Annotated in this window: 49 protein-coding genes and 1 tRNA gene; 16 read left to right on the forward strand and 34 right to left on the reverse strand. The window is 44.5% G+C overall.

What is annotated here, in order from left to right:
• The coding region (locus Q7J27_12050) for a hypothetical protein (GenBank protein ID MDO9529870.1) at positions 1-194 on the forward strand (194 nt) is incomplete at its 5' end.
• Between the two features lie 261 nt (positions 195-455).
• Here Q7J27_12050 and Q7J27_12055 read toward each other — a convergent pair.
• The 12 genes from Q7J27_12055 to queD all read right to left on the reverse strand — a co-directional run bounded on the left by Q7J27_12055 (position 456) and on the right by queD (position 10,845).
• Complete coding sequence (locus tag Q7J27_12055; protein ID MDO9529871.1) at positions 456-665, reverse strand: hypothetical protein; 210 nt, start codon at positions 663-665, stop codon at positions 456-458.
• On the reverse strand, positions 658-1,089 hold the full coding sequence (locus tag Q7J27_12060) for a hypothetical protein (protein ID MDO9529872.1): 432 nt from the start codon (positions 1,087-1,089) through the stop codon (positions 658-660). The genes Q7J27_12055 and Q7J27_12060 overlap by 8 nt, the downstream gene beginning before the upstream one ends.
• A 4-nt stretch (positions 1,090-1,093) precedes the next feature.
• A complete protein-coding gene (locus Q7J27_12065) occupies positions 1,094-1,426 on the reverse strand; it encodes a hypothetical protein (GenBank protein ID MDO9529873.1) in 333 nt (110 codons plus the stop codon).
• Between the two features lie 217 nt (positions 1,427-1,643).
• Positions 1,644-1,988, reverse strand: coding sequence for a hypothetical protein (locus tag Q7J27_12070; GenBank protein ID MDO9529874.1), 345 nt, complete (start codon positions 1,986-1,988; stop codon positions 1,644-1,646).
• A gap of 520 nt (positions 1,989-2,508) precedes the next feature.
• On the reverse strand, positions 2,509-2,721 hold the full coding sequence (locus Q7J27_12075; GenBank protein ID MDO9529875.1) for a hypothetical protein: 213 nt from the start codon (positions 2,719-2,721) through the stop codon (positions 2,509-2,511).
• A 117-nt stretch (positions 2,722-2,838) separates the two neighbouring features.
• Positions 2,839-3,981, reverse strand: a complete 1,143-nt coding sequence (locus tag Q7J27_12080) for a Fic family protein (GenBank protein MDO9529876.1) — start codon at positions 3,979-3,981, stop codon at positions 2,839-2,841.
• A gap of 207 nt (positions 3,982-4,188) precedes the next feature.
• Entirely contained in the window at positions 4,189-4,770 is a 582-nt protein-coding gene (locus Q7J27_12085) for an HD domain-containing protein (GenBank protein ID MDO9529877.1), read from the reverse strand.
• A 32-nt stretch (positions 4,771-4,802) separates the two neighbouring features.
• A complete protein-coding gene (gene rsmB / locus Q7J27_12090) occupies positions 4,803-6,146 on the reverse strand; it encodes a 16S rRNA (cytosine(967)-C(5))-methyltransferase RsmB (GenBank protein ID MDO9529878.1) in 1,344 nt (447 codons plus the stop codon).
• A 5-nt stretch (positions 6,147-6,151) separates the two neighbouring features.
• Complete coding sequence (locus Q7J27_12095) at positions 6,152-8,383, reverse strand: dynamin family protein (GenBank protein MDO9529879.1); 2,232 nt, start codon at positions 8,381-8,383, stop codon at positions 6,152-6,154.
• A gap of 298 nt (positions 8,384-8,681) precedes the next feature.
• Positions 8,682-9,617, reverse strand: a complete 936-nt coding sequence (gene fmt, locus Q7J27_12100) for a methionyl-tRNA formyltransferase (GenBank protein MDO9529880.1) — start codon at positions 9,615-9,617, stop codon at positions 8,682-8,684.
• 86 nt (positions 9,618-9,703) lie between these two features.
• Positions 9,704-10,471, reverse strand: a complete 768-nt coding sequence (folE2, locus tag Q7J27_12105) for a GTP cyclohydrolase FolE2 (GenBank protein ID MDO9529881.1) — start codon at positions 10,469-10,471, stop codon at positions 9,704-9,706.
• Positions 10,471-10,845: a 6-carboxytetrahydropterin synthase QueD gene (gene queD, locus Q7J27_12110; GenBank protein MDO9529882.1), complete on the reverse strand. Its 375-nt coding sequence runs from the start codon at positions 10,843-10,845 to the stop codon at positions 10,471-10,473. Before queD ends, folE2 begins: the two co-directional genes overlap by 1 nt.
• A gap of 339 nt (positions 10,846-11,184) precedes the next feature.
• On the opposite strand from queD, the gene Q7J27_12115 reads away from it, so the two are divergent.
• The 11 genes from Q7J27_12115 (at position 11,185) to Q7J27_12165 (ending at position 21,456) form a co-directional block, all read left to right on the forward strand.
• The gene (locus Q7J27_12115) at positions 11,185-11,844 is read left to right on the forward strand and encodes a hypothetical protein (protein ID MDO9529883.1); all 660 of its coding nucleotides are present in this window, start codon (positions 11,185-11,187) and stop codon (positions 11,842-11,844) included.
• 70 nt (positions 11,845-11,914) lie between these two features.
• Positions 11,915-14,350 (forward strand): homocysteine S-methyltransferase family protein, encoded by a 2,436-nt coding sequence (locus Q7J27_12120; protein MDO9529884.1) that lies wholly within the window; start codon positions 11,915-11,917, stop codon positions 14,348-14,350.
• Between the two features lie 2 nt (positions 14,351-14,352).
• Complete coding sequence (locus Q7J27_12125; GenBank protein MDO9529885.1) at positions 14,353-14,961, forward strand: MotA/TolQ/ExbB proton channel family protein; 609 nt, start codon at positions 14,353-14,355, stop codon at positions 14,959-14,961.
• Positions 14,958-15,362, forward strand: a complete 405-nt coding sequence (locus tag Q7J27_12130; protein MDO9529886.1) for a biopolymer transporter ExbD — start codon at positions 14,958-14,960, stop codon at positions 15,360-15,362. The genes Q7J27_12125 and Q7J27_12130 overlap by 4 nt, the downstream gene beginning before the upstream one ends.
• Complete coding sequence (locus Q7J27_12135; GenBank protein ID MDO9529887.1) at positions 15,350-15,979, forward strand: energy transducer TonB; 630 nt, start codon at positions 15,350-15,352, stop codon at positions 15,977-15,979. Before Q7J27_12130 ends, Q7J27_12135 begins: the two co-directional genes overlap by 13 nt.
• Positions 15,980-16,037: 58 nt before the next feature.
• A complete protein-coding gene (locus Q7J27_12140) occupies positions 16,038-16,973 on the forward strand; it encodes a tetratricopeptide repeat protein (protein MDO9529888.1) in 936 nt (311 codons plus the stop codon).
• Positions 16,974-17,093: 120 nt separating this feature from the next.
• A complete protein-coding gene (gene pyrE / locus Q7J27_12145; GenBank protein MDO9529889.1) occupies positions 17,094-17,678 on the forward strand; it encodes an orotate phosphoribosyltransferase in 585 nt (194 codons plus the stop codon).
• Entirely contained in the window at positions 17,675-18,385 is a 711-nt protein-coding gene (locus Q7J27_12150; GenBank protein MDO9529890.1) for a DUF3047 domain-containing protein, read from the forward strand. The genes pyrE and Q7J27_12150 overlap by 4 nt, the downstream gene beginning before the upstream one ends.
• Before the next feature lie 103 nt (positions 18,386-18,488).
• Positions 18,489-18,773 carry a hypothetical protein gene (locus tag Q7J27_12155; GenBank protein MDO9529891.1) on the forward strand — a complete coding sequence of 95 codons (285 nt, stop codon included), beginning with the start codon at positions 18,489-18,491 and terminating at the stop codon, positions 18,771-18,773.
• A gap of 52 nt (positions 18,774-18,825) precedes the next feature.
• On the forward strand, positions 18,826-19,623 hold the full coding sequence (locus tag Q7J27_12160) for an alpha/beta hydrolase (protein ID MDO9529892.1): 798 nt from the start codon (positions 18,826-18,828) through the stop codon (positions 19,621-19,623).
• Positions 19,624-19,698: 75 nt separating this feature from the next.
• Positions 19,699-21,456, forward strand: coding sequence for a chloride channel protein (locus tag Q7J27_12165; GenBank protein ID MDO9529893.1), 1,758 nt, complete (start codon positions 19,699-19,701; stop codon positions 21,454-21,456).
• A gap of 143 nt (positions 21,457-21,599) precedes the next feature.
• Here the strand turns inward: Q7J27_12165 and Q7J27_12170 are convergent, their stop codons facing one another.
• From Q7J27_12170 to Q7J27_12190, 5 genes are all read right to left on the reverse strand, one after another.
• Positions 21,600-23,219, reverse strand: a complete 1,620-nt coding sequence (locus Q7J27_12170; GenBank protein MDO9529894.1) for a TolC family protein — start codon at positions 23,217-23,219, stop codon at positions 21,600-21,602.
• A gap of 3 nt (positions 23,220-23,222) precedes the next feature.
• Positions 23,223-26,333, reverse strand: coding sequence for an efflux RND transporter permease subunit (locus Q7J27_12175; GenBank protein ID MDO9529895.1), 3,111 nt, complete (start codon positions 26,331-26,333; stop codon positions 23,223-23,225).
• A 140-nt stretch (positions 26,334-26,473) separates the two neighbouring features.
• Positions 26,474-27,631 carry an efflux RND transporter periplasmic adaptor subunit gene (locus tag Q7J27_12180; protein ID MDO9529896.1) on the reverse strand — a complete coding sequence of 386 codons (1,158 nt, stop codon included), beginning with the start codon at positions 27,629-27,631 and terminating at the stop codon, positions 26,474-26,476.
• A 66-nt stretch (positions 27,632-27,697) separates the two neighbouring features.
• Complete coding sequence (gene nfi, locus Q7J27_12185) at positions 27,698-28,402, reverse strand: deoxyribonuclease V (GenBank protein MDO9529897.1); 705 nt, start codon at positions 28,400-28,402, stop codon at positions 27,698-27,700.
• A 162-nt stretch (positions 28,403-28,564) separates the two neighbouring features.
• Positions 28,565-29,497 carry a bifunctional riboflavin kinase/FAD synthetase gene (locus Q7J27_12190; GenBank protein MDO9529898.1) on the reverse strand — a complete coding sequence of 311 codons (933 nt, stop codon included), beginning with the start codon at positions 29,495-29,497 and terminating at the stop codon, positions 28,565-28,567.
• 308 nt (positions 29,498-29,805) lie between these two features.
• Here Q7J27_12190 and Q7J27_12195 point away from each other — a divergent pair.
• The 3 genes from Q7J27_12195 to Q7J27_12205 all read left to right on the forward strand — a co-directional run bounded on the left by Q7J27_12195 (position 29,806) and on the right by Q7J27_12205 (position 32,288).
• Positions 29,806-29,892: transfer RNA gene (locus tag Q7J27_12195), tRNA-Leu, on the forward strand.
• A 31-nt stretch (positions 29,893-29,923) separates the two neighbouring features.
• A complete protein-coding gene (locus tag Q7J27_12200) occupies positions 29,924-30,850 on the forward strand; it encodes a class 1 fructose-bisphosphatase (GenBank protein MDO9529899.1) in 927 nt (308 codons plus the stop codon).
• 43 nt (positions 30,851-30,893) lie between these two features.
• Positions 30,894-32,288: a class II fructose-bisphosphate aldolase gene (locus Q7J27_12205; GenBank protein ID MDO9529900.1), complete on the forward strand. Its 1,395-nt coding sequence runs from the start codon at positions 30,894-30,896 to the stop codon at positions 32,286-32,288.
• Between the two features lie 160 nt (positions 32,289-32,448).
• Here the strand turns inward: Q7J27_12205 and metG are convergent, their stop codons facing one another.
• The 16 genes from metG to Q7J27_12285 all read right to left on the reverse strand — a co-directional run bounded on the left by metG (position 32,449) and on the right by Q7J27_12285 (position 50,860).
• Positions 32,449-34,338: a methionine--tRNA ligase gene (gene metG, locus Q7J27_12210; GenBank protein ID MDO9529901.1), complete on the reverse strand. Its 1,890-nt coding sequence runs from the start codon at positions 34,336-34,338 to the stop codon at positions 32,449-32,451.
• Between the two features lie 11 nt (positions 34,339-34,349).
• Positions 34,350-35,141, reverse strand: a complete 792-nt coding sequence (locus Q7J27_12215; protein MDO9529902.1) for a stage 0 sporulation family protein — start codon at positions 35,139-35,141, stop codon at positions 34,350-34,352.
• Between the two features lie 494 nt (positions 35,142-35,635).
• Positions 35,636-36,646, reverse strand: coding sequence for a DNA polymerase III subunit delta' (gene holB, locus Q7J27_12220; protein ID MDO9529903.1), 1,011 nt, complete (start codon positions 36,644-36,646; stop codon positions 35,636-35,638).
• Complete coding sequence (gene tmk / locus Q7J27_12225) at positions 36,633-37,280, reverse strand: dTMP kinase (protein ID MDO9529904.1); 648 nt, start codon at positions 37,278-37,280, stop codon at positions 36,633-36,635. Before tmk ends, holB begins: the two co-directional genes overlap by 14 nt.
• Before the next feature lie 120 nt (positions 37,281-37,400).
• Positions 37,401-37,580: a 4Fe-4S binding protein gene (locus Q7J27_12230; GenBank protein MDO9529905.1), complete on the reverse strand. Its 180-nt coding sequence runs from the start codon at positions 37,578-37,580 to the stop codon at positions 37,401-37,403.
• Between the two features lie 306 nt (positions 37,581-37,886).
• On the reverse strand, positions 37,887-38,477 hold the full coding sequence (locus Q7J27_12235; GenBank protein ID MDO9529906.1) for a hypothetical protein: 591 nt from the start codon (positions 38,475-38,477) through the stop codon (positions 37,887-37,889).
• Positions 38,478-38,531: 54 nt separating this feature from the next.
• The gene (gene ispH, locus Q7J27_12240; GenBank protein ID MDO9529907.1) at positions 38,532-40,256 is read right to left on the reverse strand and encodes a 4-hydroxy-3-methylbut-2-enyl diphosphate reductase; all 1,725 of its coding nucleotides are present in this window, start codon (positions 40,254-40,256) and stop codon (positions 38,532-38,534) included.
• A 74-nt stretch (positions 40,257-40,330) separates the two neighbouring features.
• Positions 40,331-41,059: a TlyA family RNA methyltransferase gene (locus Q7J27_12245; protein ID MDO9529908.1), complete on the reverse strand. Its 729-nt coding sequence runs from the start codon at positions 41,057-41,059 to the stop codon at positions 40,331-40,333.
• A 237-nt stretch (positions 41,060-41,296) separates the two neighbouring features.
• Positions 41,297-43,174 carry a 1-deoxy-D-xylulose-5-phosphate synthase gene (gene dxs, locus Q7J27_12250; GenBank protein ID MDO9529909.1) on the reverse strand — a complete coding sequence of 626 codons (1,878 nt, stop codon included), beginning with the start codon at positions 43,172-43,174 and terminating at the stop codon, positions 41,297-41,299.
• Positions 43,175-43,258: 84 nt separating this feature from the next.
• Complete coding sequence (locus Q7J27_12255; protein MDO9529910.1) at positions 43,259-44,167, reverse strand: polyprenyl synthetase family protein; 909 nt, start codon at positions 44,165-44,167, stop codon at positions 43,259-43,261.
• Complete coding sequence (locus Q7J27_12260; protein MDO9529911.1) at positions 44,157-44,393, reverse strand: exodeoxyribonuclease VII small subunit; 237 nt, start codon at positions 44,391-44,393, stop codon at positions 44,157-44,159. Before Q7J27_12260 ends, Q7J27_12255 begins: the two co-directional genes overlap by 11 nt.
• Before the next feature lie 6 nt (positions 44,394-44,399).
• Positions 44,400-45,773, reverse strand: coding sequence for an exodeoxyribonuclease VII large subunit (gene xseA, locus Q7J27_12265; GenBank protein ID MDO9529912.1), 1,374 nt, complete (start codon positions 45,771-45,773; stop codon positions 44,400-44,402).
• A gap of 331 nt (positions 45,774-46,104) precedes the next feature.
• Positions 46,105-46,500, reverse strand: a complete 396-nt coding sequence (locus Q7J27_12270) for a PIN domain nuclease (GenBank protein MDO9529913.1) — start codon at positions 46,498-46,500, stop codon at positions 46,105-46,107.
• Positions 46,497-46,691, reverse strand: a complete 195-nt coding sequence (locus tag Q7J27_12275; protein MDO9529914.1) for a type II toxin-antitoxin system VapB family antitoxin — start codon at positions 46,689-46,691, stop codon at positions 46,497-46,499. Before Q7J27_12275 ends, Q7J27_12270 begins: the two co-directional genes overlap by 4 nt.
• 489 nt (positions 46,692-47,180) lie before the next feature.
• Positions 47,181-49,472 carry a CHAT domain-containing protein gene (locus tag Q7J27_12280; GenBank protein MDO9529915.1) on the reverse strand — a complete coding sequence of 764 codons (2,292 nt, stop codon included), beginning with the start codon at positions 49,470-49,472 and terminating at the stop codon, positions 47,181-47,183.
• Between the two features lie 281 nt (positions 49,473-49,753).
• On the reverse strand, positions 49,754-50,860 hold the full coding sequence (locus tag Q7J27_12285; protein MDO9529916.1) for an AAA family ATPase: 1,107 nt from the start codon (positions 50,858-50,860) through the stop codon (positions 49,754-49,756).
• A 620-nt stretch (positions 50,861-51,480) separates the two neighbouring features.
• Between Q7J27_12285 and Q7J27_12290 the strand changes: the two genes are divergently transcribed.
• Positions 51,481-51,660: a hypothetical protein gene (locus Q7J27_12290; protein ID MDO9529917.1), complete on the forward strand. Its 180-nt coding sequence runs from the start codon at positions 51,481-51,483 to the stop codon at positions 51,658-51,660.
• Between the two features lie 460 nt (positions 51,661-52,120).
• Here Q7J27_12290 and Q7J27_12295 read toward each other — a convergent pair whose 3' ends face one another.
• Positions 52,121-52,588: a CBS domain-containing protein gene (locus tag Q7J27_12295; GenBank protein MDO9529918.1), complete on the reverse strand. Its 468-nt coding sequence runs from the start codon at positions 52,586-52,588 to the stop codon at positions 52,121-52,123.
• Between the last annotated feature and the right edge of the window lie 372 nt (positions 52,589-52,960).

The raw sequence follows: 52,960 nt of genomic DNA on the forward strand, positions 1-52,960 counted from the left end.
CACGAAGAAAAGAAATACAGAAACAGTTCATCGAATATGCACAATCCGTTCTCGCTCAGGATCCTAAAATAGATGAGCTGATTGATTGGGAAAACAGAGAAGATATTTTAGCCTGGCTGGACAGCCTCGAAAACTGCGGCACGGTCCAAAGCCGGACACGGAGAGGTATGCCACAGGACTATTTATTATGTTGACAGTTTCTTTGAACCTGTGATGACAAGCACTGTTATCCTGTTGTTTTTACAAACGATATCACGTTTCCATGAGCCATAGCGATTAGATCTATGTTCTCAGGGAGTTAAGGCCACTCGCAACATAATAGCAGATATCTACACTGTGAGAATTAACTATGGAGATATGACATCAATTTCCTACATACAATTTATGTGAATAAATAAACATGAGTCAAGGGCAGACTTGACCCCTTGTTTTTTCGGGCATAATTTTAATTAAGGTTATTTTTGAAGGTTTTTGAAAGTCCGCGTGAGAACAGCTAAAGCGTTCATCCTTGCAGTTGTTTTAAAATAGTGATGACCGCCGGAACCACGGATATTGGAAAGCCATCTTGAGGGTTTGCGGCAATAGATTAAAATTTTATCACCTTCAATCGCTTCGCCTGGATTCCTGTATATGTTTTCGACATCCTTATAGCGATCTTCAGCCAATTTTCTTCTCCTTAACCAATTCATTGCATGCATGAACCACCACATGGGGGTCAATTCCTAATGTTTCAACAATATCTTCATATCCAATTTCCTTACCATCATTATCTCTAAAATATAGGGCAATTTCTTCTTTAGCTTGTTTAAGTGAAATATCTCTAATCTCAATTTCTTCAACTTCTGTAAGGCCTATTTTTTCATTGAGTTGGACAAACATTTCCTTTAGCTCCTTTATTTCCTTTTTTAATTCATCGACCCGAGGGTCATAAGATATTATAGTTGTACCGGGAAGTGTGGCGCCAAAGAATCCCTCAGATTCTTCTATGTTATAGTTAAAATGGGATGATGATCCAACATATGTTAAATTTGTTGTAAGCCCTTTACCCGTGTCTTCGTGTTTTTCCCATTCTGCTATTCGGATTCCCATGTTTTTATCCTTCCTTGGTTTGGGCTTGAGTGAGTTTTATGAATTTGTCTAACCAATCTCGTATTCTAATTGCAGTATCTACATCCATTATTACAGAAGTTTGTATGAGACGAACAACATCACCGCCAGTTTCTGCTGGCTTAACTTGATCGCCCAATGCCCCATCATCCGTAATTTCATGAGTTACTGTCTTTGGTATTGGATGCCTCTCGGAGTACAGGTGCATGTATATCTCTTTTCGTGGCGTGGCTCCCCCCCATGCACCGTTAACGTAATAATCACGCAAATCATTTGGATAAACGTATCTAAATGTAACTTCTTTTTTGTCTTTGATCATTTTTGCCTCCTGTTTGCGTCGGTCATATTACAGTAATTAGTTTGACTTTAACTTTTTTACCAAAAACCATATCATAAGTAAACCCTTTTGCGCTTTTTCCGAATGCCTGTTTTTTCTCCGGGCAAACAAGGCCGTACGTCAATTATCCTGAATCAATAAATTCCAGTAAATGGGTCAAGGGCAGACTTGACCCATTTGCTCACTCTCAAAGACGTGGTTAGCGTAATGCTCTATTCTCATCCACATTTTCAAAATCGTCATTTTGCGGTGGCTCTATGCCAAACCAATTAAAGTTGAATACTGCCTCCCTATCGTTTACTTCTTCCAACGTGGTCAGCCCTTGTCCTGGGAGGCCTGTTTCTTGATTGACGACCAGAACGGTAAGCGGCGGTAAATCATTTTCTTTGCAGAACCACATAATGCATCCAAGAATAGGTGCCATGACACCTGCGCCACCGAAGCCGAGAATATCGGCAATGTCACCATACGTGTAAGTCTTGCGATTTCTGGCAGCACAAATTAATAACGACCAGATCTGGGACGCTCGTTGATACCTTGTCATGTTCTCTCCTTTTATTTGTCAGCGCTAATACCTCCGGTTAAGCTGCTAGGGGAGGTTCTAAATTTAGAATCGTTGATCGTTTTCAGAAGAGCTTTCGGAATGTGTGCGTGAGAGGCGCGGCTACTTTATTTACGTGAAGAAGTACCCCCTTTTTGATCACAGACAATATAGCAGGCAAAATTAAAAAATCAAGGATAATCCGACGCATAAAATCGGAATAGCGCTATTCGCTTAATAGCATTACCGGTGAGGAAGAAACAAAAACTGCATACAGCTTGCCATTCGATTTAATCTTAAATCAGTTAACTTCTCTCCATGTATGGATCACATTTCATAACTTCTTTGTCAATTCTTGCGGTGTAGAGATCTGCTTGCTGTCGTATATTTACCGTTATTTTTTCACCAATACCGCCCCGAAGAAGCCGTCTGTTCCGTGGCGGTGGGGGTATGTCCTGAAGAACCCTTCATTGTCGATCAATTCATTGCTGATTGAGGCGGGGGGATGAATCTGTTTAAATCATCAGGCCGGATTTCCTTTTAAACCTGTTTCATCGGCAACTTCCCGCATTCCCATTATGGTATCTTCAATAAGTTTCCCGATCTCGACTCCCAACATGTCGGCGCCCTTTTGGATGATTGATCGGTCCACACCGGCAGCGAATGCAGGCGATTTCCATTTTTTCTTTACGGATTTTACGGTCATATCCATGACACTCTTTGATGGCCGAACCATGGCGTTTCAAAAACACATTTCCCTCTGTATTTAAAAGAACTTGAATTTAGATATAATAATCGTTGCATCTTACTAAACTTTCAATTTTATCGTTTACAGGAAGGAAGCATGCTGGTTTTATATCTGTGTTCCCTCTGACAGGATATTCACGTACTCTGCATACATGTATCGCTTATCCCGTTTTCTTCCCGTTATTTCTTCAAGTATCCCGGTCTTCTCAAACTGGGATACCAAAGTAGAGGCCGACTGAAATGAAATATTAAATTCCTTTGCCACATCATTCACGGAAATATAAGGTTTGTGGAACAGGCTTTCCAGCATACCGACAGCGATCGGAGAAGATATCTTTTTTTTCCAGAGAAGACTTCTATGATTACTCTGCAACTCAAGTATTTTTTTTGCAGTCTCCATTGCAGAATCTGCCGTTTCGACAACTCCTTTCAGGAAAAAAGCTACCCATTGTTCATAGTTTCCCGTTTCCCTTACCATCTGTAATCGGTCATAGTACTCCTGACGATTTCTTTTGAAGAAGTAACTGAGGTAAAGTAGAGGGCGATGTAGTACGCTTTTCCAGTACAGGTAAAACGTGATGAGTAGACGGCCGAGTCTGCCGTTACCATCAAGAAAAGGATGTATGGTCTCAAATTGGTAATGTATCATGGCACTGTCAATAAGAACCGGCAGACGTGCATCTCCATGTATGTAGTGTTCAAGGTCTCCCATAGCTTTTACGGATTCATGGGGAGGTGGGGGAATAAAAGTCGCACTATTAAGAGTGCAACCAGGTGGGCCTATCCAGTTCTGAGTCTGCCTGAATTCACCAGGTTTTCTCTCGCTACCGCGGACACCTTCTATCAGGATTTCATGAATTTCCTTTATCAACCGCAGGCTCATGGGTAAGTCATCAAGTCGTTGTATGCCGTAATTGAGCGCTTTCACATAATTCACAACATCTGATACATCATTAATGTTACTTGGCTTCCCGCCACTTTCATAACCGAACAGATCTTGAAGGGACGCCCGGGTGCCTTCAATCTGGGAACTGAGCAACGCCTCTTTCCTCACATACATGGCAATAAAGAAATTGACATCAGGAAGAATATAACCCATACCATCAAGGCGGGCCAGTGACATATCCGCTTTCGAAAGAAGGTTTTGCAATGTTTCATCAAGTTCTATAGCGGGATCAGGGGGCAATGGAGCGGGAATAAACGCTTTGTACCCTGTGATCTGCTGAATATAACCACCGCTTCTTTTCATTTTCTGGTCCTTGTTCAAGGATTTTGGAATAACTTAGCATTGAAAGCCGGTTAATTCAAGTATTTTTTAATAACAAACAAGAAGAGGCGGGCTTATTCAATTAGCATAGAGTAGGGGAGCAAATCTTATCTTGACTCATTTTTGTTTATTCACATGAATCGCATACAGGAAATCAATATCATAATCCCATAGTCAATTTTCAAATCATCAGGCCGGATTTCCTTTTAAACCTGTTTCATCGGCAACTTCCCGCATTCCCATTATGGTATCTTCAATAAGTTTCCCGATCTCGACTCCTAACATGTCGGCGCCCTTTTGGATGATTGATCGGTCCACACCGGCAGCGAATGCAGGCGATTTCCATTTTTTCTTTACGGATTTTACAGTCATATCCATGACACTCTTTGATGGTCGAACCATGGCGTTGGCCGCGATAAGTCCCGTTAATTCATCAATGGCATAAAGTGTTTTCTCCATGGTGCTCTTTGGCTCCACGTCTGAGTGTATTCCCCATCCATGAGAGACGGCGGCACGGATATATTCCTCCGGCCAGTTATGTTCTTCAAGGATTTCTCTCGTCCTGGTACAGTGCTGATCGGGAAACTTCTCATAATCAAGGTCATGAATCAGACCGATGATTCCCCATTTATCCTCATCTTCGCCATGCTTCCTTCCAATATAGCGCATGACTCCCTCTACGGTATAGGCATGTTTACGTAAGCTGTCGCTTTCGTTGTATTCATGTAAAAGTTTCAATGCCTCCTCACGAGTTGGGATCTTTTCTTCCATCGTTATTCTCCTTTTTCGTTTTCTTTCCAATATTACTTTTTCACCAATACCGCCCCGAAGAAGCCGTCTGTCCCGTGGCGGTGGGGGTATGTCCTGAAGAATCCTTCATTATCGATCATTTTGCTGCTGATAGAGGCGGGGGGATGAATCTGCTCAAAACCGGGATTGTCGGACAGGAAGGCCGCAACAACGTCTTCGTTCTCCTCGGGCATTATAGTGCAGGTGCTGTAAATAAGTTTCCCTCCACTTTTCAGATAGTGACCGGCGTTTTTCAATATCCTTTTCTGAAGAGGCGGGAAGCTTTCCAAGTCTTCGGGGAGCATTCGCCATTTGATTTCGGGATTTCTCCTCAGTGTTCCCAGGCCTGAGCAGGGGGCGTCTACGAGGGCACGATCGAATTTCCCATGCAGCGTTTTTTCAGGTTCCAGGGTCGCATCTCCCACCAGTGTATCAATTATGGTTGCTCCCAGCCTTTTCGACATTCCCTTTAATGCCCCGATCTTTTTGTGACTGATATCGAGCGCCAGTATCGTTCCGTCATTTTGCATCATCTCAGCCATGTGGGTCGTCTTTCCGCCGATACCGGCACAGATATCGATAATCGCCTCACCGGGTTTCGGATTTACGAGGCGGGAGATTAACTGGGATGCTTCGTCCTGTATCTGGATATGTCCCATTTTGTAATATTTTGTTTCTCTGACAGGGACAGGTGGATGTGAGAGTATGATTCCGTCCGGGGAGAATTGAGCGGGCCGAACCGTAAAACCGTCATCTGAAAGGGCTTTTAAAATCTCATCCCGGTCTGTTTTCAGTTTGTTTACCCTCAGGGTGAGGGGCGGGGTCTCATTGCCGGCCTTGCATAGTTCACTGGTTTCTTCAACGCCGAATATTCCTATCCATCTCTCTACGAGCCACAGCGGATGCGAATAGACGGCCGAAATATGCGATGAGGGGGCTTTATCAATGTCGGGATATTTAACTTCCCCCTTTTTCCGTATCGCATTTCTCAGTATTGCATTGACCAGGCCCGACCTGCCGGGATATTTCTTCTTTGTAATTTTTACCGCCTCGTCAACAGCGGCGAACTCCGGGATCCTGTCGGTAAAGATAAGCTGGTAGAGACCCGTTCTCAGGATATTTTTTATGCCGGTATCGAGCGATTTCAGCCTGCCGCTGTAAAGGTGCTGGATTATCCAGTCTAAGTGGCCTCTCATCCGAAGCGTTCCATAGACAAGCTCGGTCAAAAGTCTTCTGTCGTGTATATTGTTGAAGATGTCTCGTACGAGGTAGGAGTCTAAAATCGGTTCCGCAAAGGAGCCGGTTTCATCTATGCGGTTCAAGATATCGACGGCTATGGCGCGGGGGTTATTTTTCACCTGAATTATATTTTTCCTCTTATCTGATCGATCTCTTCCAGGATTTTCAGGGAGGTTTCTTCCATCGATTCAAGGATATCAAGGGCGTTTTTCTTGTCGGATTGTTCCTGACCAATGAGTGCAACCATCTCAGATATGTCGGCTGTGAACATACAAAAACGGTCAATCAGCATTTCATGAAGGTAATTCGAAGCCGTCTCAGTCAGTTTAAAAATATATTGAAATTTCAGGTTTTCCTTATAATTCTTTAAATAGAAAACGATCGACCGTTCTGTTTCTTTTTTGATACGTCTTACACCATCACGCAGTGCGAGGATTTCTCCTTCCTTCTCGTTCTGAATCGGTTTTTTAAACAGTTTTTTTATAAATTTGAGAAGGTTGTAATAACCGAGACGCATGATTGCTTCAGTTCTAATCTTCGCAGTGTACTCAGTGTGCGAAATGAGTGGAGGTACTTTAAATCCCGTTTTTTTCTTTATGTCTTCAAGATCAATAAAGTATGCCCCCACTGCTGTCTGGCTTTTCAAAGTGATTCCCAGCTCAAGGAAAGTTTTATCGTATTTTTTAGTGGCACTTTCTACCATTGCATCATACGTGGAGGCAATATTATCAAGAAAATTTTTGATCTTATCCTCTTCCTGACGAATGAACTGGATCAATTGTGGATTGATGGTCTCGGCAATGAAAGTGTCGAGGGCATGCTTGAATTCCTGAAATATCGTATATATGGTGGATGAAAAACCGACAGACTCAATATTGTCTTCATGGTCTTGATATTTAACATTGTAGTTTCTGACAAACTTCTGAATATCCCGGATTACATTACCGTAGTGGGCATCTAAAAAACTGTCTATGTCCTTTCCAAGTTCAAGCTTTGTTTTTTGTGATGTCCCGTCAATGGTGTCTTTGGCCATTGCTTTTGTTTGATTTGCCAATTCTTGTTCATGTTCAATTTTTTCAAAAACTTCTAGTGCGCTGTCGGAGTCCCTGATAAGAATGTCATGATTGATACTGATCCAGTCATGTATTCCGGAAGCCATAATCGTCAGGCGTTCCAGTTGATTTTTCAACAGAAGAGCTAAACGATCTCCTGTCAGTTTTTCATAGAAGGCGGTTTCGAACTGCCTGGTTTTCTCATTTGAAAAAGTTACCAGTTCAGATTCCTTTTTCCACTGTTTAAGTCTAAACCTGTCCTTTTGTGGAAGGCTTGTTTCAAGATGTTTGAAGAGATTAAAGAGGGTAGAGAATGCAAAGATTTCGGGGTCACGCTTGATTAATGATATCTCTTCTCTTATCCTTTTAATAATCCTCAGGAGATCATCAATGCCTTCATGCTCGCTGAAATCACAGTTTACGACAAAGAAAATGTTCTCCAGAAGCCCCATCTTCTTGATCATGGTTAAAAACTTGATATCTGCCTGGCGCATTCCTGTTCTGCTGCTCAGGACGTATATAATGAGATTCGTCCTTAGGAGATAATCCTGAATCATAGTCAGATGCAGGGGATTGGAAGAGTCACTGCCCTGGCAGTCAGCAATTTCGATATTGTTTTCAAGGTTGTGTTTGTTCTCTATATGTAATTCCATATCTCTGAGATAGACTGCCAGTGAATCGTCGCCGACAAAATCCTTGTGCCTGACAAACTTTCTTTTTTCGAATTGTGTAATTCTGTCATCGGGGGGAAGTGTTTTGTTTACACGTTTGTATCCATTCAGGTACGAGGAGAGAAGCATACAGTTGGCATTGCGTGTATCATTCGAAATGAGTTGGTCAGTATTCAGTGAATTCAGTGTCTTTTTCAGCTCTGTTCGATCCTGGTTACGCCTTATGTCAAACTGACTGTCTGCAGAGCGCGGGTTCAGGGATGGTAAGAGTACCATAGCCTGTCTCATCTCATCATTCACTTCATCCCAGGTTTTAAAATCGAGGATCGCCTTTAATGTTTGCCCTGTACGTATCCTGGTAACGATCGATGTTATCACACCGGCCCCGCGTCTGAGGTAATCTCCTCCTAAATACGCGTTTACAAATGTGCTTTTACCGGACTTTGTAGTACCTACCACGGCTACGCGTACGATATCCTCAACCATCTGCTTCTCGATGAAACGACACTCTCTTTCCCAGACATTAAAGGGATTTCCGGATATGCCGGGAATCGATTTTGCTGTTGCAAAAAGAGATGAAATGTCGCGGTTGATCTGCATGAGAGATTCTTTTATCGAGTCATAGTTGATCACGGTTTCTCCTGTTCGGGGGCGTCGATTAGGCTAAGGCTAAAATCGCTAAAGTTATATCATCTTTGCTATATAAGGTTCTTTGCACGGACAAACAAGTTTGATGCACTCGTAAAAAGTCATAAAACTCCCTCTCCCTTGATGGGAGAGGATAGGGGTGAGGGTGAATGCAACGTTATTTCAGTTGCTTATATCCCCCTCCCCTTTATCCCCTCCCGCCAGGGGAGGGGAAATCCGACTTTTTACGAGTTCATCAAGTTTGTCCATGCCACCCTTTGCCGATAAGGGTATCGGTTACTACTTAGCCGAGAGTGTCTTCCGGCGATATTTTATACCCTCTCAGAAAATCGAAGATGGACATCCTTCTTTTATTTTCAAGCTGTATCTCCTCTAAATATATATATCCGTCCTGTGCCGCCACCTGAAGCCCCTTTTCCGCTTTACCGACTATCCTGCCTGCCTGCTCTGGCACATGACATTCTTCTCCTGTTGCGGAAAATATCTTCATTTTTTTTTCATTTATAAAAGTATGTGCACATGGAGATGGGTAAAGACCTCTGATGAGGTTCAGAATATCCTTGATACCGGCCTTCCAGTTTATAATACTGTCTTCTTTCTGCAGCCGGGGGGCGTAAGTTGCCAGGGAGGAGTCCTGTGGCGTCCTGGTGATTGTACCTTCTGTTATTCCTTTTACCGTTTTAAGAAGAAGCTCGGAGCCCATCTTTGATAATCTGTCATGGAGCTTGTCAAATGTCTCATCAGATTCTACCGGTGTCTCTTCCTGAAGCAGGATATCTCCCGTATCCATCCCCTCATCCATTAAAATTGTCGTAATTCCTGTCGTCTCTTCACCCCGTATGAGGGTCCAGTTGATCGGCGCGGCCCCCCTGTACTTAGGGAGCAGTGAGGGATGTACATTGATGCAGCCCATTTCGGGGAATTCAATGATCTCCCCGGGAAGTATCTGGCCGAATGCGACGAGTACCACCATATCGGGAGCAAGTTCTCTGAAAGTGTCCAGAAATTCTTTATCTCTGACTTTATCGGGTTGGAATACAGGGAGATTATACTTCTCGGCAGTGATCTTGACCGGGGGTGGAACATATTTTCTTCCTCTTCCCTTGGGCCTGTCGGGCTGGGTGACAACCCCGATAATGGGACAACCATTTTTTGCCAGTATTTCGAGGGATGGGATGGCGAATTTCGGCGTTCCCATAAATACAATCTTTGGTTTCATGTGACGCTTTCCGGTTTTAGATAATAATTTGGTCTGTTTTCACCAAAAGGGTGTATATAAACGCCGCGATCATAACCTTTACCGGGTTATTCTTTTTCCAGATATGCGTAAGCGCTGTGGTTATGTATACTTTCGAAATTTTCCGCCTCTATGCTGTACCAGGTGAAATTGTCATCCCTGTTCAGTCGTTCCGCTATGCTTCTCACAACATCTTCAACGAACATCGGGTTTTCATATCCCTTTTCGGTAACATACTTTTCATCTATTCTCTTAAGCAGGGAATAGACCTGACCACTGGCGGAGTCTTCTATCAACCTGATAACGTCTTCTATCCAGAAGAATTTGTTGAATCTAACTTTTACATTTACAATGCTTCTCTGATTATGGGCGCCCATATTACTTACCTCTTTTGAGCATGGACATACCGTAGTAACCGGCACTATGATACCAACCATAAAATCATTCTTTTTGCCGTTATTTTCTCCGCAGAACTGACATTTGTATTCCATGAGACTTTTTGCCCCCGATACGGGGGCGGCTTTTTCGATGAAGTAGGGGAATTCAATCTCCATGTGTGCCGACTGTGCATCCAGTTTTTCTCTTACCTTCTCGAGTATTATCTGGAATGTTTTGATATTGATTTGCCCCCTGTATTCATTTAACACCTCGATAAAACGGCTCATATGTGTCCCTTTGAATTGACGGGGCAAGTTTACATACATATTGATAGTTGCATTGACGTGTTGTGTGCCATTGGCCTGATCAAGAACTATTACGGGGTATTTAATCCCCTTAACACCAACCTTTTTTATGTCTATATTTCTGGAATCTTTCTGATTCTGAACATCAACCATTATTCTTCTCCGTTGTAGGAAACCCTTGCATTCTCCGATTCCCAGACCGTTATCAGGGATACATTTATTTTTCTGGAACTTACTTTTTCATAAATCATGTCATAAATGTACTTCGCTATATTTTCCGATGACGGATTTATGTTTTTAAAATGAGGGGTGTCATTAAGAAATTTGTGATCGAGCTTATCAAGTATCTCTTCTATCCACCCTTCTAATATCCTGAAGTCTATAAGCAGCCCTTCTTCGTTTAATTTTTTTGATTCCACGGAAACTTCGACTGTGAAATTATGTCCGTGGAGTTTTTCACATCTGCCTCCAATATCCTTCAGGTTGTGAGCAGCAGAGAATGCTTTTTTAATAGTTACTTCGTACATCAGATTCCAATATATCAAAGGGAAGAGTATGTCAACTCTGGATGTGAAATGTGTCAATAGCATTTCAATATGTCCGGTTTTCATAGCAAGTGAAATGTCCGGTTTGAAAATTGTTTATAGGTTTAGTTGAACAAAGCTTTTGTTCCCTCTTCTCCAGTTCATTCGGTATTTCACAAAGCGTTAACCCATGGGAAAGACGGTGAGTTGATGAACCGTTTGTATCTATAAGTTCACCTCCAGCATTGTGCCATCCCCCGGATATCCAAAGCGGGGGAGATAGATTTTACAAATAATTACTTGAACTAAGAGGGATAATTCTGATAAATGTGTGGTGGAAAAATGGAAAGCAGGCAAGAAAGTAATATGAATCGCTCACTTTTTTTTGATTCCATAAATGTTGCAACACCGGAAGAGAACATATATAAACGCCTGGGATACCGAAAAGGTAAAACTCAGCTCACATCTCAACAGAAAGAGGAAGTTGAGCACTATATTGAAGATGCACTTTCTCTTATTGATGTGAAGGGTTCAGGAATACGAATCCCTATTCAGGAAAGAAAATCCTCTAAAATTATCCTTTCAACAGGCGTTACATTTGAAAGCATGCATCTGTCCGCATTTCTCGAAGATTGCGGGGAGATTGTACTGATGGGGACTACGGCGGGCAGCGATATCGTTGACGCTGTCCGGAAAGATTCCACTGAGGATAACCTGACCCGCGCAGTTGTCTTTGATGCAGTGGCCAGTGAGATTGTGGATGCATCACTTGACTGGATAGTTAATTACTACAATCAGGAACTCCGCAGAGAAAACAAACGTCTTACCTCAAAGCGTTTCTCCGCGGGTTATCATGATTTTTTACTTGAAAACCAGAAAACCATTTACGATATATTGCAGCTCCACCGTATTGGGGTCAGAATAAACGAGAAATTTATTCTCATACCGGAAAAGTCAGTTACCGCTATCGCCGGAATTGAAAATATGGTAAATCGCAGGTAAACATTCAGAGCGAACGATTTTTCTGCTGAAAGACTGTGTTGATAGCCAAACGCTTTATAGGTGATACAGGGTGAATATTAAAGATAAAATAAATAAGCTTCTCAACAAAAGAGTACTTATCCTCGATGGTGCTACAGGGACGGAGTTACAGAAGGGCGGTATGCCTCAGGGAGCATGTCCGGAAATATGGTGCCTTGAAAATCCTCGGATTATTCAGGCGATTCATTCCGACTATCAAAAATCTGGCGCTGATGTTGTTTATACCTGCACCTTTGGCGCAAATCGCTTCAAATTAGGGCAGTACGATGTTCATAATATAAGAGAGGTCAACAGCCGGCTTGCCAAGCTGTCTAAGGATGCCGTTGGTGAAAAGGCTATGGTGGCCGGTGATATCGGCCCCACGGGGCAGTTCGTCAAGCCTTTTGGAAATATCGATTTCGAGGAAGCGGTTGAGGTATTTAAAGAACAGGCCGTAGGGCTTCTTGAAGGCGGCGTTGATCTCTTTGTGATTGAGACCATGATGGATATTCAGGAGGCGCGTGCGGCGCTGATTGCCGTAAAAGAAGTTACGGATGCGTTTGTCATGGTTACCATGACGTTTGAGCAAGATGGCCGCACACTCAATGGAACAGATCCGGTAACCGCACTAATTACTCTGCAGAGTCTCGGTGCCGATGCTGTTGGCTGCAACTGTTCTACAGGCCCGGAAGAGATGCTTGAATATATCAAAGCGATGAAACCATACGCGAAAGTCCCTCTCGTGGCAAAACCAAATGCCGGTATCCCGAAACTTGTTGGGGATGAAACCGTTTTCGACATGCCGCCCGCCGGGTTCGCCTCTTTTGGCAAAAAATATGTTTCGACAGGCGTTAATATCATGGGCGGCTGCTGCGGGACATCGCCGGAACATATATATGCATTCAGGAAGGAGATTCAAAAAGAAAAGCCCCATGCTCCCTTTAGAAAATCGATAAGTGCCCTCAGCTCCGCGAGAAAATTTATCGTTCTGGAAAAGGACAAGCCACTTTGTATTGTAGGGGAGCGTATTAATCCTACGGGGAAAAAGGCCCTTCAGCAGGAACTCCTCGACGGCAAAATGTCTCTCATACGGCAAATGACCAAAGAGCAGAAAAGAGATGGCGCCGGAATTCTTGATGTCAATGTAGGTGTTCCCGGTATCGACGAAGTGAAGACCATGCATGAAGTGGTCAGTCTCCTGTCGACCATTACCGATCTTCCCCTGGTTATTGATTCATCAAATATTGAAGCGATAGAGACGGCTCTCAGGATCTATCCAGGCCGTGCCCTGATCAATTCCATTTCCGGGGAAGAGGGGAAACTCAAAAAACTTCTCCCCATAGCAGCAAAATACGGGGCAATGTTTATTCTCCTGCCGTTGACTGACAGGGAAATACCGGAGACGGCGGAGAAGCGGAAAAAAATTATCAAAAGCGTATTCAAAGATGCCGAAAGGTTCGGTTTTACCAGGGATGATATTGTCGTGGACGGGCTGGTGATGACGGTGGCTTCCGATTCCATGGCAGCGATGGAGACACTGAAGACAATCGAGTGGTGCTCACGCAAATTCAAATGTAAAACCATCGCCGGGGTTACCAATGTCTCCTTCGGAATGCCGCAGCGAAAATGGATCAATGCGGCTTTTCTCGCAATGGCTCAGGCTTTTGGTCTTACTCTGGCCATTGCCAATCCTTCTAATGAAGAGCTGATAAATGTTAAAATAGCGGCGGATGTGTTAACTCAAAAAGATAAAGATGCTTCGTCATTTATTTCCTACTTTTCCGAAACGTCTCATATAAGTAAACCGGATGTGGAGGCGGATAAAATCTCGCCGGAGCAAGAGGTGTTTCAGGCTATTCTGGAAGGAAACAGGGAAGAGATAAAAAGATTTATAAAGAAAGCCCTCTCTTCCGGGACAACTGCTGACAGCCTTGTTCGTGATACGATGATTCCGGCTATCAGGGAGACAGGGGACTTGTTTGACAAGAAGGAGTATTTTCTTCCACAGCTCATCGCCAGTGCTGAAGTGATGAAAAGGGGGCTTGAATACCTTGATCCCTACCTGAAAAGAGACGTGTCGACGCAGGAAGCGAAAGCCCCTGTTCTTCTTGCCACGGTAAAAGGGGATATACATGACATAGGAAAAAATATTGTATTCCTAATGTTAAAAAATCACGGATTTAATGTTATAGACCTTGGAAAAGATGTGTCTTCCGAAAAGATCATCGAGGAAATAAAGGTTTATCGACCTGCCATTGTGGGACTTTCCGCGCTCATGACCACAACAATGGTAAACATGAAAGAAGTTATTGATATGGCAAGAAGGGAAGGGCTTAAATGTAAGTTTATAATAGGGGGGGCGGTGGTAAGCAAATCCTATGCGCAGTCGATTGGAGCGGAATACGCAAAAGATGGCGTCGGGGCGGTACGGCTTGCCCAAAGATTGTATGCGGAATTTTATGATGAGAAATTAAAACAGGGAAATTAATCATGTTAGAATATTTTTTTAAAGGGGGACCGGTCATGTACCCCCTTCTCATCTGTTCAATAATATCGCTTACGGTAATCATTGAACGGGTAATATTCTGGATCAGAGAAGAAAAAAATCGTGACAGAACACTGTTGAATGAATTGATGTCTCTGGTTGAAAAGGGGCAGTTTGATGAAGCAAAGAAGAGAACCTTGAAAGCGCGGGATTACGTTATCAGGACAATGGTCTGCGGAGTTGTTCACCGCAATTTTTCCCTGAGGGATGCCCTCCAGATGAGTGCCGATGAAGAAATCGCCCGGATGAGACGTTACCTGCCTATTCTCGACACAATGATAACACTCTCGCCTCTTCTGGGAATCCTCGGGACGGTCACAGGTATAATCTATTCTTTTAACATGCTTGGTACTGTGGGTGCGGAACATCCCCAGTTGATCACAGTGGGTATCGCCCAGGCGCTTATAACCACAGCCTTTGGCCTGACAATCGCCATTCTGAGCCTTATACCGTACAATTATTTTGTATCAAAGATAGAAAAAGCCGTGCTTGAGATGGAGAAGTACGGCACCAATCTGGAGATAATCTTCGAGCGGAAAAGGAACTCAGGATGAAGATTTCAAGGCGTTACTCCGGTAAGGCAAGAATTGAGATGATACCATTGATAGATGTTATATTTCTCCTTTTAGTTGCCTTTATATTCATGACCATGTCAATGGTCGTTCACAAGGGAATACCCATTGACCTGCCGCAATCCTCTACATCCCTTGTCGATAAAAAGGAATTTGTAAGCATAAGCATAAGAGCAGATGGAAAGGTGTTTTTCGAAAAAGAGGAGGTAACACTGGACAAGCTCCTTTCCATGTTAACCTCTCATTATCGCGAATTTCCAAAAATGAAAGCGATCATAATGGGGGACAGGAAGGCCTCTTATGAACGGATCATCTCAGTGATGGATGTGGTTAGAAAATCCGGAGTTGTCAGTCTGTCGCTGGAGACGAAATGGAAAGAGTAACGTTTGAAAAAGACCTCTTCTTTGCGGTCATAATTGCGCTGGCCATTCATGCCGGAGCTGCCTTCACTCATATTTACACTGTTCCACGCCCCGTTCATTTTAAAGCAAAAAAATATAGTCGTCTCATTATATCTATGGTCTCTACTCATGCCCCCGATGTAGTACCTGTGGTGCAGAAGAAAAGAAAAGTGGTTGTCAAGGAAAAGAAGGAGATAATCAAGCCGGACAATCAGAGTACTCCGATACCAAAAAGGGAAATAGTAAAAGAAACGGTTTCGCTGAAGAAGGCTGCAAACAAACCAGTCAGTACATCTGTACCAATGGAGACGGCAAAAGAGGTTCTGGCCGTACCTCGATATGGTGAAAATATGCCTCCTGCCTATCCGGCAATAGCCCGAAGAAGGGGATATGAAGGTATAGTAATCCTTTCGGCAGAGATACTTGTTAATGGAAATGTGGGAAAATTAAAAATAAAAAAATCATCTGGATATAGCATGCTGGACAGATCAGCCCTGGAAACAGTCAGGAAATGGAAATTCGAGCCGGGAAGCAGAATGGGGTGTCCCGTAACGATGTATGTTGAAGTCCCTGTAAGATTTGTTTTGAACGACAAATAATATCAAATATCAAAATGCAAAATTTAAAAGTAAAATAAAATCACCGTTAATCCTGAATATGGAAAAGAGACATATCAATAAAATTGTAATTACTTTACCAATCCTCTTTGTATTATTTGTTTTTGCTGTAGATGTATCAGCCAAACAAAGAATTATTTCTAAAACCTATTACCACGAGGGGAACCGTCATTTTGACAAGAAAAGATTTGATAGGGCTATAGAAAAATATAAGAAAGCCATTAAAGTAAATCCCAAGGTTGCCAAATATTATTATATGTTAGGAAAGGCGTATCAGGCCAAAGGTTCATTGGATGAAGCGGTTGTCTCTTATAAAAAGGCAGTAACAGTTGATCCTGATTACTATTGGTCTTATTTTCGGCTTGGGGATATCTGTCTTGAAAAAGGAGAACATGAAAAAGCTATAACATACTATAGAACCTCCGTTGAGAAATGTCCGGAAGACAGTGATGTGCATTATTTTCTTGGAAAGATATGTGATATAAAGGGTGATGCCGACGGAGCTATAAAAGAATATAATGAGGCTGTAAAGTTAAAGCCCGGCTACTTTGACGCTCTTTATAATATAGGCATTAATTACACAAAAAAGGGAGACTTGGAAAGAGCCGTTACTTCTTACAAGGAAGCAAGAAAAGTAAATCCTTATGATGAAGATACGCTGGTTAATCTTGGAATAATATACGTAAAACTGAGGAAATTCAGTAAGGCCATCAATGTGTTGACTGTTGCACTCAAGGTTAATCTGTTCAACCGTGATACGCAATTCTATCTTGGCAAAGCATACTATGGCATGGGAAACCTTGACCAGGCCATAACACAGACAAAAAAAGCACTTACGATAGATCCGGACAATGCCGACATACACTTCACATTGGGTTTATACTATGATAAAAAGGGATGGTCAGATATGGCTGTTGCGGAATATCAGGAGGTTCTCCACCTTAACCCGGATTATTTTAACACTCTTAACAAATAAGGAAAGCTTTGAAGGACCACATTTTTCAGTTTTTCAAATGTCTCACAAGGTAAGCAGGCCTGAGACTGATTCCTGAAATGACCCTTCCATCAACGAGCTTAAGAGAAAGGTAGTTTTATAATGGATGAAAAGAAGAAGAGACTTGCCGAGATAATCGCCAGGCGATCCTTTAAATATAGTGACGATCCACCTTTTACGTTGACTTCGGGAAGGAGGAGCAATTTCTATTTCGATTGTAAACCGACAACCCTTGATCCTGAAGGCATGAATCTGATAGGCAGTATTATCTTCGATATGCTTGAGGACTCTGAGGTTACCGCGGCCGGTGGTATGACCCTCGGGGCGGACCCCATAGCCAATGCCCTTTCTCTGATTTCATATCAGCGGGGAAGACCTATAAAATCTTTTATCGTCAGGAAAAATGTTAAGGGGCACGGCACAAAGAGCAAAATTGAAGGAGATGTCAGACCAGGTGAAAATGTTGTAATTATAGACGATGTCATTACCACAGGAGCATCAACCATAGCAGCGATAGAAAGGGCAAGGGAAGAGGGATTGGTTATAGATCGGGTTATTGTACTGATTGATCGAGAAGAGGGCGCCCTCGAGAATATAGAGAAGTATACAGAGAGGGTTGATTCGATTCTCACGCGGACTGACATAATGAAACTCTATGAAAACAAGAAAAAGGGAGGTCAGCGATGAAGATTGGTAAGGCTTTTCTGGTTTTTTCAGTAATAGTTATTTTCATATGTGGGTTTTCAGGGGCAGTTTTTTCGGGAGGAGAGGATACGCTTGTCATTGCAGGATTTAATTCCGGCGAGATGAAAGGTGGAGCACCTCTTGAATGGGAACTGGTAAAGAAAAAAGGAACACCTGTAATTAAGCTCGAAAAGGTCGGGGACAAATTCTGCCTCCACATGGTAAGCGACAGTGACTCATCGTTTGGGATAAATAAAGAGATAAAGGTAAATGCTGCAGAGTATCCCTTCCTGAACTGGAAGTGGAAGGTTGCAAAGCTTCCAAAGGGTGGAGATGTCAGAAAAGCGGATACCGATGATCAGGCCATACAGATCTATATCTTTTTTAAAGCAACGAAATGGCCCGCAAAATTAAACACCCCGGCAATCGGATATATCTGGGATAACGAGGCTCCCAAGGATGCCGTCGTTACAAGCCCACAGCCTCTGTCCGGCAAAGTGAGATATATAGTATTGAGAAACAAGAGCGATGAGCTTAACAAGTGGTATGAGGAAAAACGGAATATATCGGAAGATTATAAAAAATTATTTCCCGATATTGAAGGCGGAAAACTGCGTGATGTAGAGGGAATTTCCTTTTATGTCAACTCCCAGCATACAAAAAGCGAGGGAGACAGCTGTCTGTACGAAGTTCATTTCAGCAAGAATTGATGCATTCGTAAAAGTCATAAACTACACCATTTGTCATCCTGAACTCGTTTCAGGATCTCACTTGTTTCAGCATCTAATTATTTCAGTAAGTTAGAGACCCTGAATGATCCTGAAACAAGTTCAGGACATGATTTTGGGTGACAAAAAAAGACTTTTTACAAGTGCATCTTGTTTGACCGATTACGAAAAAGATGCTGTCCATGGGGTTAAGAAAGAAGGTATGATGATGAGAGCTTTGCATAATACCAATATTGTCATTGCGAGCGAAGCGAAGCAATCTCATAACATATTGATAATTCGTAAGATTGCCGCGTCGCTAAAGCTCCTCGCAATGACCAGAATTGCAGTTTTGCAAAGCTCTCATGATTGTAAAACGGAAGTACTTTAATATAGCCGGTATAATTGTGCTGTTACTGACATTTTTATTTGGTGCAGTATGTATGTCCCCTTTATGTGCTAAAGAGGTCGGCGATATAAATATAGATTATCGGATATCGGGTACGGGATATCCGCTGGTTATGATCATGGGTTACAGCGGAACCATGGATATGTGGGACCCCACCGTGCTTCGTATCCTCTCATCCCGTTATAAGGTTATTATTTTCGATAACCGGGGAATGGGAGGAACCGATACGGGTACTTGCCGGTTTACCATGGAGCAGTTTGCCGATGACGCGGCCGGTCTGATGAATAGTCTGGGCATACAGAAGGCCCATGTGCTTGGCTGGTCGATGGGTACCAATATAGCTCAGGAGCTGGCACTTAGGTACCCCGAAAAAGTTAATAAACTAATACTCTATGCCGCCGACTGCGGCACAGATGTCGTTCCCATAGCCCCCGATGTTGTGAAACAATTACGTGATACATCCGGCACACCGAAAGAACGGGGGAAGAGACTGATCTCTTTACTGTTTCCGGGTAAATGGCTTAAAAATAACGTCGATTACGTGAAAAAATTGTTCTCCCGCCCCATGGAATCGTCTTCGCCGGAGAATATTAAACGGCAGTACAGCACCATGGAAAACTGGAAGGGGTCCTGTGACCGCCTGGATCAGATCAAGTGCCCGACCCTTCTCATCACGGGGACGGAGGATGTTTTGACACCACCGGAGAATTCTCCCATGATGGTTAAGGAAATTCCCGGCGCAAAACTGGTAACTTTTGAAAATAGCGGCCACGGTATCATGTACCAGTATCCCGACAGATTCTCCCGGGCAGTGATGGACTTTTTGAAGTAATCTTTAACTGATAGAAGTTCTTTGCAATATTTAATGAGAAATTCCCTATACTGTTTCCCTTATTGGAAAGAGCCTATGAAATGGAATTTCAGTTTCAAAAGTGAAAATGCAGTTTATCTCCTTTTTATAGCAATTCTGATTGGTGCCGCAACAGGGTACCTCGCCGTTGGTTTTCGTTTTCTCCTCATGTATGCCACAGAATTATGCTGGAAACATCCTTCTGACATTTTATCAACAGTCGAGGACATGAAGTGGTATTTTGTCATTCTTATTCCCGTAATCGGAGGAATTCTTGTTGGCCCGCTGGTCACCTTCCTTGCTCCCGAGACACGGGGTACAGGTGTACCTGAAGTAATCGAAGCGGCTGCAATGAGAGAAGGTACCATACGACACCGAACAACGGTGTGCAAGATTATATCATCCGTGATATCAATAGGTTCAGGAGCTTCAGTAGGAAGAGAGGGGCCGATTGTTCACATCGGATCTTCGGTGGGATCTTCCATTGCACAGGTTTTAAAGCTCAGACCTGAATGGAGGCGTATCTTTTTAGCGTGCGGGGCGGCGTCGGGAATCGCCGCGACGTTCAACGCACCCATGGCAGGTGTGCTGTTTGCCATTGAGATTATTCTGAAAGATTTTGAGATAAGCTATATCGGGCATATCGTTATCTCAGCGGTAACTGCAACAGTCATCTCTCACCACTTTCTCGGAAACCTGCCGGCATTTGATATTCCCCAATATCAAATGGTCAGTTACTTGGAAATTCCACTCTATTTGATATTAGGAATATTAGCAGGTTTTGTTTCCGTCATCTTTATCAAGCTCCTCTCCTCGGTAGAGAATGTCTTCGACAGGTTAAATGTACCGGTATATCTCAGACCCGCAGTTGGTGGTTTTCTCGTTGGTATCATTGCGATACGCTATCCGCATATTCTGGGAGTGGGATATGAATCGGTCAACCTTGTTCTTACAGCAAACATTGCCCTGAACACCATGATTATCGTAATCATTCTCAAAATTTTAGCCACTTCTTTTTCCGTAGGCTCAGGGTTTTCGGGCGGCATATTTGCACCTTCCCTGTTTTCCGGCGCTATGTTAGGCGGAATCTTCGGCACGGTCTCACTCATGATTTTTCCCGATATTGTTGCGCCATCGCAGGCATATGGATTGATCGGGATGGGAGCGGTTGTCAGTGGTACAACGCTTGCTCCAATCACGGCCATATTGACGATATTTGAGCTTACCTACAACTACAACATCATCCTTCCCTTAATGACAAGTTGCATCGCAAGCCTCGTCATTGTTAATAAGTTCTGTGGCCATTCCATTTATGAAATGAAATTACTGAAAAAAGGTATCAATATTGTACGAGGCCACGATATTAACATTCTTAGAGGGATGATGGTGAACGATTTTATGGAGAGAGAATATGAGTATATATATGAAACCAGCCGTCTAAGAGAACTCATTGCGAAAATTCAGGAAAGTAATTACCCCCATTTCCCGGTTCTCGACAAACAAGGTAATCTCGTGGGAATGTTTACACTCCGGGATTTAAAACACTGTCTGCCTGAGATTGAAGATCTGGGTGAGCTTACAATAGCAGCAGACATTATGACAAAAAACGTTTATTGCATCACACCGGACGACAATCTGGCAACAGCATTTGAAATATTTGAAGGAAAACAGATTTCAATGCTTCCTGTTGTCGATGCAAACGATAGAAACAAAATTACCGGAGTTCTAAAGAAAAACAACGTAATTTTGGCCTACAATCAAAAAGTATTACGGGCCAGAACATTTGGCTTCGGTAAAATTACAGGGCGCTCATGATTTCGATTCCTCTATAAATTTGACACAAGTGAAAACGATTTGACAAGAATTCCCTAATATTTTTCGCCCCTACCTTAGTCCTCCCCCCATCAAGAGGGAGAAAATCGCTTGAGGTGCCCCCGCCTTGTAGGCGGGGTAATTCACTACTGTTCGACCGGCTCAAAGCCGGGGGCCATGATCCCCCTGCGTTCGAGCAGTGACCCTTCGAGGCGGTACAGCTCAATGAGGGCATTGAGGTAATTTGTAATGGCCTGAATTTCGGATATCCGGCTTGAAAGCAGGTCGCGCTGGGCCTGTGCCACGAGGAGTGTCGTAGATTTGCCTACTCGGAACTTTTCCGCTTCGATGCGTGCTTTTTCCTCCTGGAGTGCCCGGGTGGCCGCCGTGGCGGCGATCTGTTCCTTAGCCCGGTTTACCTCGATATATGCAGAACGGATGTCTACCTGGACGAGCTGCACAAGGTTCCTTACGGCTTCTTCAGCTTGTTCCCGGTTGAGCATCGATTTGCGGTGAAGTGCCCGTGCCTTGCGGTTTATAAACGGATATTCGAGAGATATGCCCGCCAGAATGTCGTAAGATTTTCCGTCCATAGCGTCGACGGAGCTGCCGAAGGAACCGGAATACCCGGATTTTCCGAGTGTTATGAATAAGTCCATTTTGGGAAGTAATCCATTTCTTGTTTTGACGATTTCCAGGTCGCCACGCTGTAACTGCAACTTGGCCTGGTTGAGATCAGGCCTCATGCGCAGGGCAACTCCGACGTGAGACTCTACGTCATCCAGCTTTACATCCGGCACTGCAGGTTGATGAAGAAGAACGATATCCCGCTGCCACAGATTCGTGTCAGTGGGATTCAGCAATCTCAGAAGTTGCAGGTGTGTCTTCTCAAGGTTGCTACGCGCATTGATCAACCCTTCGCGCCGCAGTGCTATTTCCGCCTCTGCGGCGGCCAGTTCCGATTCAGCCAGATAGCCTATCCTGATCATCTCTTCCGTTTCGTGTTTCTGCCGCTCTGCCAGTTTGAGCGATTCGAGAAAGATTTCGATCTGCCGCTGTGTCAGGGCATAGTTCCAGTAAGTTTCTTCCACCTGGGCAACAAGAGCCTCGGCGAAACCGCGCAATTCATAGCTTGTCGCACGCGTATCGAGCCTTGCCTGGCGGAGACTGGCTAAGTTATAACGGAGGCCGCCCCCCCTGAGAAGCGACTGGGTTACACTGAGACCTGCACGCGACTTGTACAGGTCGTCACTGTAAAGATTGGACCATGTCTGTTCCGTCGTAAGCTCGACATCGACATCAGTACCCGTGGGAAGATATTCGGAAACACCCAGTTCGGTGGTGATTTCGTTATCCAGGTTTGCCAGGTTTGACCGCGATGGTTTTTCGGCCTTTTCGCGGTCCCTGGAATATCCGCCCGTCAGGATCGGATCGAATGCGGCACGCTCTTTTTCTTCCTCTGTTCGGCTGATTGCCGGATTAAATTTTTCTACCTTCAGGGCACGGTTATTTTCCAGGGTGAGCAGGATGGCATCCTGTACCGTTACCGCTATCGGGCCTTCAGGTTTAATTGTCGGCGCTGCAACGCGGTCAACAGGCGGTGTGGTTTCGTCTTTGGACTGGGGTGCCGTTGATGACGAAATGTGCGGGCCGATATAGTCTTCATGGGTTTTTCTATCCACAGACGCACATGACACAAGAGAGTAACACACCGCAGTCATGATAGTCATCATTACGAGATTTCTTATTACCTGTTTTGCTGCCATGCCTTACACGCTATCCTCCGTATGGGATGTTTCAGTTACTTTTTTCCGAATCAGTCGTGTATCAAAGAAAAGGTAGACCGTGGGGACGATCACCAGGGTAATCAGTGTCGAACTGATCAGCCCGCCGATGACGGCTCTGGCCAGGGGAGCCTGAACCTCTCCTCCCTCGCCGAGACCGATGGCCAGCGGAACCATGGCCAGGATCGTTGTCATGGCTGTCATCAATATGGGGCGCAGCCGTCTCCGTCCACCCTCTTCAATCGCCTCCCTGAGCGACATGCCGTCCCGGCGGCGGAGCAGGTTTATATGATCGACCAGCAAAATGGCATTGTTCACCACGATACCGCCGAGTATGATACAGCCGATAAAGGACTGGATGTTGAAGGTGGTATTGGTGATGAACAGCATGAGGATAACCCCGATGGATGCAAAGGGCACGGAGAACATGACCACGATAGGATACCGGATCGACTCGTAGAGGGATGCCATGACCATGTAAACCAGGAGCAGAGCCAAAATCAGACTTAGAAGAAGTTCTCTGAAGGCTTTTTGTTGCTCCTCGTAGTCACCGCCGAAAATAATACTGAAATTACGGGGTATGGCGATGGAGCGGAGCCGCTCACGGATATCGGCCAGAATCGAGCCCATATCCCGCCCGCTGATATTTGCTGAGACCATGACGATCCGTTCCTGATCTTTTCGTTCAATACGGACAGGCCCCGTCTTCGGCTGCATCTTGACGACGTTCCTGAGGACAACTGGCTCGCCCCCCGTGCTTACCAGGGTCAGATCCAGGATTTCGCGGATGTCCATCTTTTCGGCATCCTTAATCTTGACGCGGATGTCATATTCATCTCCGCCTTCCCGGTAGCTGCCCGCTGTGGTTCCGGAGAGGACGGTTTGAAGCATGTTAGCGATCTGTGAGACCGTCAATTTCATGTCTGCTGCTTTCTGCCGGTCAACGAAGATAAGTTCCTCGGGACTGCCCGATTCCCTGCTTAACTGGGCGTCGGTGACGCCGTCAACATCTTCGACAATCTTTTTTACCCGTTCCGCAAGGGCATCGGCGGTCTCAAGATCATATCCCCGTATTTCGATCTGAACACTCTCCGTATCACCGGAGAACATTCTTAAGAGGAACAGTCCCTGACCTGCCCGGGTTCGGATAGTAACGCCGGGAATATTGCTGAGCTGCAAGCGGAGGACAGAAGCGATCTGTTCACTGGACCGGGATCGTTCCGCTCCGGGCACCAGGGCGATCCGCATTTGTCCCGAATGAGATCCCTGGGATCGCCAGCTTGTCCCTCCGATGCTGACCACCGTGTTTTTTACTTCCGGGACTTCACGCTTAACAATCGCCTCGATCAGCTTGAATTTTTCCCCGAGAACCTCCATCCTCGTCCCCACTTCCATCTCGGCGTTTACCCTGACCTCGCCCTCATCGGTCGTCGGCATGAATTCAACACCGACAAATGGAACCAGGGCAAAACTGCCGATCAAAAGGAGGACTACTGCGATTACCACCATTCCGGTTCGATCAAGGGCAAAATGTAGCAGACGCTTGTAGCCGTCTTCCATGCTTGCAAAAAACCGGACGCTGATCAGATTGAGTCTGGCGAGCCACGTTTCTTTTACGTGAACTGTTCCCGGATGGAGAAATTTGGAGGACATTACCGGAACAAGTGTCAGGGCAACCATGAGGGCGCACAAAAGGGCAAAACTGACGACAAAGGCGAGCTGTTTGAACATCACGCCGGACATGCCGCGGACGAAGACCAGGGGTAGAAAAACAACAAGGGTCGTGAGAGTGCTGGCCACGATCGCAGCGGTCACTTCCCCGGCACCCTTCACCGTTGCATCCTCGGCTTTTTCCCCCGATTCCCGGTACCGGTAGATATTTTCAAGAACGACGATGGCGTTATCCACGAGCATTCCGATGCCGAGTGCCAGACCGCCCAGGGTCATGAGATTCAGGGTGAGACCTCCGAAATACATGAGGGCAAAGGCTGCAATAATGGAAATGGGTATGGACGTGGCGATAATCATGGTGCTGATAACATTGCGGAGGAAAAACAGAAGTACCAGAATCGCCAGGGTGCCTCCGTAAAGTGCCATCGATCCCACATTCGTAATAGAGTTGCGGATATAATCGGACGTATCAATGATCGGTGTAATGGTGATCTGAGGAATATCCCGAGAGATGTTTTCCACTTCTTTCAGAACGCTGGCAGCAACCTCTACAGTATTCTTGCCTGACTGTTTTCGCACGCCCAGGCGAACACCGGGCTTTCCGTTTACCGTGATGAGACGGGTAATTTTTTTCCATGTATCATCGATACTGGCTATATCCCGGAGCTTTATCGGGGCGCCCTCCCGAATCGAAACGACGGTGCTTGCAAGCTGATCAAGGCTCATATATTCGCCCTTGGTACGCATGGTCACTTCGAAGGTTCCCCTGTCTATGGTTCCCGCCGGCAATGTAATATTACCCTCTCTGATCCGGCTGAGAATCTGATCAAGGGGCAAGTCCATCGACTTGATTTTACCAGCGTCGAGATTTACCTGAATCTCCCGCTCATAGCCACCCCAGACTTCCAGAGACGCCACGCCGGGGATCCGCTCGATTCGGTACTTTACCTGATCGTCAATGAGCTTGCGCATCTGCAGGGGGGTCAGATTGCTTGAAGCGCCGAAGATGAGGACGGGAAAATTTGCAATATCGAATTTGCGTAGCGTCGGTCGCTCCGCATCGTCGGGAAGACGCGGAATTACGCGATCCAGCCGGTCCCGCATATCGTTTGCCGCCGTATCGAGATCCGTTCCCCATGAAAAGGTGACCCGGACATTACTGGCTCCTTCCGAAGAGGTGGAATAAACGGATTCTACACCGGGGACGGCGCTCATTGCCTCTTCGATAGGGCGTGTTATCAGTTCTTCGATTTCTTCGGGGCTCGCGTTTTCATAGAGAGTTTGAACGGTCAGCGTCGGATAGGTAATATCGGGCATGAGATCGATGGGAAGGCGGACGAGAGAGATGCTTCCCAGAAGGATCACAATCAGCATCATCATGATGGTGAATATAGGCCGTCGGACGGCGGACCGTGATAGATTCATGAGATGTTACCCATTAAAGACAGTTCAGAGTTCAAAGTTTAAAGTTCAGAGTTCAGAGTTCAGAGTTCGGAGTTCGGAGTTCAAAGTTCGGAGTTGATGCCATCAAACATTCGTTTCGATCATTCCGGTAGACGAGGAATTTATTTTTTCTCCGGTAATGTAATCGGAGAATCGTCCTCAAGAAGGTGTTGTCCAACGGTTACGACGAATCCGGAAATGGCCGGCTTGACGATCTCTGCCGTGTCCCCGCTGATTATGCCTACTTCCACCGGTATTAGTTTTGCCCTCATCTTTTCCGTGTCTGCGAGGTAAACGCTCCTCAGTCCATTGCTTTTTATCAGGGCGTTGACTGGAACGACCGTTGCATTATCGTGGCGGTCAAATTCTATCTGAACTCTTACAAACATGCCCGGCTTGAGAAGTTTATCGGGATTGGGAACATTAATTTCGACCCTCGCCTGACGAGAGGCTTCCTTCAAAATAGGTGCGATGCGTTCAATAGTGCCGGTAAATATTCTGTCGGGATATGCATCGGTGGTAGTGACGGCACCCTGTCCCGCCCTGACTCGCGGATAGTCCCGTTCGATAACGTGAATCACGGCTTTGAGCGTACGGATATCTATGATCGATGCAATGGGTGCATTGGCCGTCAGCATGGCGCCTTCATCGACATAACGTTCGCTCACGACTCTGGACTGGCTGCCATTCTGCCACGAAGCCCTGATGCGCGTATAGTCCAGACGAACCTGGGCGGTTTTCAGCTCCGACTCCTTCTGGGCAACCTGAGCCACTACGACCTTTTGTTTGGCAAGAGCGGCCTTGTACTGGGCTTCGGCCGCATCGAGTTCGGATTCAGAGACGATTTTCTTTTCCCGAAGGGCTTTCGCCCGCTCAAATTCACGCCGCGCAAGATTCAGGCCGCTGCGCTTTTCCTCTATGTTTGCCCTGGCCACATCGAGTTCGGCCCTCGCCTGATCAACCTGCTGAACAGACTCATCGTCATCGATAAGAGCGATCAACTGGCCCTGTTTGACCTCGTCGCCGATGTCGACATAAATCTTTTCCAACTTCCCAGTTATTTTGGGAGCAACTATGAATTGAGACTCGGGCAACAACGTGCCGGAGTAAATTCCGACTTCCCTGATTGTCGCCTTCTTGACGGGCGTTACCTCGACTGCTACGGAAATGTTTTGCTGTCGTACTGAGGGTTTCGTTGAATGAAGGATTTTTTGAGAAATTTGCCAGCCGATCAGCACCGCTACTGCAACAACGGCAATAATAATATACTTTTTATTCATTGTGAGATTCTCGCCTTTATAGAAAACGTTCTTTCATGTTACATTAACGTATCTGAATATCTACATTTAAGCTATTTTTTGCTGAACAGCAATCATTTTCGTTCTCATTCTGTTTACTGTCAGATGTGCTTTCCTTACGGGCTCGGGGAGTTTATAGCCGGTACAGCTTGAGAAAATTATATCAACAGCTCTCCGCAGTCCAATTTTGTGTCCCTGGGAGATAAATACCGGTTTTACATTCTTCCTGGTGCGCAAGACGGCACCGACAATTCTGTTATCCAGAACGAGCCAGGAGTAATCTCCTGCCTCATTTCTTACTTCACTGTATTTTCCGGCGAGCCTTGTTTTTGCACAACCTATCGTCGGCATATCGAGGAACAACCCCATATGTGAAGCCAGCCCCAGACCCCTCGGGTGGGCTATTCCCTGTCCGTCAAATATTGCAACATCGGGAATGTTTCGTAATTTTTCAAATGCCTTCAAAAGTGGAGGGCCTTCTCTGAATGTTAAGAGACCGGGGATATAGGGGAAAGTAACTCTTTGTGTAAATGATGTTTCTTCGATAATCTCCATTGACGGAAACTCAAGGAGTACTACGGCAGCAAAGAAAATATTATCCCCTCTCGAATAGGAAATATCTGCTCCGGCAATTGTCCTGATTTTATCGGGCATATTTTTGTCATCGAGGATCAGCTTTTCTCTCAAAGTTTGCTGGATATTAATTGCTTCTTTGTAGGTTACATTCCAGCTATGCAGATTATTTATCTTCATTTGTAACTACTCAGGCACAAAGTGACAGAGGCATAAAGGCACAAAGGCACAAAGGCTACTGTCATTCTGAATTTATTTCAGAATCTCATGAGACCCTGAATGATCCTGAAACAAGTTCAGGACATGATTTTGGGTGACCAAAAGAAACTTTTTGCGAGACCATCAAAAATGGGGCGACAGGATTCCCCTTGCTTTAACTATATCCCTTTTAATCTGTTCGGCAAGTCTTTCAGGACCATCAAACTTCATTTCGTCCCGTATCCTGTCAATAAAAAAAACATCCAGGCTTTTTCCGAATATATTTCCCTCAAAATCAATTATATGGGCTTCTATGGAAAGTTTGTCATTTGAAAAGGTAGGGTTAAATCCTATATTTAAGACGGCCGGATGTTTTTCTCCTTCTATTTCTGCAATGATTGCGTATACGCCTCTGCCTGGAACCAACACCTTGTCAGGTTCTATATTTGCTGTGGGAAAACCAATACCGGTGCCCCGCTGGTGGCCTTTTATAACCGTGCCGCCAAGATTGTAAGGCCTTCCAAGGAATCTTGCAGCCAGCTTAACATTGCCGTCGAGAATTGCATTCCGCGCGTTTGTACTGCTTATTATAGTATCATTGACTTTTATTGCATTAATGACAGTTACCTTAAATCCCAGCTTTTTGCCGAGGAACTTGAGGTACTTTTCATTTCCCCCTTTATCCCTTCCAAAGACATAATCATGCCCGATAAATATCTTTTTTATATGAAGTCTATCCCAGAGGATATTCTTTACGAATTCCTCGGCTGTGATTTTGGCAAACTCCATGGAGAATTCAATCAGGAGGACGGCATCTATTCCCTGATCTTCTATAAGTTTAAGTTTCTCATCCAGAGAGGTTATTAAAAAAAACGGCCTCCTTTCCGGATGAAGGACCTTTTTAGGGTGGGGATTAAATGTTATTACGACTGACTTTCTATTTTCATCATGTGCTTCTTTTGTAACTCTTTTAAATATATTTTGATGGGCCAAGTGTATACCGTCGAAATTGCCTATGGTAACAATAGAATTAGTAAATTCCCCGATTATTTCGTTCACACCTTTAATAATTTTCATATTCATATTATCATAACACTAAGGCGGCAAAGCCACAACCCCCAAAGTGCCTAAAGTGAGCTAAAGTTAATGTACACGCCTTCGGCGCGGTCAAATTTGAAACAGGCTGCGCTGAAAGCGCATTTTTTAACTTTAGGCACTTTAGTTCACTTTACACTCTTAACTAAATCTTGCTGTTTGAACTGATACCAACATCTGCGCAAAAAACGCAGTTGTTGTGAATAAAGACACTAATGTAAATAAATTCAAGTTTATTTGCCCTTGAAATTTGCTTAAAAACAATGTAAATTAGATCAAAATTCAAGAGTGCCGAAGTGGCGGAATTGGTAGACGCGCTAGGTTCAGGGTCTAGTGGGTGTATGCCTGTCCGGGTTCAAATCCCGGCTTCGGCACCAATAACTTGGTTTATTTTCAAGAGGATTGACCATGGAAGATATATCTGACGCCACTAAAGATTTTGTTGATTTGCGACGACATATGTGGATGGCCGATATTGAGACAGATCTGCGCAGGCTGATATGGCAAATCGCGGTGACAGGGAAATACATTTCTGCCAAGATTCATGAATCAAACCGAAAACTTGCCGGTTTTAAAAACATTTATGGCGAGGAACAGCTTGCCCTGGATAGGAGTGCTGATGATATACTCCAGAGTCAGCTTAAGTTTTCAGGATTTGTGCGTGAGTATGCCTCAGAAGAACAGGATTCTGTGCTACAGGTAGGAAAGGGTGATGAGAAATATTTTGTGACTGCAGATCCTCTGGACGGATCTTCTCTTGTGGATACCAATCTGGCCATAGGAACAATTATCGGCATTCATGACGGACCTGTTTTAGGCGAAGGCAATATTGTGGCTGCAATGTACATCACTTATGGCCCCCTTATTACAATGATTTATTCTGCAGGTAAGGGAACCCATGAATTCGTTCTCAACAAAGAGGGGGAATATGTTTTAGCAGAAGAGAATATTACCTTAAAAGAGAGAGGGTCTATTTATGGTTTGGGGGGTTTACGAAGGGACTGGACTCCCGGGCATCTGAAATTTATAGAATATCTGGAAAGTGAGGGATACAAACTCCGTTATAGTGGTGGTTTCGTGCCTGACTTTAATCAGATTTTAATTAAAAAGGGAGGACTCTTTACTTATCCTGCCTTGAAGGGAAGTCCAAAGGGGAAATTGCGGCTGATTTTTGAGCTTCAGCCTATGGCATTTATTATAACTCAGGCAGGAGGAATGGCCACAAACGGGAAAGAAGATATCCTGTCAATGAAACCGGAAAGTCTGGATCAGCGGGCACCCATCTATATTGGAAGCCGCTTCGAGGTGGAAAAAGCAAAAGAATTCTTAAAATGAGTGAAAAACTTTATCCAAGGTCAGCCGGTAAGAGGTGATGACGATGATTTATGAAAAAATTGACCAGTTGAAAAAAGGTGTTGAAGGTGTATTAAAGGTCGAGGAGAATGATGTCAAGGTATTGGATGAGGCGATACTTCGGGGCAGGTTAATTGACGATCTGATATATTCCGCTGTGTTCAGCTCCTGTGAGGGAACAAGGGAAGTAGCCATCTGGCTCATCAGGCGGGCAGGGGTTGCCCTGGGAGTTATCTCTGCATCCATTCAGTCGCTGTATGAGGCCATGGGTAGAAAAGAAGTGGCAGGTTTCACGGTTCCAGCGATTAATTTGAGGGGGATAACCTATGATTCTGCCCAGGCGGTTTTACGCTCCGCAGTCAAGGGTAATATAGGACCGATTATCTTTGAAATTGCCCGTTCAGAGATCGAATATACTGACCAGCGGCCGGAGGAATATACAGCCGTGATTACTGCCGCTGCCATTAAGACAGGGTTTCGAGGACCACTGTTTATGCAGGGTGACCATTTCCAGGTCAACTTAAAGAAGTTCACCCAGGATCCTGCCAGAGAAGTTGAAGCGGTCAAGGATTTAATAAAGGAAGGGATTGAAGGTGGATTTTATAATATCGATATCGATACCTCCACATTGGTGGATTTGAGCAAGCCCACTATCAAAGAACAGCAGGAAAAAAATTATACCATTGCGGCCGATATGACCGCCATGATCCGGGATATAGAACCTGAGGGAATTACAGTTTCCGTTGGTGGTGAGATCGGGGAGATAGGCAGTAAAAACAGTACCGTTGAAGAGTTGCAGGCTTTCATGGACGGTTATCTGGAAGAATTGAGTAAAAGAGGAGAAGGACTTAAAGGAATCAGTAAGATCAGCGTACAAACCGGAGCCACGCACGGCGGGGTTCCACTCCCGGACGGTACTGTAGCCAAGGTAAAAATTGATTTTGATACCTTGGAGAATATCTCCAGAGCCGCCAGGTCTGAATATGGGCTTTCGGGTGCTGTTCAGCATGGGGCTTCTACTCTTCCTGATGAGGCATTTGATAAATTTCTCCAGGCAGGAACTTCTGAGGTTCATCTGGCAACAGGATTCCAGAATATAATTTATGACAGCAACAGCTTTCCTGCAGAGCTGAAAGAAAGAATCTATAATTACATAAAGACAGACCTGATCGGAGAGCGGAAGGAAAAAGATACGGAAGAGCAGTTCATTTATAAAACCAGAAAGAAAGGATTTGGTCCTTTTAAAAAGGAAATGTGGAGCCTACCCTCGGAAATACGGAAGGCAATCGGAGACGAATTGGAAAACAAATTCTCCTTCATGTTTAACAAGCTGAACGTGTTGAATACGAAAGATGTAGTTAGTAAGTTTGTAAAAGCTGTGGATGTGCCTTTGAAAGTTCCGGTTTCCTTAAAAGAATAAAAAACCAAAATCCGTCATACTTTATCTGTTTGAAAAAAGTAACGATTGCTATGAAAATCCCCCTAATCCTAAATAGAATAGGGGGATTCCCAAATAACTAAAATGTTACCAAAATCCTGATTTTGTTATTGCTGAAAGCTGACAGCTGAACGCTGAACGCTTATCTTATTTTTGCCCCCACTTTAGCATCACCGTCAAAAGACAAAAGAGTCAGCCCATCATCTGTGTCCGCTGTCAGGAGCATGCCTTGGGATTCCATACCCATAAGTTTTACCGGTTTCAGGTTTACTATTACTGCCACCTTTTTTCCTTTTAAATCTTCCGGTTTGTAGTCTTTAGCAATACCGGCGACAATGGTCATTTCTTCGCCGATATCGATCTTCAGTTTAAGCAATTTGTCCGATTTGGGAACCGCCTCCGCCTCGATTATCCGGGCAACCCTCATTTCCACTTTCTGGAAATCTTCATAACTTATCTCCTGCATCTTTTCTTTCCTTTCGGCAATTTCCTCTTTCTTTTCAGACTCAACCCTTGGAAAAAGAGCGGAACCAAGGGCCAGGGAGTTTCCGCTTTTTAGCCCTCCCCAGTTGCGTATACTGTTAAAATCCTGAAACTGAACATCTTCTATCCCGATTCGGTTCATTATCTTCTCTGAGGTGTCGGGCATAAAGGGATATATTAAAACTGCAACCACGCGCAGAGCTTCCAGAAGATTATATGTGACTGCCTCCAGCCTTTTCCGGGCATTGGGGTCTTTTGCCAGGGACCAGGGTTCGTTCTCTACAATATATTTATTTGTGGTGTTGATAAAATCCCAGATAGAGATCAATGCCTTATTAAAGGTCAGCTTTGGAAAAGACGACTCCACTTCGGAGAGGGTTTTTTCTGCCGTTTTAATGAGAGCTTTGTCTTCTTCTTGAGAGGCGTTGGCGTCAGGCACTTTTCCATCGCAGTATTTTACAGCCATTGCAAGTGTCCTGCTGACCAGGTTCCCCAGGTCGTTTGCAAGATCTGAGTTGAGTCTCTGGACAAAATTCTCCTCACTGAAATTTGAATCGAGACCGAAGACCATATCCCTGAGCAAAAAATACCTGAATGCATCCAGTCCGTATTTATCCTTCATGTCCATGGGGCTTACCACGGTTCCCCTGCTTTTGGACATCTTGCCCGCGTCGATATTCCACCACCCGTGTACATTCAAATGTTTATAGGGTTCTATGCCCGCTGCTTTTAACATTGTCGGCCAATAAATGCCGTGCGGTTTCAGGATATCCTTGGCTATCAGGTGCTCTGAGACATGCCAGAAAGTCTTGAATTTCTCTCCATCAGGATAGTCCAGACCGCTGATGTAATTTATCAGGGCGTCAAACCAGACATAAGTCACGTAATCTTCATCAAAGGGAAGGGTTATGCCCCAGGTAAGCCGTGTTTTCGGTCTTGATATGCACAGATCCTCCAAGGGTTCCCTCAGGAAGGCAAGGACTTCATTTTTATATCTTTCCGGTCTTATAAAATCCGGATTGTCCTTTATATATTGAATCAGCCAGTCCTGATATTTACTCATTTTGAAAAAGTAATTGCTTTCTTTCCTGTATTCAAGGACTGTCTGATGGTCGGGACATTTGCCATCAATCAGTTCTGATTCCTTGTAGAACTGTTCACAACCGACGCAATAAAACCCTTCATATTTTCCGAAATAAATATCTCCGGCATCATAAACCTTCTGCAAGATTGATCTAACTGTATGAATGTGATTTTCGTCTGTTGTTCTGATGAAATAGTCATTGGTTATTGCCAGCTGTGGCCAGAGAGCACTGAATTGGGCGCTGATTTTATCTGCGTATGCCTTAGGGGTTTCCTTGGCATGTTGTGCGGCCTCGGCGATCTTGTCCCCATGCTCATCGGTACCGGTCAAAAAAAATGTCCTGTAACCGGACATGCGGTAGAATCTTGCCATAACATCGGCAACTATGGTGGTGTAAGCATGACCGATATGTGGTGAGGCGTTTACGTAGTATATCGGAGTTGTAATATAAAATGTTTTTTCCATAACACATTCCTTTATTGGAGATCTTCTATATCGACGTCTATTTCTCTTCCATCTTCTATCTCAACGGAGATTTTCCCTTGAAAAACATTCTGTCTTATTACCTTACCCTGTCCCTCAGAAGTAACGACTTTCTTTCCACATTTTGGGAGAGATTTTTTCATATCGAGATACATGTCATATTCAAATGCAAGACAACACATAAGTCTTCCGCAGAGTCCTGAAATCTTTTCGGGATTCAGCGACATATTCTGTTCTTTTGCCATCTTTATTGATACACGGTCAAAATTATGGAGAAACCTGGCACAGCAAATCTCCCTGCCGCATGTTCCAATACCACCGATTATACGAGTTCCATTTCTTATTCCGATTTGTCTTAACTCAATCCTTGTCCGGAATTTTTGGACAAGATTTTTTACAAGTTCCCTGAAATCGACTCTATTTTCTGCGGTAAAATAGAATATGGTTTTACTTTTATCGAGGAGGCACTCAACATTAACCAGCTTCATTGGAAGATTTTTTTCTCTTATCTTTGCAAGGCAAAACCCGAAGGCCTCTTGTTCAAACTTCTGGTTTTTCTCTTTTATTTTCAAATCCTCTTCAGTGGTTTTGCGTATAACGTTTTTAAGATTTTCCGGCAATTTATGTGCGGGAGTGGGCTTCACGTCTGACACGACAATTCCTATTGTCAAACCGTTATCTGTATTGACAACAACTCTGTCATTCTTCTTTAATTGAAGATTTTCTGCGTTGAAGCTGTATCTTTTTCCTTCTTCTTTAAACTTTATACCGACAATGTTTTTCAACGGTTTCCTCTCTAAATGTGCAAGTTGCTAAAGTACCTGAGGTACGGAGACGCTAAAGTGCAAAGTTTAGAGACGTTTGCAAAGCCTGCAAACGCCTCTGAATCCACCGGGGATGGATTTCACAACGTGTTAATCTTGATGTATTCGTAAAAAGTCAGTTTTTGTCACCCAAAATCATGTCCTGAACTTGTTTCAGGATCATTCAGGGTCTCTAACTTATTGAAATGTTTAGATGCTGAAACAAGTGAGATCCTGAAACGAGTTCAGGACGACAAATGACACATTTTGAGACTTTTTGCGAGACTGTCAATCTTAAAGTCTAAGACTTTTTCAAAGGTTTTGCTTATTCACCATGACTACTCGAGAGCTTTGCATAATACCAATATTGTCATTGCGAGCGAAGCAATCTCATAACATATTGATAATTCATAAGATTGCCGCGTCGCTAAAGCTCCTCGCAATGACCAGAATTGCAGTTTTGCAAAGCTCTCTACTCATGCATGGGTAGTCATAATTTCTGCAAGTTTAAATATCATCCACTCTAAAGTCAACTCTTTATTGGCATTCTGCTCTATAGCCCTATGAGCATGATTTATCGTTTTTATGCTTTTTAAAATGTCCGATCCAGCCATCTTTTCCCCAAAGCTTTTTATTATTTCAATGCGATCTTGATGGATAAGACTTTCCGTTTCACCCGTTTCCTTGTAGACAAGTATGTCTCTATACCAGGATTTCAATATTTCAAGCTTCTCTGTAATTCCCTTCCTGTTTTTCCCAAAGCTGTCCATGAAAGATATAAGCTTTAGTGGATCTTCGACATTGCTGGTGGAGATATTTTCGATTATCTCATTTTTGAATGTCAGGTATGAGTCCTTATTCATTTCCAGGGCATTTCCTATACTTCCACCGGATGACGAAGCAAGTAAACGGGCAGATTCCCTGTCGAGAGCCAACTTTTCTTCCAGAAATGAGGCAATTGTTTCCCTTTGTATCGGATTGAATCTTATCTGCTGGCATCGGGAGAGTATAGTTGCAGGAAGCAGGTAGTGACGGGCCGTAATCAATATCAAGATATTTGAAGAAGATGGTTCTTCGAGTGTTTTTAGAAGGGAATTGGCAGAAACGCTGTTCATTCTGTCGGCGTCTGCTATTATGAAAACCCTCTTACTCCCTTCAAGTGGCCTGAATTTTATCTGGTGTTGGAGACCTTTTATGGCACTTATCTTTATGAAATTTCCTTCGGGTTCTATGGTTATAACGTCGGGATGATTTTTGTGGTCTATTTTCAGGCAGGATGAGCACCTGTCGCATGAATCAAGTTTGCCTTCCGAACAGTTCAAGGCTTTGGCAAAAATCTCTGCGGCCGTTTTTTTTCCTACGCCTTTTGCTCCGTAAAAAAGGTAAGAATGGGGGACGCGCCCACTTTCAATGGCGCTTTTAAGAATGGCTATCTGTTTGTCCTGACCGTAAATATCTTTGAAGGACATGCATTCACCCACGTCCATCTATCAGGGTTGCCATATGGGAGCACACCTCACGATGCACTTCGTCGATGCTCTTTGTGCCGTCTATTATTCTGAATCTTTCGGGTTCATTTCTGGCGAGGGAAAGATACCCCTCCCTGACCTTCTTGTGAAAAATCAACTCTTCCCTCTCAAAGCGGTCCTCCCTGGAGACGCCTTCAATGCGGGATATCCGTTTCATGGCTCTTTTAAGCCCGATCTCTACAGGGGTATCGAAGAGGAGTGTCATGTCCGGTTTAAGTCGGCCGGTTGAAGTTTCATTTATCTTCTGTATGAAATGTACGTCCAACCCTCGCCCAAATCCCTGGTAGGCGATGGTGGCATCGGAGAAACGATCACACAAAACAAATTTTTTCTCTTTAAGGGTGGGCAGAATAACATCCCTTACATGTTGAGCTCTGGCCGCAGAAAACAGAAAAACCTCCGATTCCGCACATATTTCAAAAGAAGATTCATTTAGAAGTAGTTTCCTGATCTCCAGACCGAGTGGGACTCCGCCTGGTTCTTCGGTTATGATAAAGGGGATATTTTTGCTGCTCAGATATTCTCCTCCCATTTTGATCTGGGTGGTCTTCCCGCAGCCTTCGATTCCCTCAAAAGTTATAAAAAATCCCATTAACATAAATTCCAGTAGCTGTTTGCAGGGATCAGCTATCAGCTCTTATATTTTTTGCCGGACTTTCGGATTTTAACCCTTAATCTTTCCTGATCCCTGTTCACTGACAACTGTCAACTGTTATTTGTCTTCTTCGGGCACAATTGCCTCCACAGGGCATAGATCAGCACATGAACCGCATTCGGTACAAAGATCCGGGTTAATTACATATTTGTCCTCTCCCTCAGTAATCGCTTCTACAGGACATTCCTCCTCACAGGCACCACAGGCGATACATTCGTCAGTAATCACATAAGCCATCTTTTTTTATCCCCCACTTTTACTTATTTGTACCAAGTAGTTTCTCGGTAAATAGGCGCTGTCCCTATTTACATTTACCTAATGCGGCAAAGCCGCAACCACAAAAGTGCCTAAAGTTTGAAGTGCCTAAAGTGAGCTAAAGTTAATGTACACGCCTTCGGCGCGGTCAAATTCGAAACAGGCTGCGCTGAAAGCGCATTTTTTAACTTTAGGCACTTTAGCTCACTTTACACTCTTAACTAAATCTTGCTGTTTGAACTGGTACCAATATCTGCGCAAAAAACGCAGTTGTTGAGAATAAAGACTCTAATGCGGCATATGATCGAGCATTTCTTTTACGAGGGCATCTGCCACATCGGGAAGATCGGGTTTTATAAACCAGTAATCTTTTGCCACATGATGGCCTGCCTTCCAGATTATGTTTCCCGTTTCTGCCTGCACCAGCTTTAGTCCCAGGCCAACCTTGGCAACCTTGTCTTCACCTTCTACGGTGTAGTTCCAGTAATCTACATTAACAATAAGGAAAGCATCAATATCGTATGCTTCACCAATCTTCATGCTCAGATCAGAATCGGAAAAATTAACAGTTTTAAGTTTAGCTAAATAATCAACAACAGTTTTTCGCAGTTCATCATCTGATTGCATTCGGTTATTAATCATGTCAGGTGCCACAACATCAGAAAACCATTTTTTCTTGACCAGAACACCGGCTATGATTTGATCAATAACACCCCTTGCTTCTTCAAAGGTTCCGACGTCAACTGGAATCACCCCTATTTTTTTCGGATGGAAATCCTTTGCATTCGGAGCAACCTGGGAATATCGAATGCCTCCACAACCAAAGAGAACAATTACAATCAAGATTGAAAAATAAAGTACCCATGTTTTTCTAATCATAAATTTATTTCCCTTCTCATTTTTACTGAAAGCCGGCGGCTGAGAATTGAATGCTTACACCAAAATTAACCATAAAAAAGTACTCAAACCGGCGATTATGTAGTTTGTCTCCAGGAGACCTTCCAGAACAACACCTGAAAACGTCGATCTTCTATCACAAAGTTTGAAACAAATCCACATATAAAATACACAGGCCAGGAGGGCAAAACTCAAAGAGGAAGTCCATCCTGCGGGGTTTGCAATTATAAGGATTGCGGCCGTAATACCCGATATTCCCTTTAAAAGCTTTTGTGTGTTTTTCTCTCCTATTACGACAGGAATAGTCTCTCTCCCGATCAGCCTGTCACTCTGAATGTCGATCGTGTCGGACAGGGCCGATCTGACGAAGACCACGGCAAAGGTGAATAGAAAAGCCAATGTCATTGCCGGGGTTATGCTTATGCTTATTTCTAACTGTGGAAACACCGCTACTACGATCGCCCATGCCGTGGCCACAGAAACATTTTTGGATCCTGGGAGGTCTCTCAATCTCCTGAAACGCCAGTTTCGCGGAAATATCTTAGCGTTGTAAAGGACTCCAAAGCAGGAAATCGAAAGCAGAACCAGAAATGGGGCCAAACCGGCAATGAAGGAGAGAGTCAGGGCTGTAAGCAGGGAGGCAATGGCAATGGTAACGTATACCTTATCATGCTTCAGATAGGAATCTTCTCTGAATGAGCTTACTATACCGCTGTATTTCCTGTCTGTGAATCTATTTACTGCATGCATCGAATATACATAAAAGGATGCTATCAATATATTCAAGATATTAACATTTAATCCCTGAAGGAGAATGCTCGCCAGAGACAGACATCCGGCGCCCACGGCGGAATAGATATCCGTTATAACGGCGAATATCCAGAATTTCAGCAGCCTGCTTGCTTTCCCCTTTTTCTTCTCTTCCTGAAAACTTGTAATGTAATCGACAACCTTTTCGATTGTCCAGTTTGGTGTAGATGCCCCGGCAGAAATACCGATTTCATTGTACCGGTCTATGTTTATATTCTTGAGCTCATCTGCCGTTTCAATATGAAATGTGGGTGTCCCCTGCAGTTCCGACATAGTAGCCAGTCTCTTGGTATTAGCGCTGTTCTTTCCCCCCACAACAAACATAGCATCCATTTTGGCGGACAATTCCTTAACCTCGGCCTGTCTCTTTTCAGTGGAATCGCATATGGTATCAAAGACCGTAACCTGTGGAAATCGTTGTCTAATCCTGTCAATTATATCCCCGTATTCCTTCGTGCTCTGAGTTGTCTGAGCGACAACGCAGATCTTCTCAAGCTCGGGGAGGGCATCAACCTCATCCCTGTTTTCTATTACGATTCCCTTTCCGTCAGAGTACCCGAGCAGACCGTCGACTTCGGGATGTCCATTATCCCCCACAATCAGGACAGCATAACCCAGGGATGCATGTTTTTTGATTATGGCCTGCACACGCGCTACCTTTGGGCAGGTGACATCGACTATCTTTACATTCTTTTCTTTAATCTTTTTTCTTTCGAGGGGCGATATCCCGTGAGCCCTGATTATGATTGTTCCTTCTTCGATTTCATCGATATTATCTACCGGGAGTATTCCCCTCTTTTTAAGGATTTCAACAGTCTGTGGATTATGTATGAGGGGGCCGTAAGTATATATCTTTCCGGTATTCCTGTTCTGGGCAACGTCGAGGACCATATCGACCGCCCTTCTCACGCCCATACAAAATCCTGCTGTCCTGGCTATTTTGATTCCCATCTGTTTAAAATTCCAAGTTCTTCCGAGTTCTGAGTTCTGATAAAACTTTGAACTCAAAACTCGGAACCCGAAACCTATTTTTTTACATATATAAAAAATTCTTTATTACCAGCAGGCCCTAAAAGGGGAGAATCACATGTTCCCAGTACTTCGAGCCCCAATTCCCTGCAAAACTCCTCAATTTCATCAACAACCCTTCTATGTATATCGGGGTCTTTTACCACACCCTTTTTCCCTACCTCTTCCCTTCCTGCCTCAAATTGTGGCTTGATGAGGGCAAGAATAAACGCATCTTTCTTTATAAGCCTGACCGTGGCTGGAATAACCAACTTGAGGGAAATAAAGGAGGCATCTATGGTGGCTATATCTATCTCGTCGTCTATCCCGCTACCGGAAAAATAGCGTATATTTGTCTTTTCAAAGACAACTACCCTGTTATCATTTCTCAGCTTCCAGGCAAGCTGGCCGTAACCTACATCGACTGCATATACCTTTCTTGCCCCTTCCTGAAGCAGGCAGTCTGTAAAACCGCCTGTTGAGGCTCCGATATCGAGGGCTGCAAAACCTGCTACATCAATGCCGAACTCGGTTAGCGCTCCCTTGAGTTTCAAGCCTCCCCTGCTGACGTAAGGGTTATCCTCTCCCTTTATCCTTATCTTGGCATCTCTGGGAACGAGGGTGCCCGCTTTGTCAATCCTGTGTTCCCCGACGATGACGGCACCGGACAGGATAAGCGCCTTCGCCCTTTCACGCGTCGGGGAGATATCTCTCTCAACCAGAAGTCTGTCTAATCTTATCTTCAAGTTTAAAGTCTAAAGTTTAAAGTTGACAATCTCGTAAAAAGTCAAATTTCTACCCTTTTCGTCATTCCCGCGAAAGCGGGAATCCAGTAAATTCAATCTGTTATAGACTCCCGCTTTCACGGGAGTGACGTACAAAATGACTTTTTACGAAACCATCAAAGTTTAAAGTCTAAAGTTTCGAGCTTGTAAAAGGTTTCAAGACCCTGGACTTCAAACTTGAAACCTCAAACTTGAAACTCATTTACCCATCATCTTACGGACAGTGTTCGCAATACCGTCCTCGTCAATACCGTACATGCTTCTCAATTCTGTCTGAGTTGCGTGTTCCACAAACTCATCCTTGATTCCAAGTCTTTTTACGGTAACATCATATATCCCCGCTTTTTCAAACAGCTCAAGGACAGCGCTCCCGAAGCCCCCCATCAAGACATTTTCCTCAACGGTAATGACCTTCTTTATAGATTTAGCAACATCGCACAAAAGTTCTTCGTCAAGGGGCTTTACAAAGCGGCTATTGATGACCATTGCACTTATCCCTTCGTCTTTTAGATTTTCAGCGGCGGCAACGGCAGAACATACAGTAGACCCTATAGCGACGATTGCGATGTCGCTTCCATCAAGAATAACTTCACCCTTTCCGATCTCAAGAGACCTTGGTGTGTCGTCAATAGAAACACCGACCCCCCTTCCCCGGGGATATCTCACCGATGCTGGACATCCACACTCAACGGCGGTTTTAAGCATGTGCTGGAATTCATTTTCATCTTTTGGGGCCATAACAACAATATTGGGAATTGATCTCAGGTAGGAATAATCGAACAGACCGTGATGAGTGGCACCATCTTTTCCGACGAATCCCCCCCGATCGAGAGCAAGAACCACCGGTAGTTTCTGGGCACAGATATCATGGAGTACCTGGTCATATGCCCTCTGCATGAAGGTCGAATAGATTGTTACCACCGGTATAAACCCTTCAGTGGCGAGACCGGCAGCAAATGTAGCCCCGTGCTGTTCCGCTATACCGACGTCATAAAACCTGCCAGGCATCTCTTCTGCAAATTGCTCAAGTCCCGTCCCGTGAGTCATAGCAGCCGTTATTGCGACGATCCTTGAATCTTCACGGGCCAGTTTCACCATCGTTTTCCCGAACATTTCCGTATAAGACGGGTCAGAATTACTGTCTACGAGGTTTGTGCCGGTAGTTATGTCGAAAGGACCGATACCATGAAATCTCGATGGTTCCTCCTCTGCGAACTTGTATCCCTTTCCTTTTTTAGTGATAACGTGAACCAGGACAGGCCTGTTGAGCTTCTTTACGTTTTCCAGGTTTTTTATCAGGTGATCCAGTCTGTGCCCTTCAAGCGGGCCTACGTACTGGAAACCAAGTTCTTCAAAGATGACACCCGGGACGAAAAATGCTTTCAGCGATTCTTCTGCCTGTCTTGTAAACTTCAGCATCTTGTCCCCGATACCCGGTATTGTTTTTATAAAGTTCTTAATCTCAGATCTCATTTTCGTGATACGTTGCCCCGTCATGAGACGGTTCAAATAGGACGACATGGCACCCACATTGGGAGAAATGGACATTTCGTTGTCATTGAGTATAATTAAAAGATCCTTATTTCTGCCGCCTGTCCAGTTCAATCCCTCAAAGGCCATTCCGGCAGTCATCGAACCATCACCGATTACGGCAATCACCTTGAAGCCCTCGTTTTTGAGACATCTGGCCTCGGCGATACCGGCGGCGGCGGATATCGATGTACTGCTGTGACCGACATTGAAGACGTCGTAGTCGCTCTCTTCCCTCCTGGGAAAACCGCTCAACCCCCCTTTCTGACGGAGGGTGTGAAACCGGTCTTTCCTGCCGGTAATTATCTTATGGGCATAGGACTGGTGCCCGACATCCCATATAAGCTTATCCTCAGGGGTGTCAAAGACATAGTGGATTGCAAGTGTCAGTTCCACAACACCGAGAGACGAGGCTAAGTGTCCGCCGCTTTTGGAGACTGTTTCAATTATTTTTCCCCTGATTTCCCCTGCCAGGACGTTTAATTCGGCAAATCCAAGCTTTTTGATGTCGTGGGGGAAATCAATTTTTTCTAATATGCTGTCCATGTTAAGTTCCGAGTTTAAAGTTCAAAGTTTATAGTTTCGGGTTTCGTGTTTTTAACTTTAAACTTGAAACTCGGAACTATTTGTTCACGATCTTCTTTCAATTATATATTTTGCTATCATTCTCAGGGGTTCTGCCCTGCTGTCGAATTGTGCGATATCTGACAGGGCGTTATCCACAAGTTCACGGGCCTTTTTCCTCGATGCTTCAAGACCGAAAAGGGCAGGAAACGTAACCTTGCCGCGCGACCGGTCACTTCCTATATCCTTGCCAAGTGTTTCCTGATCCCCCTCAACGTCAAGAATATCGTCCGCTATCTGAAAGGCAAGTCCGATGTTCCTGCCGTAATCTGAAAGGGCGTCAATCTCATTCTTGCCGGCGCCGGATAAGACGGCGCCTGCCCTGACAGAGGTGGTAATCATCGCCCCCGTCTTATGCGTATGGATGTAATCGAGGGTTTCTTCGCCAACCTCCTTTCCCTCCGATTGTACATCAACAACCTGCCCGCCGACCATACCGAGGAACCCTGCGGCTTCCGAGATATCGCTGATTACGGCGAGGAGTCTGTCGGGAGGGGTTTCGCCGACAAACTCTCTTTTTGACATCAGACGGAAGGCCTCCGTGAGGAGGGCGTCACCGGCCAGAATGGCGATATCTTCGCCGAATACCTTGTGGTTTGTGGGCTTTCCCCTCCTGTAATCGTCGTCATCAATGACGGGGAGATCATCGTGGATCAGGGAGTAGGTGTGAATCAGCTCTAACGCACAGGCCACAGGAAGCACTGTTTCAATGTTTCCCCCAACGGCTTCCGCGGAGGCCATGCACAAGATCGGCCGTAGCCTTTTTCCTCCGGCAAATACGCTGTACCTTACAGATTTAAAAATGGTGGACGGAAAAGTATCCTCTCCGGGAAGGTACCTGTCAAGGGCTTCATCGACGATATTTTTTCTCGCCTTCAGATAGTCATCCAGGGATATTTTCTTTTCAGGGGTCACTTTTATCCTCCCCCTTGAAGGGCTGAATATCCAATCCCTCTTCATTCTTGAGAAGGACTTCTATCCGCCTCTCCGCTTCATCGAGCTTTTTGGCGCAGAACCGTGAGAGTCTGATCCCTTCTTCAAAAGATTTGAGGGATTCCTCCAGGGTCAGGTCCCCGCTTTCCATCTCCCTTACAGTGTCTTCTAACTTTTTCAATGCCTCTTCAAATTTTTCTTCTGCCATTTTCTATCACTCCGGTAAAACCTCTGTAACCTTAGCGTTAAAGCTTCCCGATGAGACCTTTACGGAAACATCGTCTCCAACAGTTACCGCACTTGACTCTTTAATGATGCTGCCCTCAGGGAGTTTTTTGGCGATGCCGTAGCCCCTCTTTAGCACGGAGAGAGGGCTCAGCATGTCAAGCATCGACAGGTTGCCTTCAACCCTGTTTTTCAAGGTATCCATGTAGTAAAAAAGCCCGGCTGTCATGCTTTTTTCCAGATTTTCAAGTATGAGCTTGTTGTCCCGTACGTCCGTCATCGGACTCATGTATATGAGATTTCCCCCCAGATTGTGCACGATGCTCTTCCGCCCGTCCAGTTCACGGGCGGTTACGGTTGTAAACCGGGCAGTTATATCGTCAATGCCTATGCGCATATCGGCAATCTTCCTCCGGGGATCTCTGATCCGCTCTCTGAGGAGAAAGATCTTTTCTCTCAACATATTCTTTACCCTGCGGTTGTTGCCGATCATCCTCACACGGAGGTTCTCCAGCGATTCAATCAGTTCACGTCTCATCGGTACAACCAGCTCGGCAGCCGCGGAAGGTGTCGGTGCCCTGAGATCGGCGACGAAATCCGCAATGGTGAAGTCAATCTCGTGACCGACGGCCGAGATAACGGGGATTCTGGAATTAAAGATACTCCTCGCAACCCCTTCATCATTGAACGGGGCAAGGTCTTCAAGAGATCCGCCCCCCCTGGCCAGGATGATAACGTCAATATCGGGAATTGCATTCAGATCGGCTAAAGCCTCGATTATCTCAGGTGGAGCTTCCGTTCCCTGTACCCTTACCGGGGCAATCAGTATGTCGACAGAAGAAAACCTCCTTTTTGTGACGTTGAGAATGTCCCTGATAGCGGCGCCCGTCGGTGATGTGACAACCCCGATTCTACGGGGAAGGAAAGGAGTCAATTTCTTATGGGACGGATCAAAGAGACCCTCCTTCTCCAGGCGCGCCTTGAGCTGTTCGAAGGCTAATTGGAGGGCGCCGATGCCTTTCGGTTCGATAGCGTCAACGATCAGTTGATATTCCCCTCTCGGCTGATAGACGCTGAGCCGTGCCCTGCAAATGACGTTCATTCCATCGTCAATATCGAATGGTACCATTTTAGAGAACTGGCGGAAGATGACCGCCCGTATCTGGCTATTCTCGTCCTTGAGCGTAAAGTATAGATGACCGGAGCCGGGCCGGCGCAGGTTGGAAATTTCACCCTCGACCCAGACCGCATCGAAACTCGACTCCAGTAGAACTTTTATGCTGGTCGTCAATTCAGTGACAGTAAAGACATTCTTCATAAAAATAAGCTCATCCGTATAAGTGCGATGATTGTCATCTAACAAAGGTATTGAGACGTTGCAAGAAATTTATTTTACGTTCGCCTGTCTGTCTGCTGCTATGGAAATCTTCCGACAAAAAAGGCCTCATCCATGGGGCCCGTTTACTGCTTTATATATGATTATGAGATCGGGGACAGCCGCTTATTTCTTACATGATACGTCTGTTTCTATTCAACGTCCGTCAATTCCACATAGCTCGTCTCTGTTGAGAGATGGCAGATACATGGACTTTAAGAATTGGCTATGGAGTTATTATATTGATTCCCTTTGCACATTTTATGGAACGCAAAGCTTTCCGGAAGCCTGTTTTTTGGACGATCCGGTGAAGCACTGGTTATGTGTCGATTGTCTCCAGTCCCAGGAACTTCACCATCGGATCGAAATCTCTGTCGTCATGCAGCAATGGTAGCTGGTAGTGGATACAAAAAGTTCCAATCATGACGTCTGTGGTTTTTCTCACAGTCACGCCTTTTCTCCTCAGAAGTCTATAGTTCATTGCGCTCTCTAAGGCCAATACCTTTCCCCCCATTGGCATAAATGGAATGCGTAAAAGAAGATCCCTTGCAATTTTGAAGTCCTTATCGCGTTGAAATCCCTGAAGTACTTCGGTCAGGATGAGACCGCCTATTATAATGGGTGTATTTCCAAGTGAAGAATCAAGCCAGTCCGTCTGTGCCGTTTTGTTGCCGTTGAAGTAGTCGATCCAGACAGAGGAATCTACGAGAATCATTTGTCTAACCTCATCTCGTCGAGATTACCGGTCCACTTGAGCTTCCCTCGAAAACCCTTGATTTCTTTCTGGCCTTTCACTTGCACCAGCAATTTCAACCCCTCTTCTATGGCAGCTTTTTTTGTTTTCAGGCCGGACACCTTTATGGCGGCTTCCATCAGATCGTCATCAATGACTACATTTGTTCTCATTTCTTGCCTCTTATGTGTATTATTTGTTCATATTATACACATTAATTAGACTGTTTGGAAGGTTTATTTTGGGGGGTGCATGTAAAGCATTCCGTCGTTTAATTGTATGGGATCGGGGACAGCCGCTTTTCTTACATGATACGGCCTGTTTCTACTCAACGTCCGTCAATTCCATATAGCTCGTCTCTGTTGATGGATAGCAGCTGTCACTACTGCAGGAGTTAGGATACTAATCGAAGGTATAATAAAGCTGTATGTAATTTTTGAATTTGATGGTATTGATCAAGGTATATGACGGCTATCTGAACTTAGCTCAATGAAGAAAACACCTACAAGTCCACAACCTATATCGGCTAACAAAAGTGCAGAATATCGCTTGAAATCTTCGATATGACAACAAAACGGACCTGACCCTATTATTCTCCTATACAATGAGCCGGTATTTAATAACGTAATCATATCGGGGGAACTTTTAGTGCTTAGCTTTTTTTACATCGCACTTCCGGTGAGTAAAAACGCTGCCCAGTAAAAGGGCTGCGGGTATTGTTTTTTAACTTTGAGCTGCGCCTGTTGCAAGGCGTCATCTTTGCTCATCTTCGATAGATTGGTATAAAAATTAACCATCAAATCGCGGGTTGCCTCGTCATCCACCTGCCATAAGCTGGATATCAACGAGCGCGCTCCGGCATAAAGGAAGCCGCGAGTAAAGCCGACAACATCATCTCCTGTTGCCACTTTTCCCAGAGCCGTTTCACAGGCGCTGAGAGTGACCAAATCGGCGCTCAAAGATAAATTATAAAGGTCAGCTGCTCTCAATAGTCCATCATTATTTCTATCTGCGGCCAGCAGCAGCGCTGAATTAAGCGGCTTATCCAGATCAAATACGCCATGGACAGCCAGATGAATGACGGAATATTTGCTCCCAAAATTTAGCAGATTGGTTTTTGATGCCTCACTGCGTAAAAGAACATTGGATTTTGGAATGATCTTGCCAATGGCCAGGGCCTCGTCCTGCGCGAATTTCAAATCATATTTCGGATCGTCCAGCTTCGGATTGCCGAAAATCAGGGCGCCTCTATCTTCTTGCTTCGCCCGCTCCTTGAGGAAACTCAGAACGCTGGCGCTGGGCAGCATCCGTATGCTGAAGCGGTCAATCAGGTATTCGTTGCTGTCGGAAAGGGCGGCAAAAGGCAAATAGTGTAAAGAGCCATGTGGAACGATAATCAGTTTTTTTGTTTTAATTGCGGGAGCTGCCAAAGTAAATATTTGGCGGTATAGCGTCCGGCTGTATTGGTTGAATTCCGGCAAATTTCGTGTCGTAATATTTTTGCGCAGGCCATCAATATTATTTTCCAAATCCGCTACCGGCAGCTTCTGCGCCACAATTGTCTTGCCTGTTAAAATAAAAACATACCATTCTTTGCCCGCGCAATAATATTCCAGCAGTGTTTCATCGTCTTTAATCTTGTTTTGGATCTCCGCCGTCGCCGGTGTGGTTACGGAAACGAGAGCCGCCAGTTCCGGCGCTTTTTCCTGCAGATCTTTTTTCAGTGCTAAAACGACAGCACGGCTTTTTTTCTGATTTTCTTTGTCCTCGACTTGCGCCACAACAGCTAAATTATCTTCGACCTTATCAAGCTGGGCCAAAGTTGTTTTGATTTGCTCTGTCTGTCCGCCGCGGACGTTTATGTCCTTTTGCGAAGCAAGTAAGTCCACCAGGGCGCGGGCTTTGGCACGCTCCACGTAAGCAAACGCTTCTGCGTAACGGCCGTCAGCAAGAAGCAGCGCCGTCAATTCAGCGTAAGCCGTTTGTTTATCGCCGACAAAGCCGATGCGTCCCGCTTCGGAATTAATCGAAGAGCGCTGCTTTTCAATGACGTCAATTGCTTTTTTGAGCATGTCTTCCGCAGTGCTTTTCCGGCCTTCGGCCAAAGCAATTTTGGCCCGATCCAGCAGCACAATCCAGTAAATGCCGCCGATCTGCTCAATCTGCGGATGTCCTAAAAGCTGGTCATATCCTTCTGTTGCTTCCTTTATGTTTCCGGTTTCGTAAAGACTTTTCGATAAGATATAAAGTTTGGGTATCTCCTGGAAGGTCTGATCGAAGAATGCTGTAATTAACCCCGTTACTTTTGCATCCGGGTGCTTGATGGCAGCCAGAGCATTGTCATATTCTTTCAATGCCATGTAAATCCGCGCCAGTGCGCTGTATTTTGGGGGGCCGTTCATGACGTTCATGTCTGTGATGCTTATATTTTGCAGTGAATCAGCAATTTTTTGAGCATCCGCCTTATTTCCGGTCAGGGCATGAGCAACACCAAGAACATCATAAATGTCGATCAGTTGAGATGTATAAAATGTACTTTTCTCACGTCCCCCTTCATGCAATAGTTTATAAGCAAGGGCGCCTTCCTGAATGGCCTTCTGAGGCTCCCCCTGGTCCAGATAAACAGAACCGCGAAGGATTTGCGGATAAACGGTGAGATCGGAACCGACATAAGTTCTCTCGCCCTGATCGATCTGCTTTTGCAGCAGGTCTGTTGTGGCGAGCGCTTTGCTGTAGTTGCGAATTCCATTGTAAGAGGCGGCCAGTAAATAAAGCTGGAAGGAAGACAGCGTACCGCCTTCATCAAGTTCTGGTTGGAGCATATTAATGATTTCATGGATCTGCTGTTTCTGGGCATAGCTGCTTAACTTGATATCTTTAGATAAGGCGCAGGCCGACAAGAAACAAGATAGCAGCAATATGGCTAATCTTGTGGAATACTTTTTAAGTTTCATATTATTTTCTCCGTTTGCCGCCTGGTTTCCCGGCGGTGCCACAGTACTTCAAACATTACTGTTTGTACTCTCGCATGGTTCTCAAAATCCGTCAATCATTGCTTTCAGGAAGATGTGCATGAGTTCGTGAGATGGATAGTCGAGCTTCTTAGTCGTAGCACCCTTCTATCTGTAATCAATGAACCGGTCCGGTTACTGGGCATGTGACTTTGAAATCATATATCCTGATTTTGATCTCACTTATCGCTTTCATGAAAATTATGGTGCGGCAGACACGTCTTCTACACGCGGGAATAGGTGATACTGTCTTTTTCAAACTCTTCGATAATTTTATCAGTCAGAGACGGATGGATTTTTGGCATAATCTCAAAAATAGTTTCCGTAGTTACCCAATAATCACGCTTCGTAGCAAGTTCCTGCTCAAAGGCAAACTGCGCAACTTGCTGGAAGAGATACTCCATATCAGCCGGTGTAAATTGAGATGTCATCTTTTTTATGATACGCTCAAGATCGATTTCCCCTGTATGAAGCTTGGAGAGGTAGTTTCCCAGAATAGTTTTTCTCTCATCTTCGTTTAAACCACCCACAGGAATAATACAATCAAATCTTCCCGGGCGAAGCAGTGCGGCATCGAGTTGCCTGATATAATTCGTAGCGCAAATGAAGAGTATATTGTTCCCCTGGTTTTTAAGCAGCGGCACCTGCTTGAGAAATTCATTTGTAATAGACTTATCAATTCGGCTTGCCTCGTCACGACTGCCTGCAATCTCTTCAAACTCATCGATAAAGATGACAGCTTCCTCCAGGTTTCGTGCCTTTTCCATTATCATACGCAGGTTAGCGCCCACCCTTTCGGTTCCGTCAACCATCAGCATGCTTGGAGCAATTTCAATGAACCACCAGGAAAGGACCCCGGCTATTGCTCTGGCAAAATGAGTTTTTCCCGTACCGGGAGGTCCAAAAAAAATAATAGTCTTGGGAGGAACAACCCCATGCTTTTTCGAAAGATCTCGCTCTGTCAACGGGAGTATGATTTTCCTCTGAACTAACTGTTTTGGAGGCTGCGAATCGGAGATGGTATCCCATATTTCTTTTCTGCTGGTCTGAGCTCCCATCTCATTCAGGATGTCCCTCCGCTTATAGGCCAAGTATTCCTCACTTGCCTGCTCCATATTTTCGAGAAAATCGGTGCATGCGACCCGCAAGCCAACATCCCGACCAAGCTTTTCAGACATGAGCCATTTATGCTGCAAAATTTTCGGCCATAGGTCAGCGGCAGCATCAGGATCAAATTTTGTGCCGCTTATCTCAAATATTCTACTCGCACGTAACTCGGGTGCTAATGTCTCTGTTAAGTCTTTGTTCATACTCAAAAGATCTTCAGCCATTTCAACTCACCTTCAAGTTCACAATCTTGGAAACAAAAACAAACATTCATCTCCACCTTGTAAGGTCATTACAACCATCATAAAGTCGATTTACCAATATGACAGAAATAAAAAAACCACCAAGACTCTAAAGAGCATGGTGATCGCCTTTGCACTTCAAATTGTTATACCTCAACTTTAACTGTACCATACTGACTAAAAACCATTATAAGGCACAGGATACAAAAAAGCAATACTTTACTATTTACGCAAAGTCAGGGCATATTTCATTATATTTCAATAATTTATTCACACTCCGATAAAGCGGTCATCTGGTCGGAAATGATACGTAACCAATATAGTGCCTTCGCTTGCAAAAAATTTTGCAGACATATGCACAAGATGATGGTTGATACTTTTTATCAGCACTATTTCCTGTTTTTATCTGATTGTAGATTTCAGTCAATAAGGATTACTGTTTAAAAGGCTGGATCTCTATCAAAATTGCCGGATGCTTTGTTACAGGAAGACATAAATAAGGAAACGGGATAAATCCATCCCATAAATTGCGTACAGAGAACCAATATCGTAACATCGTCGTCAATTTTACAGTTTAGGAGAGCTGCTTAGTACGTAACAAAATGAACTTAACTGGAAACGATTACAATATGTCGTCACAGGTTATCGTAAAACTTTCAATCTCTTCACCAGAAGCGCACCCGAAAAGGGCAAAGAAAAGAAGAAAAAGAAGAAGAAATCCGAAACAGACGAATAGACAAGAGCAGGAAAGAGAGAAAGGCTGGTCGGGTCTCAACATTTGACCGGGAGCGCGCCCGCAAGTCCCGCCCTGTGGGCGGGGAGCTTCACAAATTACTGTGCTAATTGTTGAATGTTGAAACCTTACCCCGTTTGTTTCTCTGATTAGCTATTTGCTCTTTTTCTTTTCCTGCTTTGCCTGCCTCTTCTCTTTGGCTGTTTTCTGTGGTTTTTTCTTCTCCTGTTTTTTTGCATCTTCTGATTTGGCCATGCCGTTTTCCTCCCTTTGTAGCTTCATGATGTTGCGTTGCTGTCATTTGTTGCCGTCAGGCAAAGACAGGCATCGGGTTACCTTTAATAACGAAATTTAGGGGACAGCATATCTATTTTCCGAAGAAAAGAGACAAGAATATGTATACTGTCCCCCGAATACGAATATGTACCCGCGTGTCTTACCAATTACGAATTATTGCCCGACATTCCGTCGAAAATGTTAAAGACGTATATACGGTAAGCATCATCAGTTTAATCTTCTTTTTCGCCACCGGGCATAAGAGTGCGCAGGATATCCTCCTTGCCTATAATACCGACCATCTTACCTTGATCCATGACAGGCAAAGTGTGTATGTTGTTCTTCACCATCAGTGTGGCAATGTTTTCCAGGCTGGTCTCCGGATCAACCGTTACAGGATTAGGGGTCATGGCTTCTGCTACCGTGATGGCAGCCATTTTCTTTACTTCTTTCTCAATATTTTTATGGGAACTTAAAGGAATAACACTGTCGAGCAGAATGAAGAAAGAAGGCAGGGGAATCTCTCTTTGCTGGGCAATCAGGTCATCCTGACAAATAATTCCCACCAAACGATTATCTTCATCAACTACAGGTAAACCATTAAAGTGGTATTTAAGCATCAACTTCGCGGCCTGAACAATTCCCGTTTCGGGACGAACTGTAATTACCTCTTCTGTCATAAAATCCTTGGCTTTAAGCATTTATTCTCCCCCTTGCCATAAAAACAACTTTCAAGTCTATTTTGATAAATTTTACCTTTGATTTCTTATAAAGTCCACTATTGATTTTACGAACAGAGCTGAGCTTGTCTTGAAGAAATGTTACTCCCGACCCAATCGGAAATGACAAAGACAGCAAAACGTTTTCTTGCTTGACCACTGTTCATCTCTCCAATATACTTCTTGATTCAAAAGGATTTTATTGTCAACTTAGATGATTCTGTTGATTTAATCCTCGACAGGTCAAAACAAGATTTAACCTGCTGAATATACAAGAAATAAACGAAAATAATGCTTGACTTGTATGGGCGTATAAAGTACAGTAACGCACTGATAATATTTACATATCCTATT

The organism is Syntrophales bacterium (genome assembly GCA_030655775.1).
GTDB lineage: Bacteria > Desulfobacterota > Syntrophia > Syntrophales > JADFWA01 > JAUSPI01.

Excerpts from the sequence above, each read along its gene's own strand:
- Q7J27_12060 (MDO9529872.1), bottom strand. The coding sequence starts at position 1,089 with ATGGGAATCCGAATAGCAGAATGGGAAAAACACGAAGACACGGGTAAA.
- Q7J27_12065 (MDO9529873.1), bottom strand. The coding sequence starts at position 1,426 with ATGATCAAAGACAAAAAAGAAGTTACATTTAGATACGTTTATCCAAAT.
- Q7J27_12070 (MDO9529874.1), bottom strand. The coding sequence starts at position 1,988 with ATGACAAGGTATCAACGAGCGTCCCAGATCTGGTCGTTATTAATTTGT.
- Q7J27_12075 (MDO9529875.1), bottom strand. The coding sequence starts at position 2,721 with ATGGTTCGGCCATCAAAGAGTGTCATGGATATGACCGTAAAATCCGTA.
- Q7J27_12080 (MDO9529876.1), bottom strand. The coding sequence starts at position 3,981 with ATGAAAAGAAGCGGTGGTTATATTCAGCAGATCACAGGGTACAAAGCG.
- Q7J27_12085 (MDO9529877.1), bottom strand. The coding sequence starts at position 4,770 with ATGGAAGAAAAGATCCCAACTCGTGAGGAGGCATTGAAACTTTTACAT.
- fmt (MDO9529880.1), bottom strand. The coding sequence starts at position 9,617 with ATGAAACCAAAGATTGTATTTATGGGAACGCCGAAATTCGCCATCCCA.
- folE2 (MDO9529881.1), bottom strand. The coding sequence starts at position 10,471 with ATGGTTGATGTTCAGAATCAGAAAGATTCCAGAAATATAGACATAAAA.
- queD (MDO9529882.1), bottom strand. The coding sequence starts at position 10,845 with ATGTACGAAGTAACTATTAAAAAAGCATTCTCTGCTGCTCACAACCTG.
- Q7J27_12115 (MDO9529883.1), top strand. The coding sequence starts at position 11,185 with ATGGAAAGCAGGCAAGAAAGTAATATGAATCGCTCACTTTTTTTTGAT.
- Q7J27_12125 (MDO9529885.1), top strand. The coding sequence starts at position 14,353 with ATGTTAGAATATTTTTTTAAAGGGGGACCGGTCATGTACCCCCTTCTC.
- Q7J27_12130 (MDO9529886.1), top strand. The coding sequence starts at position 14,958 with ATGAAGATTTCAAGGCGTTACTCCGGTAAGGCAAGAATTGAGATGATA.
- Q7J27_12135 (MDO9529887.1), top strand. The coding sequence starts at position 15,350 with ATGGAAAGAGTAACGTTTGAAAAAGACCTCTTCTTTGCGGTCATAATT.
- Q7J27_12140 (MDO9529888.1), top strand. The coding sequence starts at position 16,038 with ATGGAAAAGAGACATATCAATAAAATTGTAATTACTTTACCAATCCTC.
- pyrE (MDO9529889.1), top strand. The coding sequence starts at position 17,094 with ATGGATGAAAAGAAGAAGAGACTTGCCGAGATAATCGCCAGGCGATCC.
- Q7J27_12150 (MDO9529890.1), top strand. The coding sequence starts at position 17,675 with ATGAAGATTGGTAAGGCTTTTCTGGTTTTTTCAGTAATAGTTATTTTC.
- Q7J27_12155 (MDO9529891.1), top strand. The coding sequence starts at position 18,489 with ATGATCCTGAAACAAGTTCAGGACATGATTTTGGGTGACAAAAAAAGA.
- Q7J27_12160 (MDO9529892.1), top strand. The coding sequence starts at position 18,826 with ATGTCCCCTTTATGTGCTAAAGAGGTCGGCGATATAAATATAGATTAT.
- Q7J27_12165 (MDO9529893.1), top strand. The coding sequence starts at position 19,699 with ATGAAATGGAATTTCAGTTTCAAAAGTGAAAATGCAGTTTATCTCCTT.
- Q7J27_12170 (MDO9529894.1), bottom strand. The coding sequence starts at position 23,219 with ATGGCAGCAAAACAGGTAATAAGAAATCTCGTAATGATGACTATCATG.
- Q7J27_12175 (MDO9529895.1), bottom strand. The coding sequence starts at position 26,333 with ATGAATCTATCACGGTCCGCCGTCCGACGGCCTATATTCACCATCATG.
- Q7J27_12180 (MDO9529896.1), bottom strand. The coding sequence starts at position 27,631 with ATGAATAAAAAGTATATTATTATTGCCGTTGTTGCAGTAGCGGTGCTG.
- nfi (MDO9529897.1), bottom strand. The coding sequence starts at position 28,402 with ATGAAGATAAATAATCTGCATAGCTGGAATGTAACCTACAAAGAAGCA.
- Q7J27_12190 (MDO9529898.1), bottom strand. The coding sequence starts at position 29,497 with ATGAAAATTATTAAAGGTGTGAACGAAATAATCGGGGAATTTACTAAT.
- Q7J27_12200 (MDO9529899.1), top strand. The coding sequence starts at position 29,924 with ATGGAAGATATATCTGACGCCACTAAAGATTTTGTTGATTTGCGACGA.
- Q7J27_12205 (MDO9529900.1), top strand. The coding sequence starts at position 30,894 with ATGATTTATGAAAAAATTGACCAGTTGAAAAAAGGTGTTGAAGGTGTA.
- metG (MDO9529901.1), bottom strand. The coding sequence starts at position 34,338 with ATGGAAAAAACATTTTATATTACAACTCCGATATACTACGTAAACGCC.
- holB (MDO9529903.1), bottom strand. The coding sequence starts at position 36,646 with ATGGACGTGGGTGAATGCATGTCCTTCAAAGATATTTACGGTCAGGAC.
- tmk (MDO9529904.1), bottom strand. The coding sequence starts at position 37,280 with ATGGGATTTTTTATAACTTTTGAGGGAATCGAAGGCTGCGGGAAGACC.
- Q7J27_12230 (MDO9529905.1), bottom strand. The coding sequence starts at position 37,580 with ATGGCTTATGTGATTACTGACGAATGTATCGCCTGTGGTGCCTGTGAG.
- Q7J27_12235 (MDO9529906.1), bottom strand. The coding sequence starts at position 38,477 with ATGATTAGAAAAACATGGGTACTTTATTTTTCAATCTTGATTGTAATT.
- ispH (MDO9529907.1), bottom strand. The coding sequence starts at position 40,256 with ATGGGAATCAAAATAGCCAGGACAGCAGGATTTTGTATGGGCGTGAGA.
- dxs (MDO9529909.1), bottom strand. The coding sequence starts at position 43,174 with ATGGACAGCATATTAGAAAAAATTGATTTCCCCCACGACATCAAAAAG.
- Q7J27_12260 (MDO9529911.1), bottom strand. The coding sequence starts at position 44,393 with ATGGCAGAAGAAAAATTTGAAGAGGCATTGAAAAAGTTAGAAGACACT.
- Q7J27_12270 (MDO9529913.1), bottom strand. The coding sequence starts at position 46,500 with ATGATTCTCGTAGATTCCTCTGTCTGGATCGACTACTTCAACGGCAAC.
- Q7J27_12275 (MDO9529914.1), bottom strand. The coding sequence starts at position 46,691 with ATGAGAACAAATGTAGTCATTGATGACGATCTGATGGAAGCCGCCATA.
- Q7J27_12280 (MDO9529915.1), bottom strand. The coding sequence starts at position 49,472 with ATGAAACTTAAAAAGTATTCCACAAGATTAGCCATATTGCTGCTATCT.
- Q7J27_12285 (MDO9529916.1), bottom strand. The coding sequence starts at position 50,860 with ATGGCTGAAGATCTTTTGAGTATGAACAAAGACTTAACAGAGACATTA.
- Q7J27_12290 (MDO9529917.1), top strand. The coding sequence starts at position 51,481 with ATGAACTTAACTGGAAACGATTACAATATGTCGTCACAGGTTATCGTA.
- Q7J27_12295 (MDO9529918.1), bottom strand. The coding sequence starts at position 52,588 with ATGCTTAAAGCCAAGGATTTTATGACAGAAGAGGTAATTACAGTTCGT.